Genomic DNA, 50,735 nt, shown 5'->3' with positions numbered 1-50,735 from the left:
CGCCAGCCCGACCCGCGCGAGAACGCCGAACTGCAGCACTACATGGATGACCACGGCGACCCCACCGAGTGGACGCCGGCCATGGCCGCCGAGTGCGCGCAGAAGCTCGCCAACCTGGGCGGTGCCAAGTGACCGGCGCCGACCAGACCCGGTGCACCGAGTGCGGCCTGCTCCGCCGTGACCACATCCGGCCCTGGATGCCCGGCCCCGGCTGGCACGTCTTCAAGGCGCCGACCGCCGAGCAGGCCTTGCGCCGCCACCTCGCCCGCTTCCCCCGCCAGCGCACCGCCGCCGAGGAGTCCTGATGCGCACCATCGCCGCCCTGTTCCGCCGCCGGCCCGACGCCCCCGACCAGCAGGAGGCCATCCGGCTCCTCCAGGCCGAGCGTTGCCGCGACCGCGAGCACATCGTGCGCCTGGAGTCGATGCTCCGCGTCGAGGCTGATCGCGCCGCCCGGGCCCAGCAGGCGCTCGACGAGTTCCGGCGAGACCTGCGCTCCGGTCACGCCGCGGTCGTTGCCGACAACGCCCGACTCCGCCGTGAGGTCACCCAGCTCCGCCGCAGCCTCGACGACGCCCTGTACGACGAGAAGACCCTCGCGGTCATCAACGCCGGCGGCATCAGCAAGGCGGTCACCGCGTGAGCCGCCCGTGGTACCTCCGGGACTGGTTCGCCGTCGACCTGGAGACGACAGGCCTGGACGTTGACACCGACCGCATCGTTACGGCCGCGACTGCCCGGTGCGTTCGCGGGGTGCCGGTTGAGACCCGCACTTGGCTGGCCGACGCTGGCCGACAGGACATCCCGATGGAGGCCACGAAGGTCCATGGGGTCGCCACGCGGCACGCGCACCGATACGGGCAGCCGGTCGAGACGGTCGCCCGTGCCGTGGCCGCCGCCGTGGTCGAGGCCGCAAACGACGGCCTGCCGGTGGTCGTGGCGAACGCCCCGTACGACCTGACCCTGATCAGCCGTGAGCTGTGGCGGGCCAACGTGTGGAGGGGGATCAAGCCCAAGTCGGACCTGCTGATCCTGGATCCGCTGCTGCTTGACTGGGCCCTCGACAAAACCCGTGAGGGCCGCCGGCGGCTGAACGACCTGTGCCACCACTACGAGGTCGAGCACGACCGCCCGCACCAGGCGGACGCCGACGCTGCGGCCGCCGCAGCAGTGGCGTACCGAATCGTCTGCCACTACCCGCAGCTACAGGCCATGAGCCTCGCTGAGGTGCACGCGGCCCAGGTCGGCTGGGCGGTTGAACGGGCGGCTGCTCGGCAGGCGTACAAGCGTCGCACCGGAGACCCGTCTGCGGTCGTGGGCGGCCACTGGCCGCTGATTCCCCAACAGGGGATGGCGTCGTGACGGTGCCCCCCTGCTGGAGCCCGGCGGAGACGATCGCCCTAGCCCGCCGGTACCTGGAAGAGATGGCCCGTGACAAGGACCACCTTGCGTTGATGCTGGCCGCGCTCGGCCTCGACCAGCCCACCCGCCGCTACCCGGCCGGCCACTGGCGCTGCCCCAAGCACACCCCGGCCGCGCAGGCCGGACACCCCGAACCACCATCAACCCCGATGGAGCCGAGATGAACACCACGATCGAGCACACCATCCAGTGCAGCAGCGACGGCGGTGTCAGCGTGCACGTTGAGATCGTGCACGCCGAGATGATCGTTCCCGGCCTGCTCATCTACCAGATCCCGGACCACGTCGAGCCCGACGCGGTCCTCCGCTGGCGAGTGGGTCACTGGACCGGCCTCGCCATCGCGAGTGGCCTCGACGAGGACCGCATTCGCCAGCTCGCCACCAGTCTGGCGCCCCTCGCCGACTGGACCCAGGGCACGACCCGGATCCGGTCGAATGCCGACAGGGCCGCCGTGCAGAACGCCGTCGAGTCGGCGCACTGCGTGCCGATGACGCCGACCCGGCGACCGGTTGAGCCGGAGGACCTGTGGCGGGCGCTCCGGGCGCTCACCGAGCCGCTGTGCGCGGAGGTCGCCGACGGCGGCCACTCCTGCACCTGCGACTGACCCACTGACTGCCTGGGGCGGGGTGCCACCGCCCCCGCCCCAGGCCACCAGCCCCCACCCCCATCACCGAGAGGCGACCCGTTGAGCACCGAGGCAGTGAAGTGGGCCATGGACGACGCGCCCATGCTGCTGACCGAGAAGGGCAAGCCCGACACCACGTCGCGGGGGGTCCTCCAGGCGCTCGCCGAGCACGCCCACAAGGACGGCAGCGGGGCTCGGCCGTCGGTCATGCGGCTGCAGTACCGGACTGGGTACGACCGGCGGACCGTACAGCGGGCACTTCGTCGGCTGGAGGACGCCGAGCTGATCGTCGCCGAGGGTGTCATCCGGGGCTGCACCTTGTACCGGCTGATGCTGGACAAGGTCCGTCCGGCGTCGGACTGGGCAGCGCTGGAGACGGAGGAGGAGCGGCTGCGGGAAGCGGCGGCAGCCAGGAAGCGCAAGTCCCGCGCCAAGACGGTCACGCACTCAGGCGACGTGACGGTCACGCCGTTGAACGACGTGACATCCACGATGTCACGCACTCTGCGTCCGGACGTCACGCACTCAGACGACGTGACAGAGGGGGATGTCACGCACTCAGACAGCGTGATGTCACGCACTCAGTGCCGCCCGAACCATAAGAAGAACCACCCAACTACGGAACCGTCAGGGAACCACCACCACCCGGCGCCCCCGCCCAACCTGCCCGCCGTCCGGGCCGGCGCCGAGGTCGAGGAAGACCACCGACCCGCGTGGCTCGCCCAGCTGCAGGCAGCACTCAGCGCCAACGGCATCGACGTCCCGTGGAAGTTCCAAGGCGACGACCAGCTGCTGCTGCAGAACGACGTCCAACGACTCGGCATCCCGATCATGGTCCGCTTCGCCGTCCAGGCTGCCCAAGGTGCCCAGCGGGGACCGTTCTCCAGCCGCTTCTTCTACCCCGGCTGGCGAGCGATCCCCACCCCCGTAGACCCGAACGTCGTGCCCCTGGCCCCCAAGAGCCGGCAGCAGCGAGAGACCGACGACATGTTCGACCGGGCCATGGCCCGTGCACAGAACCGCACGTAGGAGTCCTCATGAACCCCACCGAGACCGTGATCCTCGCCCGCTACGTCCGGGCCCTGTGCCCCCAGCAGAAGTTCGACGAGTACACCCCCGACGCCTGGTACGACCTCCTCGGCGACTACGACCTCCAGGACTGCAAGGCCGCCGCCGTCGAGATCGCCCGCCGTCAGCCGTGGGTCGCCCCCGCCGAGATCATCACCGAGGTCAAGCGGGCCCGGACCGGCCGGCTCGACTACTTCCAGTACGAGCCCACCCCCGGCGAGACCGCCGTCGAGTTCACCCGCAACCTGCGCGCCCAGATCGCCGCCACCATCGACGGCCACCGCCCGCCCCAGCTGCCCTACGCCGGCTCCCCGCGGCCGGTACTGGAGCTCACGGCCGGCCAGACCGTCCCCGAGCCGTGGGAGACCACCGCTGGTACCCGGATCCGCAGCGCGCACGCGGTCCGCTGCCCGAAGTGCGGCGCGGACGGCGGAAAGCCCTGCACCGCCCCCAGCGGCCGGCGACTGACCGGCTACCACGGGTCCCGCGTGGACGCCCTGAACGGCGCCGCGTGATGGGCGCCCCTCCGCCGCCGGGTCTCCGCCGCCACGACCGGCCACCCGAGTGGGCCATCCCCTGCCCCCTCGACCACTGCCGCGCCAAGGCCGGCACCCCCTGCCACACGCCCATCGGCCGCCGTCTCACCGCCGGCAGCCACCCCAGCCGGCTCGACGCCTGGCTCGTACACACCCGACCCGCCGCCTGAGGAGACCCCGATGAGCACCCAGCCCGTGGCCTACTACTGCGACCACCGCCACCTCGACCGCGAGACGCGCCCGCACTACAGCGTCGAGATCCCCGAGGACGGCAGCGGCTACCAGATCCAGCGCCGCCCCGAGGTGCACACCGCCCTGGAGTTCGCCGACCAGCGGCACCGCCCCGCCGAACTGCGGGACTTCCACTGCCCCAGCGCCCAGCCGCTTTACCTGCCCGTGAGCCGCCTCATCGAGACCGCCCGCCGGGCCCTGGGTGCTCTGGACGACCTGATCGCTAACACCTACGACCCGGGTGTCGAGGCGCTCGGCGCGCGCTACGAGCTCGCCCAGGCCCTCGGCCAACTGAGCCCCTACGAACGCCCGCTGGACGAACCCGGTTTCGTCTCCGGCCCGCAGACCACCGAGGAGGCCACCCGATGACCACCCTGACCGCCGAGCAGTGGAACGACCGCTACCCGATCGGCACCCCGGTGACCGCGTACCCGGGCATCAACCCGGCCTACGCCGCCGAGATTGGCGCGACCGACTACCCCCGGTTGGAGACCCGCACCCGTAGCCGCGCCTGGAACCTCGGCCCCGAGCCGGTGGTCATGGTCGAGGGCTACGCGGGCGGCATCCACCTGGAGCACATCGACCTGCGTACCGAGGAGACCACCCGATGAGCACCCAGCCCGCCACCGAGCTTCTCGACCTCGCCGCCATCCAGGCCCCCTGCCCGGTCTCGGCCTGCCGCGCCGGGGTCCGTGCCCGCGATCTGCACGCCCATCTCTCCATCGCCCACTTCGCCCACGAGGTCGCCTCCGTCGCGGCCTCCCTGCTCGCCCGGGTCCGGGAACTGGAGGCCGCCATCGCCGCCGTGCTCGCCCTCGAACCCGCCACTGACGAGGAGCTGGAGCGGATGGACCCCGAGGCCTACCAGCAGACCACCGGCCGCGACGACGCCATCGCCGACATCAAGCAGATGCTCAGCGCCGCCCCCAGCGGTCCCACGCGGCCCGAAACACCCACGCTCACCGGCTGGGCCGCCGACATGGCCGACGCCGGCCTGGAGCCCTACGACGGCACCCTCACCCTCGACGCCGACGACAAGCCCTACCTGCGTGTCCACCTGGCCTTCTCGCCCGACGCCACCGACCGGGACCGCGAGGGCTTCACCACCCAGCTCGGACACCTGATCCTCCGCGAGCTGTAGCGGCCCCACGCGGCCCGTCTGACCGCCCGCCAGCCCCGCACCGGGCCAACCGGGGCCGACCGGCGCCCGCAAAGGCGCCCAAGGCCCCGCCACGACCACCACAGGAGCCACCGTGACTCAGCCGACCGACACCGCGTCAGGGCAGCACGAAGCGCCGCGCGGCGTCGGCCGGCGGCTGCGGGGCGGTACGGGTCAGGCCTTCGGCGGCTCGGGGCGCTTGGGGAGCTCGGCGCCTGGGCGGCCCGCAAACCACTCCCAGAGCTGGCGAGTGACCGCGGACCGATCCGAGCCGGCCGCCTTGGCTGCGGCGTCGAACGCTGCGGTGAGGTCGTCGTCGATGCCTCGGACGACGCGCTGCTTGTGCTTGTGCATGTTGGCCATGGGCCGATCCTCTCAGGTGGCTTGCCACCCGTCTAGTCTTGTGCCACTCTATGGGTGGCAAGCCACCCGTGAGCTGGAGGAACCGATGGACCTCACCCACATCCGCAACGAGAACGGCACCACCACCCTTATCACCCGCCAGCAGGCCGCGGACGAGATCGACTCCGCCATCAGTGGCCCCACTCGCAAGGACGTAGACCAGATGTCCGCATCCCGCACCGGCGCGAACCTCCACTACCGCGACGGCCGGACCGTCGAGATTCGCCAGGCCACGCCGGACGAGATCGCCGAGCACTCCACACCGGCCCTGTCGTACACGGTCATCTACACCGGAGGCGGAGAGCCCGTCGTCCACCGAACCGGCTGCAGCCACAACCTCCGCGACTCCGGACGCGGCGCTCACCGCACGCAGGTGATCGCCGGCACGATCGACGACGTCTGCCGCGAGGTCTTCAGCGACTTCCTGTCCGAGGACGACGACCCCAGCGACTTTTACGGAGACCTGAACGTAAAGCCGTGCGCCCGATGACCGATGACCCGTGGCTGAGCGGCGCCGCGCAGAACCCCGCCCCCATCGCACCGACCGCCAACCCTGCCGAACCCAAGCCGTGCTGGCGCTGTGAGCGCGGGCCGTCTACCACCTGGTGCCGGGTGTGCTGGCGTCCGCTGTGCGCCGACTGCCGGATCGACCACTACCACGAGGGCTACCCCTGACCCGGGCGGCCGGCACCCACCGGCCGCCCACCACACACACCCACCACGGAGACACACATGGCCACCGCCGCCGAAACCCGCAAGATCCTTGAGGCCGCCGCCAGCCGCGTCCGCGCCCTCCTGATCTCCGAGCCCGTCGACGACGCCGAGCACGCCATCAACCACGCCATCGAGCAGGCCGCCCGCGCGGTCCTGGACGGCGGTGCCCGGTGACCGGCACCCCGCCGCCCAGCCTCGCCGAGCGCATCGAGCACGCCCTCCGCATCGCGGCCGTCCCCTGGGCCGCCAACATGCCCCCGATTACCCAACACGGCGACGGCGGCCACCGCTTCGAGACCGGGTGCTCGCTCTGCCACGGTGACGCCCCGTCGCTCACGGACGCAGCCCTCGCCGTGGTCCAGCCCGAGCTCGACCGCCGCGACGCCGAGATCGACCGGCTCCGCGCCGAGCTGGTCGCCGCCCGCGACCGCACGCTCACCGAGGCCGCCGAGATGCTCCGGTACGCCATCGTCTCCCCGAACGAAACGGACGGCGTCGACGCGGCCGCCGACCTCCTCGACGCCGCCCGCGCCGCGACCAGCTGACCCCCTGACACCCGACGCCGCCCGTGACCGCAGGCGGCCCCATCCGAAGGAGAACTCCGTGAGCACGATCGACCCTGACCAGATCCAGTGGACCCTCATCCAGACCGAGGACTGGGGCGGCGGCCCCGAGCGCACCTACCGCGCCGAGAACGTCGAGCACGCCGACTGCGGCGGCGACGTCCACATGATCCACCTTCACGACGCCATGGGCGGCCTGCTCAGCGCCCACTCGCAGTGCACCAAGTGCGGCGAAGACCTCACCCCCTGACCCCGCCCCGGCCTGCCGTCACCCGGCGGCAGGCCCACCACCCCGAGGAGTACACCGTGGCCACCGTCTACGTCGTCGCCAACAGCGAGGGCCCCCACAGCGCCCACATGAGCCTCGCCCTCGCGCAGGCCGAAGCCGAGAGCGACGAACGCCGCATTCGGCAGCACCCCGCCGACTACCGATGGGACCAGGAGACCAGCGCGCTCGGCCTCCGCGTCTGGGAGCTCCGCGTCAAGGGCCTGACCGGCCGCTGGGCCAAGGCCTACCGCTCCATCCACGAACTGCCGCTCAGCTGACCCGCCCGGGCCTGCTGGCAGGCCCCACCCTCCTAGCTACCTCCTAGTAGCTCCCAGATCAGTAGGAGCCTCACCGTGACCGACCAGCCCGCCGACCTGCTCGCCGCCGCAGCCCAGCGCCTGCGCGACCACATCGCGGCCGACAAGGTCGCCATCTTCAGCCCGGCCGCGATGGACGCCGTCGCCCGCCTGATCGACGGTGCAGCCCGCAGCGTCACCGCAGCCGAAACCGCTGCCGCGCAGGTCTGGCCCGACGATCCGGATGCCCGCACTGCCTGGATCGCCCGACAGCAGCCCGACGCCGCCCTCGCCGTTGCCCGCGCGGTGCTCGGCCAGGACGGCGGCCAGAAGTGACCGACCTCGCCCGCCGCCTCGCCGAAACCCACCGGCCCATTTTCGAACCCGACCCCTGCGCCGTCACCGGCTCCTCCCGGTACCTCACCTACTGCCGGGCCTGCTCCCGAATCCAGGCCGTCTGGCGACCCGGTGACCCGATCCCCACCTGCGAGCTGTGGGACGCGGCCGTTGCTGCCTGTCTGATCGAGCCCGAGACTGGCCCCACCGCGTGACGGTCTCCCCCTGGCTCGCCGTGGCCGGCGCCCTCTACGGCGCCGGCCTCGCAGCCACCCTCCTCGCACTCCACCCCCGGAGACGCACGTGAACACCACCCTGGTCCTCATCGCCGCCTGCATCCCCCTCGTCGTCTGGTTCGCCTACCGCCTCGCCGCCACCCGGAGGCCCCCCATGCCCGACATGCCCGACGACATCGGCGTCACCCCCGCCACCGAGCACCAGCCAGCCATCCTCTGGGAACGCCACGGCCACACCCTCAGCCGCCACGCCGCCCCCGGCACCCAACTCCCCGCCGGGGAGGACCAGTCGTGACCTTCGAGCACGCCCCGCGCCCAGGCCGCACCTGGGACACCACCGTCACCCGCGTCGAGACCGTCGTCCCCGACGACGCGCCCGACCCCCGCCCCAACCGCGCCACCCGCCGGGCTCTGAAGCGCCAGCAGCGAAAGGCCAGTCGATGACCCCCACCGCCGAACAGCTCGACCACCTCATCGGCCACACCTCCGGCCGCGCACTCACCCCCGACGAGCACGCCGCCCTCCGCGCCGGCGTCCGGGCACTCCGGGCCGTCCTCGCTGGATCTCTCGAAGCAACGCTCAGCGCCACCCTCGGCCGGCCGTCGCTCGGCACCTACCACCAGCAGGTCGTAAAGCAGCTTGCCACCGCCGAGGACGAACTCGCCCAGTGGCGGCAGCGCGCATTCCGCGAGGCCGACTACCGGGAGCGCGCCGAGCAGGCCGAGGCCCGTATCGCCGCCGCCTACGGGTTCGCCGACGAGATGGCCACCTACTGCTCGCCTCACGGTGTCGCCAGCCTGTACGCCGATCGCCTCCGCGCCGTCCTCGACGGGGCCCAGCCGTGACCTGCCCCGACGACGAGTGGGACGAGTGGCTGCCCGACCTCCTGTTCACCGACGACAGCGAGGACTGGCCCCTCGACCCGCCGCCCCGCCCCATCCGCGACGTGATCCGCGACCTCGCCGACTACCAGCCCACCCGCTGAACACCGCACGGAGACGCTCATGCTCGACTTCTCGACCGGCAGCCGCCTCGCCCGCGAGCTCGCCGAGATCCCGCTCCTCGCCGCTTGGGCCCAGCTCTCCGTGATGCCCGGCGCCGGCCGCCGGGGGGCCCGCGTCTCCGGTGCCACCCGCACCCCGCCCGCGCCGCTCGTCATGCACGTCGCCTCCTACCTCGGCCCCGCCGCCCCCGGCGACGTCCGCGACCCCCATGGCGACCAGGACGGCATAGTGCCCCTTGCTGGCACCGTCGCCACCTGGGCCCGCATCCACGTCGAGGAGAGCGACCTCGGCGGCCCCGAGTCCGGCCGCCTCGACGACCTCCTCGCCTACCTCGGCCGCCGCGACGTCCTCGCCTGGTCGGTGCTGCAGATGTGGGCCGACGAGTACGCCGCCGAGATCCACGGCGCCTGGTGCACTCTCGACCGGCTCGCCGCCGTCCGGCCCCGTTGGCGCGCGCTGCAGCTGCCCTGTCCGCGGTGCAAGCTCTACAGCCTGTCCCAGCTCGACGGCGACGACATTCGGTGCGGCAACGAGAGCTGCTGGGCCGTCCTGCGCCAGGACGAGTACGACCAGCGCGCCGAGGCCTACCTGAACGCCCTCAACGCGGCGTGACGTCAGGCGCCCGTCGGATCCTTCGGGGCTGGCGGGCGCTCGGGCAGCTTTGCGCCTGGCCTACGCAGGTACCAGGCGACCAGAGCGCGGATGATCTCGGCACGGTTGCGCTCACCCGCCCGCTCGCCAAGGTCTTTCCAGTCGTCGTCGCCGATGCGGACGACTCTGTTCGTGGTGTGACTGTCCTTCGCGCGGCTGACCATCCGCCCAGCGTATGGGCTGCATATGCACTAGTCGAGTGGAGGCACTTGCGTGCATATGCACACCAAGCTAGTCTGTGCATATGCACACCGACGATAAGCCGGTGAACACCGGCACGCCCGAGAAGCCCGCAAAGAAGATCATCGGCGGCATCACCCTCTACGGCCCGCAGCTCACCAAGCTCAACCAGGCCGCCAACGGCGGGAGTCGCTCCGCCGTCATCCGCCGCCTCATCGACCAGCACCTCTAACAGAACGGGCCCAGGCACGGGGATCGCAGCCCCGGCCCAGGCCCTTGACCACAGGAGATAGCCCTCCCATGACCCAGTTGAACCCTACCTTCCGGCGCTCCCGGCAGGTACAGCAGGAACGCACCGTCCCGCACACCATCAACGGCGTCACCGAGATGGTCACCGAGAAGTACGCCACCGCCGTGCCCATCCCGCCCCGCGACTGGGACCGCATCGTCCGCGGCTCCGTCACCGGAGCCACCGCCCTCACCGTCGCCGGCAGCATCGCCTGGTCGACCGCCAGCATCGGCGACCTCCTCGCCCGCACCGTCCAGCCCGTCATCGGCTACGGCGCCGCCGGGGTCTTCGACCTCGCCTGGATCAGCTGCATGGCCCTGGAGTGGCTCGCCCGCTACGACCGCCGCAAGGCCGCAGGCCCCCGCAAGGCCGGCTACGTCGCGCTCATCATCGCCATGGCCGCCGTCTGCGCCCACGGCATCCTCCAGGGCGGCCACGGTGCGATCGTCGTCGGCATCATCGGCGCCCTCGTCTCCGCGCTCGCCAAGGGGATGTGGACCATGAGCATGCGGCACTTCAGCGTCGAACTCGACGACCGCTCCCAGCAGTGGGTCGAGCGCCGGCTGTCCGCCGCGCACGCCCGCCTCGCGACCGCCGCCGTACAGCGCGAGCTCGCCCGAGTCGAAGGCGTCACCGCGGACATGCACGCCGCCTACGAGCTCCCCGCCACCGAGCCCGAGCTGACCGACGCCGACCGCGCCGCCGAGTACGCCCGCAGCCTCATGCCCGGCGCCGACGACGACCAGATCACCGCCCAACTGGTGGCAGCCGGACTGGTCACCTCGCCGGTCACCCCGCGCCCGCAGGATGACCACCAGCACGACCGCGTGATGACCACCGTGGCGGCCAAGCGTCCGGCACGCGACATGGTCACCTCGGTGGTCACCCAGGACCCGTCCACCATGACCAGGTCCCAGTTGCTCGCCGCCGCACGGCGCCTGGACCGGCAGGCCCGCAAAGGGAAGCCGAGTCGGCCGGTCACCATCGAAACGCTGCAGGTACAGCTCGGCCTCTCCCGGCGTGACGCGCAGGAACTCCGACGGGCCGTCGTCGGCGACTGACCGCCACGCGCTGCACCGCCGTGGACGGGCGCCTCCCGATCTCGACGAACCGGTGACTGACCGCACCATCCCGCGCCGTCACGGCGCCCGCGCCCACAGCGCCACCAACCAGCCCCTCCGCTCCAGGAGACAGCCATGGGCCTCAGGTCCCTGTTCACCGGCGGCAACAAGACCGCCAGCACCATCACGACCGGCCGCACCGCCAAGGACCGCCTCCGCGACAGCCGCAACGTCCGCAAGGCCGACGCCAGCACCGCCGCGTGGCTCCGCGCCGGCGGCCTCGCCCCCCGAAAGGGCCGCTGACCATGACACCGCCACCTCCTCCGCCCGCCTACCCGCCCACCATCGGACACGCCACCGAACAGCAGCCCGTCCTCGAGTGGTGGCGCAAGAGCTGGCCCGCCAAGCAGAACGGCCCGACCACCGAGCCGGTGGACCCCCGCAAGGACGACACCGACCGCCAGGCCGAAGCCAGCCCGCAGCCCGACCAGCCGCCCTTCGACTGGAACGCCTTCGCGCACCGGATGGGCCACACCATCGGCGAAATGATCACCGAGACCTCCGAAGAACGCGAAGCCCGCATCCGAGCCGACCGCGAAGCGCGCTACGCCGCCGAGGGGGAGACCGAGGCCGAACGCAAGGCCAGGCACCGCCGCGAGGCGGCCGACCGTAGGCGCAAGGCATCCGCCCTGTGGCGCCAGGACGGCACCAGGCGCGCCCAACGGTTCCGCCGCTGGTGCACCCTCACCGCCCTCTCCGCCTCCGCTGGCTACTCGATCGGCCTAGTCCAGTGGCTCGGCTCCCTGCCCTACCACGTCACCATCGCCGCCCTCGGCGGGGCCTACTGCCTCGACGTCTGGCTGCGCGGCGGCTGGGTTTCGGCAGTACGCATCACCGACTTGCGCGGCGTGCGTCCGCTGGCCGCCGTCACCCTCACCCGCGTTCCCTTCGGCTCCGCGCTTGCCGCCAGCCTCCACCTCGCCCCCCTGCTGTCCGCCACCGGCCAGCTCTTGCACCACTAGGAGCACCGATCATGACTTCACTGTTCGGCGCCTTCGGGTCCGGTGGCGTCTGCCTTGCCATCGCGGTCTGGGTGATCGTCGGCCACCGAGGCAAAGGCAAACTCGCCGAGAAGCACAAGGACAGCCACACCGCCTGGTGGATGATCCTCTTCGGCGTCTTCGCGGCCGGGGCCGGCCAGGCGTTCAGCGCACCGGGCACGGTGGGTGACACTCTCGCCCACGCCTTCTCCTCGCAGAGCCAGGCGTTCGGCAACGTCGGCGTTGGCGCCGTCGCCGCGATCCTGACGATCGTCCTGTTCGGTACCAAGCCCCGGCCCATCCTGGACAGCATCCTCGGCCCCACCCTGCCGAGCGTGTACGCCGCCGCCGGTGGACTCTGGGCCCTGCCGCTCGCCGTGCTCGGGTCTGTTCTCAAGCCCTTGGTCGGTGCCTGATGAAGCGCTACCTCGAAGGGATGTCGCTCACTGCCATCGCCCGAGGTAACCGGCGCATGCTGGCCCCGCTCAAGGCACGGCACGCCGACGCCAAGGCCAGCCACGCCGAAGCGCTGGCCGCCTGGAAAGAACGCCGGGCCCAGGCCCTGGAGGTCAAAGACCCCGAGCAGCGCGCCAAGGCCCTGGACGACCTCAAGGGGGAGCGGCCTACCAATCCTCTCCTCGTGACCGCCGGGTGCACGGTCGTCGCGACCGTCGTCGTCTGGCCCATGCTCCGCGGCCGCCACGCGGCGATCATCGCCGGCGTGCTCACCCTCTGGACCCTGACCGCCCTGATCCGCGGCCAGGAAACCGGACCTGCGGCCAGCAAGACGGCCACCAGCCCCCAGGCGGACGCCAGCGAGCCCGACCCGGACGACGGGGAGTGGATCCAGGAAGCCCCCGCGGTCGAGGTGCTGTGGGCCCTCATCCGGCACACCGCCAGCCTCACCAAACAGGGCACCGCCGCCCATCTCCAAGCGGTCCTCGATGAGGCCAGCAAGCGCGGCCAGATGACCGACTGGACGGTCTCCGACCTCGCCGACGAACTGGCCTCCCACGGGGTCCCGATCGTGGAGCAGAAGAAGCTCACGATCGGGGGGCGCCACTACAACCGCTCGGCGGTCCTCCTGGCCGACCTCCCCGAGGCCGACCCCGCGCCCGTCCCGGCCATCGTCCACAGCGCCGCGTGAACGCGCTCCCCTGGGCCACCCGCGGCCCACCCCGAGGACGGCCAGTAGGCGGTAGGAACCGCAGGTCAGAGCACACCTACCGCCCGCCCTACCGGCCCCCTACCGGGCCCACCTACCCGACGACCTACCGATCGGAGAGACCCATGACCAAGACCGAAGCCATCGCCAAGGCCGCCCGCGAAGTCCTCGCCCACGGCGGACCCGCCTGCCTCACCGACCCGCACATCGCCCTCCGAGCCATGGCCGCCGCACTGGCCCTCGGTGCGACCGAGGACGACATCAAAGCCGAGATGCGCCGCCAGCGTGATGAGAACGCGCGATGACCATCGACGAGCAGATCGCCGCCGCCCAGGCCCGACTCACCGAGTTGCAGCACGCGTTCGTCGACGCCGCCTACGACTCGGCCAAGCGCCACCGCCTCGCTGACCAGATCCGCCAGACCCGCGACGAGATCACCAAGCTGTACGACCGCCTGCCGGTCTGACTACGCCCGCACAACCGACCGATCTGAAGGAGATACCCGCACCATGGCCATGACCGTGATCGCCCACCACCCCACCGCCAACGGCGGCACCGTCACCACCCTGTGGGACGACGAGGGCCGTCAGGGCTACCAGTGCACCGGGTGCACCAACCTCGTGCTCGACGCCGACGACCAGGCGGCCCGGGACCACGCGGCTGCCTGCGGCAAGTAGCAGCGCCCCGGGGCGGCCGCCACGCCTGCCAGCAAACCGGCCGCCCCGGGCCCTCCACCACCCACCAGAGCAGCAGAGGAGCACATCATGGCCTACGCCAACGGAACCGACCAGCAGCCCGCGCCGACCCCCGAGCCCATCGTCGTCGAGCGCGGCAGCGGCCACAGCGTCATCTGGCCCACGCCAGCCCCGCAGCCGCAGCCCGAGAGCTGAGGCGCTTGCACAAGATCGGCACCTTGTGTCAGGCTGATGACAGCACCACAGGTGCGCCCACTTCACGAAGGCCCGACCACCACGGTCGGGCCTTCGGCGTTCCCGGGAGGTCTCGATGAACGAACTGATGACCCCCGCCGAAGGCGCCGACCTGTGCGGCGTCACGGTCGACACCATCTGGCAGTGGAAACGTCGCGGCCTCATACAGCCCGACGGGCTCGACGAACGAGGACGCCCGCTCTATCGGCAGATCACCCTCGCCCGAGCCGAAGCCAAGACCCGCAAGCGGGCAGGGCGCGTCCTGGCGGCTTAGCTCAGCACAGCGCCAGCCCGGTCTTGACCACCGAGCTAAGGTTCACCTTCAGGCCGTTGCCGAGTGTCGGATCGTCAGCCCAGATCGACTGCGGCTTCACGTACCTGACCTGGGCTGCACCGTTCAGGCCGTACTCAGTGCCGCCAGCCTCGAACGTCACCGCTTGCCCCGGCCGGCACCGCAGCGTCCCCGACTCCACCGTGAACGGCCACGGCGACACCGTCTCTCGCGACACTTCCTTGCTGTGACCGTCGTCGCCGGCGACCAGCCACGACACGCCGAAGATCCCAGCGACCACGACCACCGCAGCGACCCACTTCCCCCGCCGACTCTTGCCTGCCACAGCCACCACGCCTCCCCAGTGAGGCCGCTCAGCGTAGGGCAGGTGATCGACCGTGGCCAGACGTCGCGCCCTCACCGTCTGCACCGTGGCCGGCTGCCCCGAGCTCACCACCGGCGGCCGCTGCCCAGACCACCAGGCCCAGGCAGAGCAGGCCCGCGGCACCCGCACCCAGCGCGGCTACGGCCACCAGCACCGCAACCGCTTCCGCCCCGGCGTCCTGCAGCGCGACCCACAGTGCGTGTGCACCGACCAGGACCACGGACACGGGCAGCCCTGCAGCCAGCCCAGCCAGCACGCCGACCACTGGCCGCTGTCCCGCCGAGAGCTCGTCGACGCAGGCCACGACCCGGACGACCCAGCCCACGGCCGAGGCCTCTGCCACAGCTGCCACAGCCGCGAGACAGCACGCCACCAGCCCGGAGGATGGAACAGCCGATGACCGAGGACTACCGAGCCCAGCCCAACACCAAGGCCCTCACCCTGGTCGACGTCACCACTACAAGCGACGCAGAGCCGAGCTACATCCTCGGTCACGGCACCTACGAGGCCCTGGTCGCCATGGGCTGGACACCGCCAGCCACCACGGAGGGTGACTGACCCCAGGGGGTGGACCCCCCGACGGCCCACCGACCAGGACCGCCGGGGAGGCAGCCCGCAATCTGTACGGGTCTGGTGCCCCCTGGGGGCCGCCGACCGTAACCCAGAGTGACCCCAGGCGCGGGCCGCAACGGCCCCGCCGTGACGTGCCGCAACGGCACTGGAGAGTGATCACCATGGGCGGAATGGGCCCGGCCCCCAAGCCGGCGGGCGAACGACGACGGCGCAACGCCTCGATCGCAATGACCCAGCTCCCAGCCGAGGGACGCCAGGGCGAACCGCCCCGCTTCCCGCTGCCGCCTCTCGTCATCAAGGACGTCGACACGACTGCCCTGCGAGAGCGCGAGCTCGACCTGTGGGCCGACCTGTGGTCGACGCCGCAGGCCGTGATGTGGGAACGCACGCGCGCCGTGCTGACCGTCGCGCGCTTCGTCCGCTTCTCTGTCCTCGCCGAGAACGGCAACACCAAGGCGGCGACCGAGGCGAGGCAGCTGGAGGATCGGCTCGGCCTGAACCCGCAGGCGATGCTGCGGTTGCGGTGGGAGATCGCCCCGGACGAGGTGGCCGAGCAGCGTCAGAGCCGGTCGTCCCGACGCCCGATGAGTGCCCGACAGCGGCTGAAGGTGGTCGACCCCAGTGCCGTGGCGGGGGCCTGATCACCCGGGCGAGTTCCCCACGCTGGGCTGGACGATCGGCGAGTGGATCGAGGCGCACTGCGTCATCCCGGACGGCGACCGGATCGGCGAGCCATACCTGCTGACCGACGAGATGTGGCAGTTCCTGGCCTGGCACTACCGGCTCCGGCCGGACGCCGCCGAGGACCGGTGGGCGTCCGCCTGGGCCTACCGCCGCAGCCAGCTGGTACGGCCTCAGAAGTGGGGCAAGGGCCCGCTGACGTGCGCGCTGGTGTGCGCCGAGGCGGTCGGCCCGGTCCGCTTCGCCGGCTGGGACGCCGCAGGAGAGCCGGTCGGCCGGCCGTGGGAAACGCCCTGGATTCAGATCGCCGCTACTTCCGAGGATCAGACCGACAACGTCTACCGGGCGCTCGTCCCGATGATTGACGAGGGGCCGCTGGCCGACTGGATCCCGGACACCGGCGAGACCCGAATCAACGTTCCGGGCGGCGGCCGGATCGAACCGGTCACCTCCAGCGGCCGGGCCCGCCTGGGCCAGCGCATCACCTTCGCTGTGCAGGACGAGACGCACTCCTGGCTGGAGGCGAACGGCGGCTGGAGGCTGGCGGAGACCCAGCGCCGGAACCTATCCGGGACCGGCGGCCGGGCGGTGGAGACCACCAACGCCTGGGACCCGTCCGAACAGAGCGTGGCCCAGCGCACCGCTGAGGCCCGGGTCACGGACGTGCACCGCGACCACCGGATCCCGCCGCCGGCGTCGCTGGCGAACAAGCGGGAGCGGCACAAGGCCCTGCGGATCGCCTACGGCGGCTCGGCGGTCGGCGCTGGCGGCTGGGTGGACATCGACCGGATCGACGGCGAGCTCGTCGAGATCGCCGAGAAGGACCCGGCCCAGGCCGAGCGGTTCTACCTGAACCGGATCGTGGCCGGCACCGCTGGCTACCTCGACCGGCACCTGTGGGACGCCCGGGCCGCGGTCCGCCCGGTGCCCGCCGACGGCACCGCGGTGGTGCTCGGCTTCGACGGCAGTGACGTCGATGACTGGACCGGCATCAGGGCCGAGACCCTCGATGGCTTCCAGTTCACCCCGACGTTCGGACCGGACCGCACCCCGACGATCTGGGACCCGGCGGAGCACGGCGGCCAGGTGCCGCGCCTCGAGGTCGACGCCGCGGTGCAGGACCTGATGCGCCGCTACCGAGTCGTCCGGATGTACTGCGATCCGCCGTACTGGGAGACCGAAGTCGACACGTGGGCCGACCGGTACGGCGAGAAGGTCGTGGTCCGCTGGTACACCCAGCGGGCCGTGCAGATGCACGCCGCGGCGGAGCGCCTCCGCACGGACGTGATGAAGAAGGACAGCACGTTCCGGCACGACGGATGCCCAACGGCGGGCGCGCACATCGCGAACGCCCGCAAAGCGGCCAGGCCGGCGGACCGGTACGTGCTGAAGAAGGCCAGCCCGGCCCAGAAGATCGACCTCGCGGTGGTGAGCATCCTCGCTCACGAGGCGGCGGGCGACGCCATCAAGGCGGGCCTGGCCCGCGAGACGGAGTCGTGGGTGTGGACCGCGTGAGAGGAGGTGCCCTGTGGGGCTGACGCTGGAGCAGGCCGGACGGCTGGCGGACGTGCTGATGTCCGAGCTGCAGTCCCGCTCGGGCGCCGTCCGGACGGCGACGAACTACTACAAGGGCAAGGTGCCCCTGCGGTTCGCGAGCGAGCAGTACCGCCAGTACTTCGAGAAGCAGTACCGGGGGTTCAGCGACAACTGGGTTTCCGTGGTCGCTGAGTCCCCGGTGGAGCGCCTCGCAGTGACCGGCGTGAAGGCCGCCGGCGAGGTCACGGCCGACAAGGACCTGTGGGGGGTGTGGCAGCGCAACGGGCTCGACGCCGACTCCCAGCTCGGCTTCCTCGGCGCCGGGCTCGGCGCACGGGCGTTCGCGCTCGTGTGGGGCGACCCGGACGACGAGGAGACCCCGCGCGTCACGTTCGAGGACGCCCGGCAGGCCATCGTCCAGTACGAGCCGGGGAGTCGGCGATGCCGGCGGGCCGCTCTGAAGACGTGGCAGGACGGCAACTGCGAGTACGCCACCCTCTACCTCAAGGACGAGGTCTGGAAGCTGAAGCGGCCGGTCGGCGCGGAGCCCCGCAAGAGCCCGCTGCTGGCGCAGGCCGACGAGCTGGAACGCGCCTGGACGGAGCGGGACACGGGCAGCGAGCCGAACCCGCAGCCGAACCCCATGGGCCTGGTGCCGATGGTGGAGCTGCCGAACCGGCCGCTCCTGGCCGACGACCCGATCAGCGACGTCTCCGGCGTGATCGCGATGCAGGACGCCGTGAACCTGCTGTGGTCCCAGCTGTTCACCGCGAGCGACTTCGCGAGCTTCCCGCAGCGCGTTGTGCTCGGCGCCGAGCCGCCCAAGACGCCGATCCTTGACGCCAACGGCCAGGTGATCGGCTCCCGGCCGGTGCCGCTGGAGAAATTCGCCGTCGACCGCGTCCTGTGGCTCAGCTCCGACAAGGCCAACATCGGCTCCTGGCCGGCCGCGAACCTGGAGGCCTACACCAAGGTGATCGAGGTCGCGGTCGGGCACATCGCTGCCCAGACCCGCACCCCGCAGCACTACCTCGTCGGCAAGATGGCCAACCTGTCCGGCGACGCCCTGATCGCGGCCGAGACCGGCCAGGTCAAGAAGGTCCAGCAGAAGCAGCTCTGGTACGGGCAAGCGATCCGCGAGCTGTTCCAGCTGATCGCGCTCGCCCGCGGCGAGGACAGCAAGGCCCGCGCGCTGGCCGGCGGCACGGTCATGTGGGCGGACGCCGAGTCCCGTTCGATGGCCCAGCTCACCGACAGCCTGCTGAAGCTGAAGCAGATCGGCTTCCCCTTCGAGTACCTCGCGCTGCGGTACGGGCTCACCCCGACCGAGGTCGCGGACCTTATGGCCATGCGCGAGCAGGAAGCGGCCCTGGACCCGGTGTCCTCGCTGCTGGCCGGCAAACCCGACCCGATCCCGCCGCCACCGGAGCCGACCCCCGTCCCGCCGCAGGTGTGATGTGGACGCCGAGGCCCTCGCCATCGCCCACTACCGGCGCCAGCGGCGCATCACCCTGGCCGCCCTGCGCGCCGCCACCCGCGAGTGGCGCCAGCTACCCCAGGACGCCATCACCGAGGCGTGGATGTCCGCCACCGGGGACCGGGTGTTCGCGATCATCGCGGCCGCCCAGCTGGCCGCGGCCACCGGCAGCACCTCCTACGTGTCTGCCGCGGTCACGGCCCAGGGCGCGGATGGCCAGGCTCCCGAATTCCGGGTCGACCCGGCCGCGTTCACCCGGGTCGCCGCCGACGGCCGTCCGCTGGAATCCCTGCTCTACCAGCCGATCATCCGCACCAAGCAAGCCATCGGCGGCGGCGCCGCGTCGGGTGACGCGCTCGACCAGGGCTTGTCCGAACTGCTGCGGATCGTCGGCACGGAGGTCCCGGACGCGGGCCGGCAGGCCGTCGGCGCCGGCATCACGGCTGACCGGCGCACGACCGGCTACGTCCGTGTCCTGTCCCCGCCGTCGTGCGCCCGCTGCGTGGTCCTGGCCGGGAAGGAGTACGGCTGGAACAGCGGATTCCAGCGGCATCCGCACTGCGACTGCGTGCACCTGCCCATCACCCGCTACCGGCGGGGAGTGCACACGATGGACCCGGAGGGCTACTTCCGCAGCCTGTCCCGGGCCGAGCAGGACCGCGTTTTCACCATAGCCGGGGCTCGGGCCATCCGAGACGGCGCTGACATCGGTCAGATCGTCAACGCCCGCCGCGGCCTGTACACGATCGCCTCCGGGACGCACGGCGGACGCCTGCTGGCTACCCGAGAGGGCATGACCAAGCGGGGCCTGGCTGCCCGCCGCCTCAAGAGTCTGGTCGAGGCCGGCCGCGCGCCCGCACGGGCCCGTCTCATGCCTGAGGCGATCTACAAACTCGCGTCCGACCGGAACGAGGCGATCCGCCTCCTCCACCGGTACGGCTTCCTCTACTGACCAGGCCGCCGCAACGGCGGCCCCGACTCCTGCAACAGGAGCCCCGATGCACGACCGCACCCTGCCCCGCCACGCCCGTACGGGCCTGCTCGCCGTCGGCTGGCGCAAGCCGCGCCCCGGCGAGGACGGCGAACAGCCGATCTGGCCGATCCTCGGCGGCGCCCCCGACGACGGCGACGACGACCCCGACGACCAGCCGGACGACGACAGCCCGGACGACGGCGACGACGAGCCGCTCGGCGAGGCCGGCACGAAGGCCCTCGCGGCGGAGAAGGCCCGCCGCAAGGCCGAGGCCGAGCGCCGACGTGCCGCCGAGAAGCGCGCCGCCGACCTGGAGGCCGAGCTCGCCGCCGCGAAGAAGGGCGACGGCGGCCCCGACGAGGACCAGATCCGCCGCGACGCCACCACCGCGGCCACCGCCCGTGCCAACGAGCGCATCCTGCGCTCCGAGGTCCGCGCGGCCGCCGCCGGCAAGCTGTCCGACCCCCGCGACGCCCTGCGCTTCCTCGACCTCACCCGCTTCGAGGTCGACGAGGACGGCCAGGTCGACGAGGACGAGATCGCCGAAGCGATCGACGACCTCGTGAAGTCCAAGCCCTACCTGGCCGCAACGGCCGGCAGCACCAAGCCCCGGTTCGAAGGCACCGGCGACGGCGGCGCGCGCAAAACGCCCACCGGCCCCCGCCAGTACACCGAGGCCGACGTCAAGAAGATGACGCCCGAGCAGATCGACGAGGCTCACCGCAAGGGTCAGCTGCGCGACTACCTGGGCTCCTGACCGAGAGGACCCACAGCAGTGGCCATCACCCGTTTCAAGCCGGAGATCTGGAGCGCCAAGCTCCTGGTCGCCCTGCGCAAGGAGCTCGTCTACGGCGGGCCCGGCATGATCAACCGCGACTACGAGGGCGAGATCGCCAACGCCGGCGACACCGTCCGCATCACCTCGATCTCCGACCCGACCATCGGCACCTACGTACCGAACAGCACGACCATCGTGCCCGAGGAGCTCACCGACGCCCAGCGCACCCTCGTCATCGACCAGGCGAAGTACTTCGCCTTCAAGGTCGACGACGTCGACCAGCGCCAGGCCGCCGGCAACGTCATGACCGAGGCCATGTCCCGGGCCGCGTACAAGCTCGCCGACACCGTCGACCAGTACATCGCCTCGTTCTACACCGGAATCGTCGCCGCCAACCAGCTCGGGTCGACCGGCTCCCCGATCGACACCTACACCACCGTCACCGACGCCTACGACAAGGTGCTCGTCCCGCTGCGGACGGCCCTGAAGAAGGCGAACGTCCCGACGGCCGGCCGGTTCGTCGTCGTCTCCCCGGAGCTGATGGGCTCCCTCCTGCGCGACGCCCGGTTCATCAAGGCCAACGAGGCTGGCACCACGGACGCCCTGCGCAACGGCTTCGTCGGCCGGGCCGCGGGGTTCGACATCTACGAGTCGAACAACGTGCCCAACCCGTCCGGCGACACCCAGGTCATCATCGCGGGCGTCAACTCCGCGCTGACTTTCGCCGAGCAGATCAGCCAGACCGAGGCCTACCGGCCCGAGGCCGGGTTCTCCGACGCCGTCAAGGGCCTGGCCGTCTACGGCGCCAAGCTCGTCCGCCCGGAGGCGCTCGCCTGCGCCTTCATCAACCCGGCCTGATCGGAGACCTGAACCATGGCTCGCACCGCCGTCCCGTACAGCGTCCTGTCGCCGAACAGCTCGATCGCCGACCCGACGCCGACCACCGCGGACCCCACCAACCAGCACACCATCGCCAAGGCCACGCCGGAGCTCACGATGCTTCGCGTCTACAACTCCGGCGGCTCCTCCAACACCGCCACCGTCAAGGCCGGCACCTACCCGCCCGCCCTCGCCGCCGGCCAGGGCGACCTCGCCGTGACCGTCGGCGCCGGCGCCATCGTCTGGCTCGGCCCGTTCGAGTCCGGCCGGTTCCTCCAGGCCGACGGCTCGCTGAGCATCAACCTCGGCGCCTCCTTCGCCGGATCCCTGACCGCCTTCAAGATGCCGAGGAACACCTGATGCCCGAGACGATCTACGTCCTCGGCGAGGGCGGCGCGGTCATCGCCATGGACCTCCCTCTGCCCGACGCGATCGCCCACCGCATGACCACCGGCCAGCTGCGGCGCGTCAACGAGGACGGCAGCCCCTACACCGAACCGGCCGAGCCCGACGTGCCGCAGCTGCCGAGCCAGGCCCCGCCGACCAGCGCCCCCAAGAGTGAGTGGGTCGGCTGGGCGGTAGCCAACGGCGCCGACCCGGCCGCCGCCGAGGCGATGACCAAGGCCGACCTGATCGAGGCCCACGGCGTCTAGGAGGCGAGCATGAGCCTGCCCCCACTCGCCACCCAGGCCGACGCCACCACGTACGGCTACAGCCTCCCGGCAGCGACCGCCGACGCCCTCCTCGCGCGGGCCTCGGCACGCATCCGCCGGGCGGCTGGACAGCCCATCACCTCCAGCACCTCCACCGTCCGTCTCGCCGAGCACGACGGCACCGTGGCCCTCCCCGGGCCGCCGATCACCGCGGTGACGTCGGTCGTCGCGGTCGACAGCACCGGCACCACCACAGCACTTCCCTGGTGGTGCTGGGACGGCGAGCGGCTGACCGTCCCCTGCGGCACCGGCCAGGTGGAGGTCGTCTACACCCGCGGCTACGGCACCGTCCCGGACGGCATCGTCGAGCTGACCTGCGCGGTCGCCTCGCGGTTCGGGGCCACCCCGGCCGGCGCCGACGGGCTGCTGCGGTCCGAGCAGATCGACGACTACAGCAGGACGTTCGCCACCGAGGCCATCACCGCAGCCGGCGACCTGCTGCCTGGCGAACTGGAGGCCCTGGAGGCGGCCCTCGGCACGCCGGAGGCCTGGATGACGGGGAGCCGCTGATGCCCCTCGACACCCTCCTCGCCGCCGGCCGCACCGCGCACGAGGCCCTGATGGTCGACACCGTCCGCCTCGTGCGGCCAGGCACCGACGTCTACGACCCTGTCACCGGCGCCACCACCCAGCCGGACGCCCGGGTCCTCTACGGGCCCGGACCGGGCAGGGTCAAACCGAACGTGGTCCAGGACCACGGCAAGGAGGCCGGTGAGCGGCAGGTCGTGCTCCGCCGCTACCAGGTGGCCCTGCCGTGGTCGGCGATGCCGCTCGCGGTCGACCGCGTCGTCGCCGGTGACCAGGTGATCGTGGCCGCCTCTCCGGACCCGCGTCTGGCCGGGATGACCCTGTGGGTCACCTCGGTCGAGGAGTCCTCGACCGCCACCGCGTGGCGCCTGGAGACGGAGGACCGCTCGTGAGCATCGACATCACCGGACTCGAGGCTCTGGTCGCGGACCTGGCCCGGGCCGGCCAGGAGGCCGCGCGCGGCGCCCGACAGGTGGTCTCCCGCGGTGCGCTGAACATCAAACGCGACTGGCAGGCCAACGCTCGTGCGAGCGCCGGCCGGTACGCGCCGCACTACCCGGCGAGCATCAGCTACGACCTGGAGACCACACCGGTCGGCACGGGTGCGGTGATCGGCCCGGACAAGGGCGGGCCCCAGGGCGCCTTGGGCAACATCCTGGAGTTCGGGACGAGTCGGCAGGGCGGCCACAACGACGGCGGCCGGGCGCTGGCCGCCGAGGAACCCCGCTTCCTGGCCGCCATCGAGGAGTTCGGCGGGGGCCTGCTGTGACGATCCCTGCCGTCCTGCCGCACGTGGCCGCCATCCAGGCCGCCCTCGCAGCGGCCGGTCTGACCGTTTACCTCGGCGGCGCACCGGCCGGCCCGGCCCCGCTGCCCAAGAGCTACGTGGTCGTGTACAGCGGCCCAGGGGCCTCATCCACAGACTCCCTGGCCGACGACCGCACCACCCTCGACGTCCTGCTGCAGGTCACCTGCGTGGCCACGACTCCCGACGGCGCCCTCGGTACAGCCGACCGGGCACGCGCTGCTCTGTCCCCGGCGCTCGCCGTGGACGGCCGGGCGACGTGGCGGCCCGAGGAACTCGGCGGGCCGCCACTGCAGCGCGACGACGACGTCACCCCGCCCCTCTACTACCTGCCGATCCAGTACCGGATCCGCTCGATCCCCGCATGAGGAGGGCCCCATGGCCACCCTGACCACCCAGGTCATCAGCCTCGCCGGGCTGAACCCCGCCTACGTCGCCGCCGGCGGCTCCGGCGACAAGGTCGCCATGTCCGGCGACCGCACGTTCCTGCACGTCAAGAACGGCGGAGGATCGCCCATCACGGTGACGCTCACCGCGACCGGCGCGGTCCGCGGCCAGACCGTCACCTCGCCGACCGTGTCCGTCCCGGCCTCGGGCGAGCGCATGATCGGCCCGCTCACCGCCGACCTGCTCGCCGGTACCTCCGACGGACTCGCCGCCATCAGCTACTCGGCGACCACCTCGGTCACCGTCGCCGCCGTCCGCATCTGACCACCCCGCACGCCCTGGAGGGCCCATGTCCGACCTGATCAGCGACGGCAAGACCCGGGTTGCCTGGGTCGCCAGCGTCGCCAACATCAACGCCCCCACCACTACCGAGCTCAACGGCGGCATGGACCTCACGCCGCGCCTGACCCCCGACGGCCTCAAGATGGACCCGACCACCGCCGACGTCGACACCAGCTCGCTGGCCAGCACGTTCGACACCATGGAAGTCGGCCGGATCAAGTTCGACGGCGAGCTGACGGTCAAGCGCGGCAGCACGCCGACCGAGGACCAGCCCTACACCACCCTGCTGTACGGCACCCACGGCTACCTGGTCATCCGCCGCGGCATCGACTACTCGACCAACTTCGCCTCCGGCCAGCAGGTCGAGGTGTACCCGGTCGTGTGCGGCGAGCGCGCGAACAAGGCCCCCGCCGCGAACGAGGTGCTCAAGTTCATGAGCCCGCTCAAGGTCACCACCCAGCCGGCGACCAACGCGACGGTCGCCTGATGCCCCAGAAGCAGTCCCCGGGGCTGGACATTGAGGCGATCATCGCGGGCGCCACGGCGCGCGAAATCACCGTCCCGCTGTGCCTGGCCGGCGCGCTCCAGGGCGAGTACGAGGCCCTCGAGCGGCAGCTCACCGACGCGGCGGCACTGGTCGGCCAGTCCCTGGCCGGCAACCCCCGCACGCGGATCGCCGAGCGCATGGAGGCCCTGCGCGAGGAGATGGCCCAGCACCTGGTGGAGTTCCGGTTCCGGGCCCTGTCCCCGCAAGCCTGGTCCGACCTGCTGGCCGCGCACCCGGCCAGCAAGCCGGACATGCTGTTCGACCCGACGACGCTCTTCCCCGCGGTGATCGCCGCGTGCTCCGTCGACCCGGTCATGACCGTCGACCAGTACAAGCGGCTGGCGGAGAAGCTCTCCGCGGGCCAGCAGAGCGTGCTGGAGCAGGCCCTCTGGGACCTCAACAACGCCGCCCAGCAGGCCGTCCCTTTCTCGTTGCTCGCCTCCGCGACCGCCGCCTCCCGCACCGGCGAGAAGTAGAAGCCGCCCGCGCCTGGGGCGTCCCCCGATCGGTGTTCCTCGGCCGGGTCGTCGGCTCGGCCGAGCCGCTGTGGACCGACTCCGACCGCGCGTGGGCACTCGCCCTGGTCGTGGTCGAGGAGGACACCTGCCGCGGCTGTGGCCAGCCGCTGTCCGTCGCAACCGCGCCCGATGCCGAGGACGCGTGGGTGGCGGAGGTCATCCGCTGCCACGCGTGCACCGCCGCGGGCCAGCGAACAGCCCAGTTCCAGCAGGCCGGAGGCGACCCGAACGGGGCGCACGTCCACGTCCACCCGAGAGGAGGCTGACGTGGCCAACCGCACCGTCAACGTCCGGCTCAGCCTGGACACGGCCGCGTTCCAGCGCGGCGCCGGCCAGGCCGAGCAGGACAGTCGGCGTCTCGCGGTCACCGCGCAGGCCGCGGCCCGCGAGACCCAGACCGCCTACAACCGGGCGTTCGAGAGCACCGCCACCGCCGCGACCGCCGCGATGCGCGCCCAGCAGAGCGCGTTCGAGCGGGGCGCGACAGCAGCGACTGCGGCGAGCCGCACGGTCGCGGAGGCCGGCCAGACCGCGGCGGCGTCCACCGAGCGCATCGCTGCGGCAGCCGAGACCATCCCGGCGACGTTCCGGTCCGCCGCCGCGGCGGCGGACGCCTCGCTGTCGAGCATCACGACCGACGCGCTCGGGACGTCGCAGGCGCTCGCCCGCACTGGGGCGGTCACGGTCAACATGTCGGCGGCCGCGTCGGAGGCGCTGGCCGGGTTGGCGGCCGCTGCGGGCGGCAGCATGGGCGAGGTCACCACGGCGTCGGCCCTGGCCTCGACGGCGACCCGCGGGGTCGCGACCGCCGCCGGCGAGATCCCGGCGACGTTCCGCGCGGTCGCGACCGTCGGTGCGGCGTCGATGGCCGAGGTGACAGCCGCATCCACGCGGTCATCGCTGGCCATCGGGCAGGTCTCCGCCACCCTCACCAGCGCGAACCTCGCCGCAGCGACGGGCGTCGAGCGCCTCTCGCTGGCCTCGCGACTGGCTCTGTCCGAGGCGGCCACGTCGGCGGGTGTCGTCACGGCGGAGACCGCCGCCGCGCAGGCCACCGTGTGGGGCCGCGCGACGATGGCCGTCAGCGGGTTCGCCGCGGCCGCCCGGGCCAACGCGACCTCGTTCGGCGCGAGCATGGTGTCGGCGGGCGAGCGCGGGGAGAAGGCCTTCACGGCGGTCCGGACGAGCGGCCTGCTGATGATCGGCGCGTTCGCCGCAGCCAGCATCACGGCCGCACACTTCGAGAAGGCCATGTCCGGCGTCGCGGCTGTCGCCGACGCCACCGACCAACAACTCGCCCAGCTGCGGCAGGCCGCGATCGTGGCCGGCCGGGACACCGCCTACAGCGCGTCCCAGGCCGCGGACGCCGAGGGCGAGCTGGCGCGCGCGGGCGTCAGCGTCGCCGACATCACCGGCGGCGCGCTGAAGGGCTCGCTGTCCCTCGCCGCGGCTGGGCAGTTGGACCTCGCCGAGTCCGCAACCATCAGCGCGCAGGCGATGAACACGTTCAGCCTCAAGGGCGCCGACGTCGGTCACATCGCCGACGTCCTCGCCGCAGGCGCCAACAAGTCGGCGGCGGACGTGCACGGCCTGGGCGAGTCCCTGCGCATGGGCGGCCTGCTCGCCCACCAGACCGGCCTGTCCTTCGAGGACACTGTCGGCACCCTGTCAGCGTTCGCTGACCACGCGCTGGTCGGCTCGGATGCTGGCACCAGCCTAAAGGTCATGCTGCAGCGGCTGGTCCCGCAGTCCGACGAAGCCCGCGGCGTCATGGACAAGTTGGGTTTCAGCGCATACGACGCGCAGGGCAACTTCGTCGGCCTCACCGCGCTCGCTGGGCGCCTGCAGTCGTCGTTCACGAACCTCACGCCCGAGGCGCGGAACGCCGCCATGGCCACCATTTTCGGCAGCGACTCGGTGCGCGCGGCAACGATCCTGTACGAGCTCGGCGCCTCAGGCGTCGACCGCTACCGCGACGCCGTCAACGACCAGGGCGCCGCGTCCCGCATGGCCGGAACCCAGATGAACAACCTGGCCGGAGACATCGAGCAGCTCCGGGGCAGCCTCGAGGTCGCACTGATCAACGGCGGCACCGCCGCCAACGGGGTCCTGCGCGACATGGTCCAGTGGGTCACCAGACTCGTCAACGCCTACACCGACCTGCCTCCGTGGCTGCAGACCAGCGCGGTTGCGCTGCTCGGCATCGGCGGCGCGCTCACCGTGGTGGTCGGCGGCCTGATGCTCGCTCTACCGAAAATCGCGGCGTTCAAAGCCTCGGTGGCGACCCTGTCGGAGACCATGCCGCGGCTCGCGTCCGCGGCGTCCGGAGCCGCCGGCTTCCTGGGCGGCCCGTTCGGCGCGATCCTCGGCGTCGCCACGGTCGCCCTGTCGATCTTCGGCTTGGCCTCGCACGACGCGAAGCAGCAGCAGGAGAGCCTGACCGAGGCGGTCAAGGCGGACAGCAACGCGGTCGGCGCCAACGTCAAGGCATGGCTGGCCCACAAGCTGGAGCAGGACGGCGTGCTCAAGAGCGCCCAGGCGCTCGGGATCTCCACATCCGACCTGACCGAGGCGATCCTTGGCAACGCCGCAGCCCTCGAGCGCGTAAACGGCCAGCTGGCGCCGATGAGAGAGGAGGCCAAGGCAGCTGCTCAGGCGGCCGCCGATGCCGGCGGCGGCCAGACCGAGTGGGCGCAGGGCATCACCAAGGTCGACAAGGCCCTCGGCGGCCTGACCCCACAGATCAGCGGCGCGGTCGACGCAGCCAAGCGCGAGGCGGAGGCGAGCGGCACCGCCGCGGACAGCACGAAGAGCCTGGGCGGTGCGGCCAAGGTCACAGCCCAGGACATCAGCGACACCCGCACCGAGGTCGAGAAACTTAACGACGCGCTGAACGGCCTCAACGGCGCGAACATCTCGGCCGCGAAGGCGGCTGTGTCGATGCAGGGCGCTCTCGCCGACCTGAAGGACAAGGTCAAGGAGAACGGGGTCAACCTCGACATCACCACAGAGAAGGGCCGCAACGTCAAGACCGCGTTCCTGGACGCCGCAGCAGCCGCGCAGGCCCACGCCGAGGCGGTCATGAAGCAGACCGGCAGCACCGAACAGTCGGTGGCCGTGCTCGGTGAGGACATCGATGCCCTCAAGCGGGTGATGAAGCAGGCCGGGTTCACCCAGCAGCAGATCGACTCGCTGACGGCGGCGTACGCCCAGCTTCCACCAGCGAAGGAGACCAAGGTCACCGATCCCGGCGCCCTGCAGACGATCAAAGACCTGGAGGAGGTCAAGGCCAAGGTCGAGAACGTCCCGCCCGGCAAGACCGTGACCGTCCGGGCGCCGAGCGCCGACGCGATCCAGGCCCTGCAGGCGATCGGCTACCAGGTCGAGGCTCTGCCCGGCGGCAAGGACGTCCGGGTCACCGTGCCGACGAACGACGCCGCGAACGGGACCGCGAGGATCCAGCAGGCCATCAACGGTATCGAGGGTCGCACCGTCACGGTGCGGGTCGACTACTACGATCCGGGCTACGCCGACCGGCATCAGCCCGTCAACAAGGCCTGGGGCGGCGTCACGAAGTATGCGAACGGTGGCGTCCGGGCGGCCGCCGATGGCCTGTCGGGGCGCCAGGCCATGATGTCCTCCCGGCCGATCCTGTGGGCCGAGGCCGGGCCCGAGGCGTACATCCCGCTGGATCCCGCCAAGCGCGGCCGCAGCATGGCCCTGCTGGGCGAGGTCGCGAGCATTTTCGGGCAGCAACTCGTCCCGGCACGGCCGGTGGCCGGCGAGCTGATCCCCGCCCGGCAGCTCGCCGCCCCGACGGCCCCCGTGCCCCAGGACACCCACCGCACCACCAACGTCACCCTCTACGGCGCCCGCCAGGCGACCAGCGAACAGCTCGCCGACCTGGTCCGGCACATCGAGTTCATCGGCTGAGAGGAGGTGATCGGGTGGCCGGCTACACGCCGGGGCAGATCCTCGGCGGCCGTCAGATCACGCTCGGCACGCTGCAGCTGGGCGCGGTCGACGGCGCCGGGGTCGCCTGGACCATCGCCCCCGACGGCCTCAAGGGCTGGTCCGGGCCTGCGATCCGCACGCAGTACTCCGACCGCGAGGCCGACCACGGTGCATGGGCCGGGCCCACCTACCTGGGGGCCCGGACCATCACCCTGGCTGGCACCATCATCGCCCCGTCCCTCGCCGCCCTGGACGCGGCCGCAGAGCAACTGCTCGCGGCGGCCGCCATCACGGACACCACTCTGACCATCGCCGAGACCATCCCCAAGCAGGCCACGGTCCGGCGGAGCGGCGAGGTGCTGCTGGAGTACGACACCGACCGGGTCGCCCGCTACTCGGTGATGCTCACCGCCCCCGACCCGCGCCGGTACAGCACGACGCTCCAGTCCCGGTCAACCGGGCTGCCGCAGACGACTGGCGGCTTCAGTCTGCCGATCGTGCTGCCCCTGACGATCACCGCGACCACCGCATCCGGGACGTTCACGCTCGCCAACCAGGGCAGCATCGGCACCAGGCCGACGCTGACCGTCACCGGGCCGTGCGTCGGCGGGTTCACGGTCGTCGCGTCTCAGCCGTCGGGCGCCACGACCCAGCAGACGTACAGCGACAGCCTGCTCGCCGGCGACACCCTCGTCATCGACGCGCAGGCCCGCACCGTGCGCCTCAACGGCCAGACCAGCAGGCGCCGGTACCTGTCCGGCACCTGGCCGGAGATCCCCCCGCAGTCCTCGCTGAGCTTCAGCTGGTCCTGCCCCAACTACTCGTCGTCTGCGCTGCTGACCGGCACCGCGCGCTCGGCCTGGATGTGAGGAGCCGACATGCCCACCGATCCGCTCTGGCTTCCCACCCTCAGCTACGACGAGACCGAGCTCCGCAAGATGGACTCCGCGCTGGTCATGGCCGACGGCACGGCGATGGGCTCGCGCCCCGGCGTGCGGCCCGGCGACGCCGGCCTCACCGTCACCCTCTCCGGCACAACGGTCAACGTCTCGACCGGCACGGCGGTCCTGTACCGATCCGGTCAGGGCGTTTACCGCGCGCAGATCCCGGCGTCCACCGCGGGTACCCTCGCCGCCGCCGACGGCACCTACACCCGTATCGATCTCGTCTACCTGCGCGTGTGGGACACCGCCGTCGACAGCTCGAGCCTGCGGAAGGCGGACCCAGTGCTGCTGACCGGCACCCCCGGGGCGGCCCCGGCCGCACCGACACCGGGTGCCACCGAGATCTACGTGCCGCTGGCCACCATCACCGTGCCCCCGACCGGCAGCGGCGGCACCGGCTCAGCCACCGTGTCCACGGCCGTCCGCCAGGTCACCGTCGCCCCGGGCGGCATCCTGCCCGTCTCCAGCACCGCCGACATCGCGGCCGCCGGCACCTACACCGGCCAGGCCCGCTACAACACCGTCCGCGCCATGCCCGAGTACTGGAACGGCACCGCGTGGGTCGCGCAGGGCGACTGGAGCTCCTACACGCCGACGTTCACCAGCCTCGGCGGCGGCGCCAGCATCGGCAACGGCACCATCTACAGCCGCTGGTACCGGCTCGGCAACTCCGTGGTGTGGCAGGGCCAGATGACCATCGGCTCTACCACCAACGGCGGCTCCGGGCTGTGGTTCATCAGCATGCCGACGCTGCAGCCCACCACGCCCGCCAGCGTCGCCTTCACCCGCACCGGGACCCTCAACTACATCTCGGGCGGCAACAACTACGTTGGCCTGATCAGCTGCAACCCCAGCGACGGCGGCAAGGCGACCTTGATCGCCAAGTCGTCGTTCAGCAGTACCTCGTTCGACAACGTCGGCGCCAGCACCCCGACGACCATGGTCACCGGCGCACAGATCATCTGGGCCGTCGAATACGAGGCCGCCTGATGGCCGCGGTCGAACTCGCCTGGTACGGCTGCGACCTGCGGACCGGCGGCATCTCCGAGGAACTGCCCGCCCTGCGACCGGACCAGCCGCTCAGCATGCGCATCGGGACGCCCACCAGTGGCAGCTTGTCCCTTGCGCTCGCCGGCGCGCCCCCGGAGTGGGAGGCCGCCACCGACCCGGGCCGGTCCATGCTGGTCGCCGTTGACACCCTCACCGGGCAGCCGCTGTGGTCCGGGCTGGTCCTGCGGCGCGAGGGCGGCTCCGGCCCGACCGCCACCCTCCAGGTCGCCACTCCCGAGGCCTACCTGGACCGCCGCTACCCGGGCGACTACACCGCCACCGCCGACGCGTCGACGGTCATGTCGGCGCTCGCCACGCCCGCGCTCACCAGCGGGCCGCCGCTCGCCCTCGACACCACCGCCAGCGGGACGACCATCACCTACACGATGGCCGACTCGGACGACCGCACCGTCCTGTCCGCGCTGCAGGAGATCGCGGCCATGGCTGGCGGCCCCGAGTGGACGATCGACACCGTGTGGGGCGACGCCGCCCAGACGAAGTTCCAGCTCTACCTGCGGATCCGACCGACCCTCGGATCCACCTCGGGCGACGCCGCGTTCGACATGCCGGGCTGCATCTCCTCATACTCGCTGACCGAGTCGTATGAGCGCGGCAAGGGCGCCACCCGGGTGACCGCCCGGGGCGACCAAACCGGCAACGTCCGCTCGTCCTCGACCGTGCACACTGCCGACGCGCTGATCGCTTCCGGCTGGGGGCTGTGGGAGCACCGCTGGACCCCGGCCCAGGGCATCACCGACACCGCACAGCTCGACCGGCACGCCACCGAGGCGCTCGCCCTGATGGGCACCGGCACCCGGGCCTGGACCGTGACCGCCGTAGCCTCCGCCGCCCCCCGGCTCGGCTCCGCCTGGGACCTGGGCGACACCGTCTCCATCACCGTCGACTCCTCGCCCCGCCACCCCGCCGGGATCTCCACCACCGCCCGGGCCTACGCCTGGACGCTCGACCCCCGCGCGGACCGCGTCTCCCCGATCCTGCTGGAGGACGAGTGACGACCCGCCAGGATCAGCTGCCCGGCGGCCCGGCCGCGCTCGGCGCCCGCATCGCGGACCTGGAACGGCAACTGCGCGAACTCCGCGCCGCACTGCCGGACCTGTCCGCCGCCGACGCCGTGCTGCCGCCGCTTGACACCGACCCGACCCGCTGGCCGCAGACCACCCTCACCAGCTGGACAACCATCGCGTCGTGCAGCAACGTCCGCTGGTCCACCCAGCTCCGCCTGGTCCTCAACACCGCCACGTCCGGCGGGGGCGCCGGCAACATCCGCGTCACTGTCAACGGTGCCCAATGGGGGCCCGTCGTGGCCGCCGGGACGCCCTTCGACTACACCGGCGCCCTGCCCTCCAACGTCGTTGTCGGCACCGTCTACCGGATCACGGTCGACGCCCAGCGCACCTCCGGCTCCGGCACCGTCCACGCCCAGACCCAGCTCATCCGCAACCTCATGTAGGAGCCCCGTGCGCACAGTCGCCACGCTCGTCGCCCTCACCCCGGGCGATCTCGTCAGCCGCCTCGACCAGCTCGCCGCCGCCGAGTACCTCGCCGGCCGGTGCGGGCAGCTCGCCCCGCCCCAGTCCGGCCAGCCCGCCGTCTACGGCGAGCTGTGGCTCCTCGCGGTCGCCCGGATCGCCGTCGACCCCGGCGAGTACATCGTCTACGCCATCACCAGCGAGGACGACGTCCCCGGCTGGCCCTACCGAACCGGCCAGTACACCGGCGGCATCCGCACCGCCACGGACATCGCCCGCCCACTCGCCGCGGCCGGCTACACCGTCGCCCTCCGCCACTACGCCAGCTTCGGCGTCAGCTCGGCCGCGGCCGACGTCCCCCTCACCTGACCCAGCCCGCCCTCGAGGAGGGACACATGCCCGACCTGTGGATGCCTGGTGCTGAGGTGCATGACCTCGGCGACCACGCGCCGACCGACCAGCAGTACCCGCCTAAGGCCATCGCCCACATCACCTGGGACCGCAACGCCACCGCCGCCGCACCCCAGGACTGGGTCAGCTTCGACAGCCTGGTCACCTACTTCACCGGCAGCGGCGCCGGCGCGGCCCCGCACATCATCTGGGACCCGTTCAGCGGTCGCGTGGCCCAGCTGTTCCCGGCCGACAGCCGCTCCAAGAGCGTCGTCGACGCGCCGGGCGGGACCCGCACCAACCGGGCCGGGCGGGTGGTGATCCAGATCGAGGCGGTGTTCTTCCCGTACTGCCGTTACCAGGGTCGGGTGTACCCGAGGCTGGTGGACACGCCGTGCGCGGGCTGGGACCGACTGCACGCCTGGATCTCCTCGTGGGGTGTGCCGGACGTGTGGCCGATGGGCCGCCCGGTCGACTTCACCTCCCATCGCGACGAGACGACTTGGGAGACGCGCGGCGGCTGGTACGCGCACGCCCACGTCCCCGAGAACGACCACCAGGACCCGGGCTCTTGGCCCGACTTCACCGCGCCGACCCCGGCGCCGACCCCCCAGGAGGACGACATGCCCCTGACCGACACCGACGTCGAGCGCGTAGCCCGCCGAGTCGTGCTTCTGCTCGCCCAGGGGCTCGCCGGCCAGGCCCCGTCCGGAGCGGACGACAACCTGACCTGGCTGACCAACTGGTACCACCAGTGCAGCCAGTCGAGTACCGCGGCGGTCCTCGACTACAAGCTCGGCGCCGCCGGCGTCGCCTCGCTCGCCGAGAAGATCGACGCCATCCCGGACGCCACCGCGGCGAGGTTCACCAGCGGCATCACCCTGACCGTCAACACCACCCCGAAGGGGGCCTGATGTCCGACTCCGCCCGCCGCACCATCCGCACCATCCTCGCGGTCGTCCTCGCGCTCGCCGCCGGCCTGCCCCTCCTCGTCCACACCGCGGGCCTGCCGGACACGCTGCCCGGACTCGGCACCGTCCTCGCCGTCGCCGCCGCCATCACCCGCGTCATGGCGCTGCCCCAGGTCAACGCCTGGCTGCCGTCCTGGCTGCGGATGGCCCCGCCCGCCCTGCTGCCGGACCCGACCGCGCCTCCGGTGCCGCCCGTTCCGCCGGCCGGGAGTCTCGAGTGACGAGCCCAGCCCCGGACGCCGGGGTGTACATCAGCCCGGCCCAGACGCACGCGGAGGTGAGGCGGATCGCCGACGGCCAGATCAGGATGGAGGCCAAACTCGACGCCATCCTCGGCGACCAGCGCGAGCACCGCGAGACGATCGCCGACCACGAGTCCCGGATCCGCCGCCTGGAAGCCTCCCGGTGGCCGCTGCCGACCATCGGCGCGATCGTCGGCGTCGTCGGTGCGGCCGCCGCTGCCTACGCCCTGGTTCACCCCTGAACACCACGCCCCCGCCCGGACATCCGGGCGGGGGCGCTTCGTCGTTGGGACGAGGTCGCTACCACGCGAACGGCGGCGGAGCACTGGACTCCGCCGCCGACGGCTGCCCGCCACCTACAGCGGGTATCGTCCGCAGTGCTGACCCACGAACGGAGCCCAGTATGCCCCTCAACGCCACCGAGCACACCGGGGACCGCATCGCCCGGTACCGGAAGCTGCGTCATCTCACCCAGAGAGCCCTGGCCGAGACGGCCGGCGTCTCGTACAGCATGCTCACCAAGATCGAGCAGGGCGTGAAGCCCGCCTCTCCGGGAGTCCTCGCCGCGATCGCCCGGGCGCTGTCCGTCCAGACCGTCGACCTGACAGGCCAGCCCTACCTCACCGAGCTGCAGCAGGACGAGCTGGACGGCCTGATTCAACCGATCCGCGAGGCACTCGACCTGTACGACCTCGGCGCCGACCCCGAGGTCGCACCGCGCGGTGTCGCCGCCCTGGCCGCCGAGGCGGACCAGCTGTGCGCCCTGGTCCGGGACACCCGACTCAAGGATGCCGCCCGCGCCCTGCCGGCGCTCATGACGGAGGCGACCACCGTCGCGCACACGGTCCAGACGGACGAGGCCTGGCGGGTCCTGGCGAGCACCTACCGCACGGCCTACGACGTGACCGCGAAGCTCGGCTTCGCCGACCTGTGCGTGGTCGCCCTGGACCGCATGGCGTGGGCCGCCGAGCGCGCCTCCGACCCCGTGCTCGCCGGCGTGCGCCAGTACCTGCGCTCCCTGGTCTACCTGCGGGCCGGGCAGTACCGCATGGGCCAACGCCTCGTCAGCGTCGGCATGAAGACCCTCGGGCAGGGCGCGCCGGACGAAATCCGGGACGTCGCCACCGGGCAGCTCCACCTCGGCGCGGCCGTCCTCGCGGCCCGCAGCGGGGACGGAGACTCCGCCGCCGGCCACATCGCCGAGGCGGCCCGGCTCGCCGAGGCGACCGGCGAGGCCACCCGGGTGCACTGGCTCAGCTTCGGCCCCACCAACGTGGCCGTGCATCAGGTCGCGACGCTCGCCGAGCAGTGCCAGTACGCCGAGGCGCTTCAGGCCGCGCGCGGAGTCGCCATCCCCGCCGACTGGCCAGCGTCCCGGGTGTCCGCGCACCTGGCCGAGGTGGCCCGCGCCCAGCTGTGGACCGCGCGCCCGGACGCGGCGCTGGCGACGCTCCAGAGGGCGCGGGAGATCGCCCCGCAGCAGACGCGCTATCACCCGATGGTGCGAGAGACCGTCGCCGGGCTGGTCTCAGCGCACCGCTCCACGCCGGGCACCCTCTCCAACCTGGCGCATTGGGTCGGCATCTGACGATCACACACAGGGGCCGAACTATCACCGAAGAGTGATAGTTCGGCCCCTGTGTGCGGCCGACACTCTCAGTATCGGGACACCTACACCGAGGAGAGAACGATGGCCGCCACCACCCGGTCGCTGAACCGGACACCCCAGGAACTCGCACGACGCCACCACCTGCACGACGCCGCGTCCGGCGCCCTGGGCGACAGCGTGCGGGTAGTCGCCCCGCGCCCGGCCGCCCGGCTCACCTGCGCTCAGCGCAACGGCCGCGCGTGCGTCGCCTGCGGCCGCACCACCGGCCTGCAGGACGCCGGCCACGTTGAGGACGAGGGGCTGGTCTACGCGGTCGTGGTGTGCTCGGCGTGCCCGCGGTACGCGGCGAGCCTGGAGGCCCACCGGTGACGGCTCATTTCAACCCCGACGGCCCTGAATGGCGTGCCGCCCTCGCCGGCGTCGACGAGTACATCGAGCGCATGCGCGGGCGCCGCACTGACGCAGCTCACGAGGTCGCCGAGCTTGAGGCTGCCGTGTACGGGACCACGCCGGCCGATCAGAGTGACGAGTGAGCGTCGTCGGTGAGACTCCGTCGCTCGATCCCAGCCCCGGGCAGGCAGCCGGCTACTGCCGCGACTGCGGCCAGTACGGGCGGGGGCGCTTCGACGACATCCGAACGTCCCTGACGGACTGGATCACCGAGCACGTGGGGTGCCCGGGGCCTGTCGACCCGCAGGGTGACGATTGCTCCTGAACCCGGTGCGGCGCGGGCCGCGGTGCCACGATGGTGCGTCCCGCAGGCGCGACGAGAGGACGTCATGAGCGGCGTTGTCCCCTACGACCGCCAGGGCCGCTGGCCCGGCCGACGTCGAGGAGTTCCGGCTCCGACCCGGCAGAAGTTCCATCCGCCCATGCCCCCACCGGATCAGATCCCGGTGGTCGAGGAGATCGAGGAGGACAGCATGGACGACGGGCAGAATCCCGCGTCGGGAGGCTCCGGAGGGATCGGTGGCCCGAAGGCGCCGCCGGCCGGGCCGTCCAATCCGCCGCCGCCGAACCCGCCGCCGACCGAGTAGCGGCGGCGCATGGCCGGCCGTGCGGCGGCACGGCCGGCCTCACTCGTCCCAGAACAGCCGCCATATGGGTAGGCCAAGGCCGTGTGCGACCTGGGCGAGGTGGTCGTGGGTGAGCATCGCCTCGCCCAGTTCGATCTTCGAGATCGTCTTGCGGTGCAGCCCGGACCGCTCCGCCAAGCCCTCCTGCGTCAGGCGTTGAAGGCGTCGCGCCCGACGAATCCGCTGGCCGGTCATGCGTCGCTGCTGGTCGAGGTACGCCTGGTCTGGCGGAGGAGGGGGGAGCACCCTCCGACGCTCACCATTCCATGATCCAAAGTCTGCCCCCAGCCAGGGACAATTCGAGCGAATATTCGTTCGCTTATGATTGGTACATGCAGCCGGGGGGACCGAACCGGGAGCACGCCCTGAGCACCGCCTATGCCCTCGTCCTCGACGACCGTGAATCACGGCACGCCGACTTGGCGAGCGCGATCGCAGCGTTGGTCGAGCTACTCGCCACCATGGCCCTCGATCCGGCTCAGCGAGACGCATACCTCTGGTTCCTTGGAGACGAGGGCCGGGTACGCGATTTCCTGCTGGCGGATGGCGAGTACCGGCTTACCTTCGTGGCGGACCAGCAGCAGCACGTTGCCCTTATCCGCCAGCTGGGCTGACCCCCTGGTAGTGCGCTTCATGCCTGCCGTACCAGTACGTCAGCTGAGGAAGGGAGTCGACCCCCACGGCCTCCCTCAGGGGATCGAGGTGCGTTGAAATCGTGCGCCGGCTGACGCCGAGCGAGCGGCCGATGACCTCCAGGCCTTCACCTCGCACCAGCCCCTCAAGGATGGCTTTCTGTGTCGGCGTGATCTCGACGAAGGGGCGGCCGTCCCACGGCATGGCACCGCCCCAGAGCAGGTCCATCATCGTCGCCAGGCACTTCACTACGGCGGCGTCGTAGATGAAGAGCGCGCGCTCGTCCGGGGGCGGCCCCTGCCCCTCCCACGGAGTCAGGACTGCGGTGACCGCCGTCTTGCGGTCGATGATGACTGTGCGGGGGAACCGGTCCACCACGGTACGGACCTGAGCGCCGTGCACCGTGACTGTCTCTGCCCACCGGGCGGTGGGCCCATCACCTCGGGCGCTGTAGTGATAGATGGTCCGCATCTTCACGCCGCGGCCTAGCACCTCGAGGTCGCGCTGGTAGCTGAGGGCCAGTTGGGCGGCCGGCCGCGGTCCATTGGGCTGAGCGGTGAACAACTCGGTCTCGCACGCCGCAAGGAGCGGTGTGAGACGGTCTTGGATGACGTCGAGGCCGGCCAGGTACTCGATGGATCCGCTCGTGGACGGCTGTGCCATCTGATAGGCGCCGACTAGATCGCTCATCTCGTTGGCGACGGAGGCGGCTTGGGACAGGTACCGACTGCCGAGGTTCTGAAGGTGGGTCTGCCAGTGCAATGCCGCACTGGCCGCGTTGAGGGCGGTGTAGTAGCCGGGCCGGTTCGGGTCCGGTGCCGCCAGCCGCATGGCGAGGAGTTCGTCAAGCGGGTTGCCGGGCTGCGGAGCAGTCCCGGACCCCTCGAGCAACTTGCGGTAGAGCCGCTTCGCTTCACAACTGAGAAGGTTTTGACTGTCCCCTGAGTCCGAAGTGTCCACTTTCACCCCCGCGCCGACCTTCCAGTATGGGAAGTCTAGCCGCCGCGACCCCTTGAGCGCTTGAAGTCGCAACTACCCCACGCGAACACTAGTGCGTGCGCGAGACATCAACGCGCACACCTTCCCCAACGCTGAAAGGGGTGTCCCATGCCTCGCACGCGGATCGCCCGCTTCACCGCGGCCATCGTGGCCGGCACCGCACTGGTCGCCGGGGCGGCACTGGTTGGCGCTGCCGCGCCGGATAGCACGCGACCGCCCGTCGCGGACTCGAGCTGGGGCGGCGTCGTCGCGCCGGACCCAGGTCCCACCCCGACCGTGGTGGCGTCGGCCATGACCGTCAACGACTCCTCCTGGGGCGGCTGACGCAGCTCGTTAGGCCCGGTCGGCGGCTGCTCTCCGACCGACCGGGCCCCTGAACACCTCCACGGAGTGCCCGATGGAGACGGGCGCTACGAGGAGGAAACCGTGAGGTCGTTCGAATCCTACTGACCTCACCGCCGCTCGGGACCCGCCGCATGGCGGGGAGCGAGTAGCAAACAACGCCGGGGCAGGTCCTGACCCCCCTACACCCCGGCGCATGAAAGCGCCCCCACGTCGCTTCGGCGACTGGGGGCGCTTTCCGTGTGTGGGCAAGCGATCTGACCTGCAGGTTCCTCATGATCGTTTGGGGGAAATTTAGGAGGAGAACCCGCGTGCCGAGACTGTAGTGAGACTGTCCAAGACTGTGCTGAGACTGCCGCTACGACTGCGGCCCGGGTCGGGATCATGCTCCTGACCTGGGCCGCAGTGCGCATTTCAGCTGTTCACGACGTGGGCGCGGACGGTTTCGAACCGCCGACATCTGCTTTGTAAGAGCAGCGCTCTACCACTGAGCTACGCGCCCCCTGCCGTGGCCCGACCGGGCGCACGACGAGTGCCTAGGGTACCTGGTCCCGGGGGGTGGTGAGCGCAGTGGGCCGGGGCGCGGCGTGGGGAGGGGGGTGGGGGAGGGCGGAGAGGTGGCGGCCGGGGGGAGGTGGAGGCCCGGGGTGCCCGTGGGGCGGGTGGATCGGGGAGAATGGGCGCGGATCAGCGGGTACGGCGGTAGGTCGGAGCAGGGAGCGCGCAGTGGCGGTGGCCGGCGGGAGCGGGCGGCGGGGGCGGCGTGGGGTGGCGGGGGCCGTCGGGGACGCGCTGGTGGTGCCGGTGGTGCTGGCGGGCGCGTTGGGGGCGGTCGCGGTGGCGTCGGCCGGCAGCGGCGGCTGGTGGGGCCGGCGTGGCGGTGAGGGGGTGCGGGCGGAGGCCAAGGAGGCCCGGGCCGCGGCGCAGGAGGCGTTCTACGAGCTGGAGGAGACGCAGCGCGAGGTGAAGCTCGCGGTGGAGACCGTGCGCGCCGCCGAGGAGGACGGGTCGGCGCAGCGGGCGCTGGCCGAGCTGCCGGCGATCTCCGGCCGGGTGGAGCAGGTCACCGTGAACTACCTGGCCGCCCTGGACGCCCAGGACCTCGACAGCGAGGCCCTGGACGCCGGTTCCGCCGCCCGGGCCCGGCGCCAGTTGGAGGACGTGAAGGGCCAGCTGGGCGCCGCCCGCGCCGAGCTGAACGACTTCCTGCGACGTCTGCAGCCGACCCTCCAGCACGCCGAGCAGCAGTTGATGCGCGTCACCCCGGCCGTCGAGCAGGCCAAGCGCGCGCTGCTGCAGGCCACCACCGTCCTGGACGAGGTGCGGGGCGCCGGGCTGCGGGCGGACGACCTGGCGGCCCGGCTGGCCGAGCTCGCGCCGGAGCTCGGGCGGTTGAACGAGGGTCCGGCGCGGCACGGCGTGGCGGCCACGCTGCGCCGCGCCGACGACGTGCGTCGGCGCGCCGAGGCGGTGAGCGCCGACGCCGCGCAGTTGCCGGAGCGGGCCCGAGAGCTCGACCGGCGGGTGTCCAGCCTGCGGACCCGCCTCCAGGCGCTGGAGACCAAGGCCGAGACGGTGGAGCCGGCGCTGAGCGAGCTGCGCCGCCGGTTCAGCACGGCCTGCTGGCAGGACCTCCAGCGGGTGCCCGAGCAGGTCGCCGAGACGGGTCGCGCCGCCGGGCAGAAGCTCGCCGAGGCCGCGCGGGCCCGGGACGAGCAGCGCTGGGCGGACGCCACGGCCGCGATCGGTACGGTGCGCGCGCTGCTGGAGACCGCGGACGGCTCGGTGCTCGCCGTGAACGATCGGCTGCGGCAGCTGAACGAGGTGCAGCACGACCCCAACCGGGAGATCGAGCGGGCCCGCTTCGCCCTCCGGGACGCGCAGCGCCTGGCGATGGCTGGCCGCAGCGCGCCGGACCCGCGGCACGCCGCCCCGCTGGACCAGGCGGTGGCCCGGTTGGACCAGGCGGTGGCGACCCTGCAGGCGGCCGGTCGGCACCCCGACTACTGGCACTTCCTGACCGAGCTGGCGGCGGTACGGGACACGGCAGCGCAGGTGATCGGCATGATCCGCGGCGATCTCGGCCACCGGTAGCGGGAGCATCCCCTCCACCGGTGCCGCCGGCCGTGCGGTCCTCGGTACCCTGCCGGTATGCCACGCTACGACTTCCGCTGCCGCTCCTGCGGCGCCACCTTCGAGCTCCGCCGTCCGATGGCGCAGGCCAACGACCCCGCCGTCTGCCCGGAGGGCCACGAGGACACCGTGAAGCTGCTGACCACCGTCGCCGTGACGGGAGCCGCCGGAGCCGCCGGAGCCTCCGGGGCGGCCGGCCGCGCGCCGCAGCAGGGTTCCGGGGGCGGCTGCTGCGGCGGCGGTTGCTGCGGCTAGCAGCGGCTGCTGCGGCTACCGGCGGTAGCTGCGGCTAGTAGCGCACCGCAACGCATCCGGCGCCGCTGCGGTCGGTCAGCCCGGGAGGGCGGCCGCCGCGGTCACCGAGGCGGCCGCCAGGAACCGACGGACGATCTCCTCCCCCGCCGTCACGCCCACCTCGGTCAGGGCGGTGACGCCGGGGGCCGTCCACCCGCTGTCGGCGAGTTCGCCGTGGCCCGGCCGCCAGGCGGCGTGCGCGGCGAGCAGCAGGTCGGTGTCGAGCAGCGAGTCCCCGGCGGCGAGCACGGTGCTCGCGCCGCTGCGCCGGACGGCTTCGGCGAGCGCGGCGCTCTTGCGCAGCGGCTCCGGCACCGCGTACACCTTCCGTCCCTGGAGCGAGACCCGCCAGCCGCGTTCGGCGCACCAGCCGGCCAGTTCGGCGAGCCAGCCGTCCGGCAGCCCGTCCCGGTCGACCACCAGGTAGGCGAACAGCCCGTCGGCGACCCGCCGTTTGCGCGTCCACTCCGGGTCGGCGGACAGCGCGAGCTGCCGGACCACGTCGTCCAGCGGCGCCGAGCCGGCCGCGATCCGGGCGGTGATCTCGCGGCGCCAGTCCTGGTCCGGTTCGCCGTCCACCAGCAGGTGCCCACCGTTCGCGCAGATCGCGTAACCCGGCACCGGGCCGGGCAGGTTGACGCGCCGGTACTGTTCGACGGTCCTGGTGGTGGCGGGGACGAAGGCGGCCGTGCGGGCGAGTTCGACGAGCAGCGAGGCCGCCCGTTCGGTCAGGAAGGAGAGCGGCCGCCCGTCCAGGACCTCGACGCAGAGCAGCCGCGGCGCGAGCCGGTCGAGGCCGTTCAGGGCCAGTGCCCGGTCGGAGTAGATGAGCGTACGGTCGAGGTCGCTGGCGACCAGTACGTCGGCCACGCCACCCATCAGGACTCCCTCCCCGTGACGGCCCGGCCGCTCGCCCCGGTCGCACCCCGACTGTAGCGGGGGTGGATCAGGCCGACGCAGGTGTACGGCAGTCCGTCCACCTCCTCGACGGCGACGCCGCGTTGGGCCGCGAGCAGTCGCACGTGGTCGAGGTCGGCGCCGGCGCCGCGCCGGGCGAGCACCCGCCAGGGGACGCGGCGCAGCAGCACCCGGGTGGTCTCGCCGACGCCGGGCTTCACCAGGTTGACGTTGCCGATCCCGTAGTCCCCGCTGATCCGCTCCACGGCGGCCCAGCCGGCCCAGTCGGGTGCGCGGTGCGGGTCGGCGGCCAGCCGGTCGGCTTCCTCGGCGGCGGCCGCGCGGACCGCGGCGAAGCAGGACGCCACGGTGTCCAGGAAGGCCGCCGACACGTCGCCGCCGGCCAGCTCGGCGTAGTACTTGGCCCCGTGGAAGTCCGCCGGCCCGATCAGCCCGGCACGCAGGACGGTGCGCGAAACCAGGCCGGAGACCGTGGAGTTGAGGCAGGCGGACGGGATCAGGAAGTCGTCCCGGGTGCCGTACGTCCGCACGCAGCGGCCCGGGTCGGCGAGCACCGCGAGGTCCGGGTCGAAGCCGGTGCCGGCCAGCGCGTCGGCGAGTTCCCGGGTGATCGCGCCCTTGCCGGTCCAGCCGTCGACGAACACCACGTCCGCCGCCCGGTGGTGGGCCGCCAGGTAGCGCAGGGCGACCGGGTCGATGCCCCGGCCGCGGACGATCGACACCGCGTAGTGCGGGACGGTGAGGTCGTGGGCGAAGGCGAGCCAGCGGCGGATCAGGATGCCGACCGGCGTCCCGGCCCGGGCCAGCGAGGCGAGCACCAGGCCCGGTCCGCGTTCGCGCAGCAGCGTCTCGGCGACGGTGCCGACGGCGAGCGCGATCCGGCCGGCGGAGCCGCGCAGCGCCTGGTGGAACAGCTCCTGGTACTCGGGGCTGGGCTGGTACTCGACCGGCAGGGACTCGGCGTAGTGCGCGCCGCCGTTCTGGACGGCCTCCTCGCGCTCCTCGGTGGGGACCTCGAGGGGGACGTCGGAGAGGTCCTTGAGCAGCCAGGCCACCTCCTCGGCGCGGTACGAGGAGAACGCGGGCCCGTACAACGGCGCCGGCAACGGCACCGGCAACGGCGACGAAGGCGAAACCGCGGACGGAACCGAACCCGAAGCCGCAGCCGAAACCGCGGACGGAACCGAAGCCGCAGCCGAAACCGCGGACGGACCCGAAGCCGCAGCCGGATCCGCGGACGGAACCGAAGCCGCCGGCCGGTGCGAGGGCACCACCGCGAGCACCACCCGGTCGGTGACCTGCCGCAACTGCCCCAGCAGCGCGCGCTCCCCCCGGTACAGGGCCGGGGTGTCGGCGACGTCGTCCACCACCAGCACCACGGCGTCGAAGCGCCGGGACGGGTCGGCGCCCGGCGCGACGTTGTACGCGTAGCGCTCCCTGGAGCCGTCGTCCTGCGGGTCGTCGTGGGCCGGGAAGGCCAGCCGGGTACGGATGGCGTAGCCGGGGTCGTCCACGGCGAGGACGGGCGAGCGGGTGGTGGTGGAGTACCGGACGCGGTCGCCGCCGAGCCGCTCGGCGAGCGCGTCGGCCAGCCGCAGCGGGGCGTACATCAGCTCCTCGCAGCCGAGCACCAGCACGCGTTCCGCCGAGTCGGGCAGGGCCTCGGCCAACTGCCCGGCCAGTGCGGGCAGTGCGGCGTCGAGCCGGGCGCGGTCGCGGACGGTGAAGCCGTGCCGCCCGCCATCCGGGAGCCCGGTGGGCCAGTCCAGCTCGACCCGGACCAGCGGGGCGGGGGTCGCCGCCGGGGGCCGCCCGGCCGGGGACGCGGAGGCGATCAGTCGCTCGGCCCGCCGGACGATGTCGCAAGGCAGCTCGACGGCGCCGCTGGCGGTGGCCACCACGTCCAGCTTGGCGCCGAGTTCGGCGGCGGTCCCGGCGAGCAGGGCCCGGTCGTCGGCCGAGCGCAGGTCGACGAGGGTGACCAGCACGTAGTGGTCGCGCGGGTAGCGGGTGTGCAGTGCGCGGATGGTGTTGACGATCGTCCGGCCGGTCGAGAACTCGTCGTCCACCAGGACCAACGGGCCTCCGCCGGCGAGGAGTCCGGGATCGGCGGGAAGCAGCAGGTGTCCGGTGACGTGCGAGTGCTCCTCCTCGAAGCCGCCGAGCGGGGTGATCCCGGGGACGGGCCGCCGGGTGGAGTGCAGGCAGGGCGCGTCGAGGCCGTCGGCGACGCTGTGGCCGAGGCCGGTGGCGGTCTCCGCGTAGCCGAGGACGACGGCCCGGGCGGCCGCCTCGGCGCCGAGCAGTTCCCTGACCCGCCGGCCGAGTTCGAGCCCGGCGCCGTGCACCACGGCGGGCCGCTGGGGGACGTGCTTGCCGAGCACGCTGGAGACCAGCAGGTGCGCGCGCCGGGGGTTGCCGGACCGCAGGGCGAGGCCGACGAGTTCGGGGAGGCGCTCCGATCCGGTGAGCGCCACCCCGGCCCGCTCGGCGACCCAGCGCCCGGTCCACGTCTGCTCTGCTGTCGTCACTGCTGGCTCCGCCTTCGGTGGTGCTGGTCCGTTGGTGCTGGTGCTTGTCGAATCACGTGCTCGGTTCTCGTCGCGCGGCCCCGGCGCTCGCCGCGCGCCCCGCGCTCAGCCGCACAGGCAGGCGGACAGCAGCTCCGCGAAGCTCACGTCCTCCCGCGCCACGCCGAACACCTCCGCGCGCAGCAGCACCCGCTCCGCCCAGGCGCGGTGGGGGCGGGACTCGTTCATCTTGTTGGTGTACGCCGAGCGCAGCACCCCGCCGCCGTCCTGCTCCTGGCGGAGGATGTCCCGGGCGTCGCAGTACTCCTCGTGCGTGACCACGGAGAGCGCGTGCACGGCCGGGACGTGGCTGGGGTGGATGCAGGTCTTGCCCAGCAGGCCGTTGGCCCGGTCGAGTTCGACCTCGCGGATCAGGCCGTCCAGGTCGTGCTCGATGATCCGGCGGCGGACCTCCTCCCCGGAGGCGCCGGCCGTGCCGCCGGTGGCGGTGAACGGGGTGCGGCGCAGCTGGGGCTTGAACATCCGCTCCTGCACCGGGAAGTACTCCCAGACCGGGCCGGTCACGGTGTACCCGGTGCCGTCCGCCCGGCCGAGGACGTTGACGACGTCGCCGATCACCGAGGAGACCAGCGCGACGTCGTACGCGGTGAGGTCCGGGGAGCGGCGCAGCCCGTACGCGGAGCACAGGTCGGTGACCCCGAGCCGGACGGCGAGCACCCGTTCGCGGTGCCGGGCGAGCAGTTCGGCGAGGCCGTGGAGCTGCGCGCGCCTGGTCTCCAGGTGGGCGAGTTCGGGCGACTCGAGGACGGGCATGGCGAAGAGCCGCCGTCCGGTGGCGGCCTCGGCGGCGGCGAGCGCGGCCAGGTAGGCCCCGCCGGTCGCGGGGGTGAACTTGGGCAGCACGAAGCCGCTGAGCACCGAGACGGCCGGGCCGAGCCGCTCGGCCAGGTCGAGGATCTGGGCGGCGGTGCGGACCCTGATGAAGAGGAGTGGATGATCCTGTGCGCAGTCGGTGAAATCCTTGACCAGGTCGGTGAGCTGGTCGACCAGGTTCCGCTCCCCCGCGTCCACCTCGTGGTCGGCGATCGCGTCCTCCAGGCACAGCACCATCGAGACCACGCCCCGGGCGGCCTGCTTGCGGATGTCCGCGGCCAGTGCGGGCCTGGTGGCGGGGCTGTAGAGGGTGCCGCCGAGGGCGGTGGCGAGCACCGCGGGCCCGCTGTCGGCGGTGAAGCTCCGCGGTTGCTCCAGGAACAGCCGGCCGCGGACGTCGTGGGCGAGGTGGCCGAAATGGCGCAAGGTGCTCTCCTCGGGGGCGGACGGCCTCCGGCCAGCCGTTCTACCTGGACGTTTCACCTGGAGGCACCGTCGGCGGACTCCCTCCGCCGGACCACCAGGGGGCCTATCGAACGCCCATCGTACGGACGGTTTCCGGCCGTTCCCGGTTCCCGGTCACTGAACTCCCGGAACATCCCGGAGCGCCGGCCTCCGCTCGGACGACCGCCCGAGCCGTCACCGTCCGGCCACCCGGAGACCCGCCGGGGCGCGCCGCAGGCGCCGGGGAGGTCATGGGGACGCCACGGCAAACCTCCGACCGGCGCAAGACTTGGCAAAGTCCACCCCCACCGCGACGGTCCCGGTCACGTTGTCCGAAGGGGTGGCGAACAGGCAGGATGGTCCGCTATGACGCACGTGATGGCCAAGGGCGCCAACCTCGCACTGCCGGCGGCGGCGGTCCGCGCCGTGCTGCGCTGGAGCGCCACGCCCGGTGCGCCGGACGTGGACGCGTCCGCGCTGCTGCTCGGCACCGACGGCAAGGTCCGCTCGGACGCCGACTTCGTCTTCTACAACCAGCCGCGCCACCCCTCCGGACTGGTCCGCCACCTGCCCAAGCAGCACACCGCCGCCGGCGCCGAGATCATCGACACCGTCGAGGTCGAGCTGGCCAAGCTGCCGGCCGACGTGGACCGGGTGGTGCTGGCCGGCTCCTCCGAGGGCGGGCCGTTCCGGGCCGTCCCCGGCCTGCGGCTGCTGCTGTTCGACGCCGCGACGGGGGAGGGCGCGCCCCCGATCGCGGAGTTCGCGATCGCCGACGGCGAGAACGTCACGGCGATGGTCGCGGGCGAGCTCTACCGACGCAACGGCACCTGGAAGTTCCGGGCGGTCGGCCAGGGCTACACCTCCGGGCTGATCGGCCTGGCCACCGACTTCGGCATCACCGTGGAGGACGAGGCGGAGGGCGACGCCCCCGAGTCGGCCCAGGCCCACACCCCGGCCCAGAGTCCGGCCCAGCCCCAGGCGCAGACCCCGTCCCAGACCCCGTCCCAGACCCCGTCCCAGGCCCAGGCGTCCACCGCCGGCGGCCCGTCCGGCGCGGTCGACCCGCGCGTCACCCCGCTGCCCGAGCAGCGCCAGGCGCCCCGGCCCGAGCCGGGCACCTTCACCCTGTCCCCGGCCGTCCCGACCAGCCGGCCCGAGCCCCCCGCGCAGCCCCCGGCCGCCACCGCGGTACCGACCGCACCCGCACCGGCCGCGAGCGGCCCGGCCACCCCGACGCCCGCCGTCCCGCCGTCGCCGTCGACCCCGCCGCCGCCCACGGCTCCGCCGGCCACCCCGCCCACCGCGCTGCCGAACGTCCCGCCGGCGCCGTCCGCGCCGCCGCCCCAGCCGGGCACCGGGTACGGGTACCCCCAGCACCAGCAGCCCGTCCCGCCGCAACCCGGCACCGGCTACGGCTACCCCCCGCACCAGCCCGCGGCCGGCTACGGCTACCCGCAGCCCACCCAGCCGTACCCGCCCGCACCGCCGGCCCCCCAGCCGGGCACCGGTTACGGGTACCCCCAGCACCAGCAGCCCGTCCCACCGCAACCCGTCCCGCCGCAACCCGGCACCGGCTACGGCTACCCCCCGCACCAGCCCGGCACCGGCCAGCAGCCGCCGGTACCGCCGCAGCCGCCGGCACCGGCCGCCGAGGAGTTCGCCCTCCCGCCGCAGGGCCCGCAGTTCCAGCCCCGCTAGGCGGCCCGGTCCGACCCGCCCCGGTCGGCGGGGCCGCGACAGCACGGCCCCGCCGGGAACGGGCAGGACCCGGTTGCCGCCCGGCTACTGGTTCTTGTACCCCCGCTGCCACTGCATCCCGAAGCCGTACAGCCGGTCGATGTCCGCCTGGAACCCGTTGACGTACCGCACCTCGCGGCGCACCGTCAGCTGGTTGTCCCCCGCGTTCTCGATCAGCACCACCGCGCAGGAGCGCGCCGCCGGGGCCCGCTCGTCGAGCTTGATCTCGATCCGCGGCCCGGTCTGCGGCACGATCGTTATCACCGCGTGGGTCTGCTCGAAGGCCGGGGTGCCGTCGTAGATGTAGACGAAGATCAGCAGCCGCTTGAACTTGTCCTTCTTCTCCAGGTTGACGTACATCGTCTCGCCGGAGGGTGCCCCGTACTGGTCGTCGCCGCTGAGCTTGATGAACGGCGGCTCCCGCAGGTCGCCGAAGAGGCCGCCGAGCGGTTGCACCACGCCCCGGGTGCCGTCGGTGAGTTCGTACATGCAGGCCAGGTCGAGGTCGACGTTCAGCGGCTCGTTCCCACCCGGCGAGTCCGGCTCCAGCGGGCGCAGGATCCGCGGACTGAGCAGGCGCTTGAACGTCTCCCGGGTGCTGGGCCGGACGGCGCCCGAGCGCATGGTCCAGTGCAGGTTGACGTAGAGGTAGCCGGTGGTGGCGGCGGAGCCGGTGATCGCGTGCTGCGGCGCCGACTTGGTGAGTATGACCTTGTGCTGCCCGTCCGGGTTGTCGAAGGTGTAGCTCCGGTCCCCGCGCAGGTACTCCCAGATCGAGACCATCCCGTCCTCTCCCCCTGCCTCCGTCCGGCGATCTGACGATCCACCGGTCGATGTGGTCCGCCGGCTCGGCGATCCGCCGGTCCATGATCGGGCATCGCCCCGGCCGACCGATACCCGTACCCACCATTCCCCTACCCCCGCGGGGCCGTTCGCGCCCACCCGCGACACCGACCGGCGGGTCGATTGGCCCGAGGAAGCCGCCCTCCCGTAACATGCCGCCCCTTCGGACGCGATATCGTCTAGCCGCACAGGCGTCCCGTCCGCCCTGCGCGGGCGCGGTCGACACTCCGTGCGAAGACGAACGAACCGTCAGGTCGTCGTCGCGCGGCGGAACCTGACCGCCTGTGTCGCACTGTGAACCTGTCCCCTGCGGAAACCCGAGGCCCGACCCGCAATGAACCTGACCTCCATACAGTTGGTCTGGACCGTCGTCGGCGGCGCAGCCCTGCTGTTCGTCGCCATCCTGATGGCGACGCTGCGCTTCAAGAGCTCGAAGAAGGACGAGGCGGCCGACTCCTGGGAGCGCAGCGAGGAGCGCCGCCGCCGCAAGGAGATGATCTACGGGATCTCCTCGTACACCCTGCTGTTCTGCTGTGCCGGTGTCGCCGCCGCGCTGTCCTTCCACGGCCTGGTGGGCTTCGGCACGGAGAACCTCGGCCTGTCCAACGGCTGGGAGTACCTCGTCCCGTTCGGCCTGGACGGCGCCGCGATGTTCTGCTCGGTGCTCGCCGTGCGCGAGGCCAGCCACGGTGACGCCGCGCTCGGCTCCCGCCTGCTGGTGTGGGTGTTCGCGATCGCCTCGGCCTGGTTCAACTGGGTGCACGCCCCGCGCGGCTTCGGCCACGCCGGCGCCCCCCAGTTCTTCTCCGGCATGTCGATCTCGGCGGCGATCCTGTTCGACCGCGCGCTGAAGCAGACCCGCAAGGCGGCGCTGCGTGAGCAGGGCCTCGTCCCGCGTCCGCTGCCGCAGATCCGCATCGTCCGCTGGCTGCGCGCCCCGCGCGAGACCTACGCGGCCTGGTCGCTGATGCTGCTGGAGAACGTCCGCAGCCTGGACGAGGCGGTCGAGGAGGTGCGCGAGGAGCGCCAGGCGAAGCTGGACGCCAAGGTCCGCGCCCGCACCGCCGACCGCCGCGAGCGGGCCGAGCTGAAGGCCATCTCCCGCCAGGGCGGCATGCTCGCCCGGGCCCGCGGCGGGCGTCAGGTGCCCGCGCTCACGGCGGCCGGAGACGGCCCGAGCGCTACGGAGCCTGCCCTAGCCGCCGGGGACGACACCGCCACCTCCGCCACGAACACCTCCTCGGACCGGTTCGCCGCCGACCCGCTCGAACCGGCCGCCCTGGAGGCCGGCCGCCGCCCGCGGGCCGCGGTCAGCTCCTCCTACTCCTCGGCGTACTCCTCGTCGAGCAGTGACTCCTCCTCGGGGTACTCCTCGGCCTCGTCCTCGTCGTCGAGCAGCAGCTCCTCCTCGTACTCCTCGACGTACTCCTCCTCCACCGGAGGCTCCGCCCCGACCCGGCGCGGCTCGACCGTCGACCTGACCGCCGACGACGACACCCTGTCCATGCCGAAGCTGGACTCGCTGGAGCGCAAGCTGCGCGCGATCGAGCAGCAGCTCGGCTGATCCCGGCGTGGGGGGGGGGCCCCCCCCCCGGGGGCCCCCCCCCGCCCCCCGGCCCCCCCCCCCCCCCCCCCCCCCCCCCCCCCCCCCCCCCCCCCCCCCCCGCCCCCCCCCCCCCCCCCCCCCCCCC

At 72.4% G+C, this 50,735-nt stretch carries 81 protein-coding genes and 1 tRNA gene (1 of these 82 running past the window's edge); 72 read left to right on the top strand and 10 right to left on the bottom strand.

The genetic code is table 11. From position 1 onward, the window contains the following. The 11 genes from ACGF07_RS25725 to ACGF07_RS25675 form a co-directional block, all read left to right on the top strand. Positions 1–132, top strand: the 3' portion of a protein-coding gene (locus tag ACGF07_RS25725; protein WP_392902398.1) for a hypothetical protein. Its footprint begins 75 nt before the window's first position; 132 of the gene's 207 nt are visible here — the last part of the coding sequence; the start codon falls outside the window, past its left edge; it ends in the stop codon at positions 130–132. Next, the gene (locus tag ACGF07_RS25720; RefSeq protein WP_392902397.1) at positions 129–305 is read left to right on the top strand and encodes a hypothetical protein; all 177 of its coding nucleotides are present in this window, start codon (positions 129–131) and stop codon (positions 303–305) included. The genes ACGF07_RS25725 and ACGF07_RS25720 overlap by 4 nt, the downstream gene beginning before the upstream one ends. Further along, positions 305–643, top strand: a complete 339-nt coding sequence (locus ACGF07_RS25715) for a hypothetical protein (RefSeq protein WP_392902394.1) — start codon at positions 305–307, stop codon at positions 641–643. Before ACGF07_RS25720 ends, ACGF07_RS25715 begins: the two co-directional genes overlap by 1 nt. Then, positions 640–1,362, top strand: coding sequence for an exonuclease domain-containing protein (locus tag ACGF07_RS25710; protein ID WP_392902392.1), 723 nt, complete (start codon positions 640–642; stop codon positions 1,360–1,362). The genes ACGF07_RS25715 and ACGF07_RS25710 overlap by 4 nt, the downstream gene beginning before the upstream one ends. After that, a complete protein-coding gene (locus tag ACGF07_RS25705) occupies positions 1,359–1,586 on the top strand; it encodes a hypothetical protein (protein ID WP_392902390.1) in 228 nt (75 codons plus the stop codon). Before ACGF07_RS25710 ends, ACGF07_RS25705 begins: the two co-directional genes overlap by 4 nt. Continuing rightward, positions 1,583–2,026: a hypothetical protein gene (locus ACGF07_RS25700; protein ID WP_392902387.1), complete on the top strand. Its 444-nt coding sequence runs from the start codon at positions 1,583–1,585 to the stop codon at positions 2,024–2,026. The genes ACGF07_RS25705 and ACGF07_RS25700 overlap by 4 nt, the downstream gene beginning before the upstream one ends. A 108-nt stretch (positions 2,027–2,134) precedes the next feature. Next, positions 2,135–3,076 carry a helix-turn-helix domain-containing protein gene (locus ACGF07_RS25695; protein ID WP_392902385.1) on the top strand — a complete coding sequence of 314 codons (942 nt, stop codon included), beginning with the start codon at positions 2,135–2,137 and terminating at the stop codon, positions 3,074–3,076. 8 nt (positions 3,077–3,084) lie between these two features. Further along, complete coding sequence (locus ACGF07_RS25690) at positions 3,085–3,630, top strand: hypothetical protein (RefSeq protein WP_392902382.1); 546 nt, start codon at positions 3,085–3,087, stop codon at positions 3,628–3,630. A gap of 201 nt (positions 3,631–3,831) precedes the next feature. After that, a complete protein-coding gene (locus ACGF07_RS25685; protein WP_392902380.1) occupies positions 3,832–4,251 on the top strand; it encodes a hypothetical protein in 420 nt (139 codons plus the stop codon). Then, positions 4,248–4,493: a hypothetical protein gene (locus tag ACGF07_RS25680; RefSeq protein ID WP_392902377.1), complete on the top strand. Its 246-nt coding sequence runs from the start codon at positions 4,248–4,250 to the stop codon at positions 4,491–4,493. Before ACGF07_RS25685 ends, ACGF07_RS25680 begins: the two co-directional genes overlap by 4 nt. After that, positions 4,490–5,023: a hypothetical protein gene (locus tag ACGF07_RS25675; protein ID WP_392902374.1), complete on the top strand. Its 534-nt coding sequence runs from the start codon at positions 4,490–4,492 to the stop codon at positions 5,021–5,023. Before ACGF07_RS25680 ends, ACGF07_RS25675 begins: the two co-directional genes overlap by 4 nt. A 192-nt stretch (positions 5,024–5,215) precedes the next feature. Here the strand turns inward: ACGF07_RS25675 and ACGF07_RS25670 are convergent, their stop codons facing one another. Continuing rightward, positions 5,216–5,404: a hypothetical protein gene (locus ACGF07_RS25670; RefSeq protein WP_392902372.1), complete on the bottom strand. Its 189-nt coding sequence runs from the start codon at positions 5,402–5,404 to the stop codon at positions 5,216–5,218. Between the two features lie 85 nt (positions 5,405–5,489). On the opposite strand from ACGF07_RS25670, the gene ACGF07_RS25665 reads away from it, so the two are divergent. From ACGF07_RS25665 to ACGF07_RS25605, 13 genes are all read left to right on the top strand, one after another. Further along, positions 5,490–5,933, top strand: a complete 444-nt coding sequence (locus tag ACGF07_RS25665) for a hypothetical protein (RefSeq protein WP_392902369.1) — start codon at positions 5,490–5,492, stop codon at positions 5,931–5,933. Beyond that, entirely contained in the window at positions 5,930–6,118 is a 189-nt protein-coding gene (locus tag ACGF07_RS25660) for a hypothetical protein (RefSeq protein WP_392902366.1), read from the top strand. The genes ACGF07_RS25665 and ACGF07_RS25660 overlap by 4 nt, the downstream gene beginning before the upstream one ends. A 57-nt stretch (positions 6,119–6,175) precedes the next feature. After that, positions 6,176–6,331: a hypothetical protein gene (locus ACGF07_RS25655; protein ID WP_392902364.1), complete on the top strand. Its 156-nt coding sequence runs from the start codon at positions 6,176–6,178 to the stop codon at positions 6,329–6,331. Continuing rightward, the gene (locus ACGF07_RS25650) at positions 6,328–6,702 is read left to right on the top strand and encodes a hypothetical protein (RefSeq protein WP_392902362.1); all 375 of its coding nucleotides are present in this window, start codon (positions 6,328–6,330) and stop codon (positions 6,700–6,702) included. The genes ACGF07_RS25655 and ACGF07_RS25650 overlap by 4 nt, the downstream gene beginning before the upstream one ends. Positions 6,703–6,760: 58 nt before the next feature. After that, positions 6,761–6,970, top strand: a complete 210-nt coding sequence (locus ACGF07_RS25645; protein ID WP_392902360.1) for a hypothetical protein — start codon at positions 6,761–6,763, stop codon at positions 6,968–6,970. Positions 6,971–7,026: 56 nt separating this feature from the next. Then, a complete protein-coding gene (locus tag ACGF07_RS25640) occupies positions 7,027–7,266 on the top strand; it encodes a hypothetical protein (protein ID WP_392902358.1) in 240 nt (79 codons plus the stop codon). A 75-nt stretch (positions 7,267–7,341) separates the two neighbouring features. Then, complete coding sequence (locus ACGF07_RS25635; protein ID WP_392902355.1) at positions 7,342–7,620, top strand: hypothetical protein; 279 nt, start codon at positions 7,342–7,344, stop codon at positions 7,618–7,620. Further along, a complete protein-coding gene (locus tag ACGF07_RS25630; protein WP_392902353.1) occupies positions 7,617–7,835 on the top strand; it encodes a hypothetical protein in 219 nt (72 codons plus the stop codon). The genes ACGF07_RS25635 and ACGF07_RS25630 overlap by 4 nt, the downstream gene beginning before the upstream one ends. Positions 7,836–7,923: 88 nt before the next feature. Continuing rightward, complete coding sequence (locus tag ACGF07_RS25625) at positions 7,924–8,151, top strand: hypothetical protein (RefSeq protein WP_392902350.1); 228 nt, start codon at positions 7,924–7,926, stop codon at positions 8,149–8,151. Beyond that, positions 8,148–8,300: a hypothetical protein gene (locus ACGF07_RS25620; protein WP_392902348.1), complete on the top strand. Its 153-nt coding sequence runs from the start codon at positions 8,148–8,150 to the stop codon at positions 8,298–8,300. Before ACGF07_RS25625 ends, ACGF07_RS25620 begins: the two co-directional genes overlap by 4 nt. Then, positions 8,297–8,701, top strand: coding sequence for a hypothetical protein (locus ACGF07_RS25615; RefSeq protein ID WP_392902346.1), 405 nt, complete (start codon positions 8,297–8,299; stop codon positions 8,699–8,701). Before ACGF07_RS25620 ends, ACGF07_RS25615 begins: the two co-directional genes overlap by 4 nt. Next, entirely contained in the window at positions 8,698–8,841 is a 144-nt protein-coding gene (locus tag ACGF07_RS25610) for a hypothetical protein (protein WP_392902344.1), read from the top strand. Before ACGF07_RS25615 ends, ACGF07_RS25610 begins: the two co-directional genes overlap by 4 nt. Before the next feature lie 19 nt (positions 8,842–8,860). Further along, positions 8,861–9,472, top strand: a complete 612-nt coding sequence (locus ACGF07_RS25605) for a hypothetical protein (protein ID WP_392902342.1) — start codon at positions 8,861–8,863, stop codon at positions 9,470–9,472. Between the two features lie 2 nt (positions 9,473–9,474). Here ACGF07_RS25605 and ACGF07_RS25600 read toward each other — a convergent pair whose 3' ends face one another. Further along, positions 9,475–9,675 (bottom strand): hypothetical protein, encoded by a 201-nt coding sequence (locus ACGF07_RS25600; RefSeq protein ID WP_392902340.1) that lies wholly within the window; start codon positions 9,673–9,675, stop codon positions 9,475–9,477. An 80-nt stretch (positions 9,676–9,755) separates the two neighbouring features. Here ACGF07_RS25600 and ACGF07_RS25595 point away from each other — a divergent pair, with 80 nt between their 5' ends. The 11 genes from ACGF07_RS25595 to ACGF07_RS25545 all read left to right on the top strand — a co-directional run bounded on the left by ACGF07_RS25595 (position 9,756) and on the right by ACGF07_RS25545 (position 14,449). Next, a complete protein-coding gene (locus ACGF07_RS25595) occupies positions 9,756–9,923 on the top strand; it encodes a hypothetical protein (RefSeq protein WP_392902338.1) in 168 nt (55 codons plus the stop codon). A gap of 68 nt (positions 9,924–9,991) precedes the next feature. Beyond that, complete coding sequence (locus ACGF07_RS25590; protein ID WP_392902336.1) at positions 9,992–11,041, top strand: protein transporter Sec31; 1,050 nt, start codon at positions 9,992–9,994, stop codon at positions 11,039–11,041. A gap of 135 nt (positions 11,042–11,176) precedes the next feature. Then, complete coding sequence (locus ACGF07_RS25585) at positions 11,177–11,344, top strand: hypothetical protein (RefSeq protein WP_392902334.1); 168 nt, start codon at positions 11,177–11,179, stop codon at positions 11,342–11,344. 2 nt (positions 11,345–11,346) lie between these two features. Continuing rightward, positions 11,347–12,063, top strand: coding sequence for a hypothetical protein (locus ACGF07_RS25580; protein ID WP_392902332.1), 717 nt, complete (start codon positions 11,347–11,349; stop codon positions 12,061–12,063). Between the two features lie 11 nt (positions 12,064–12,074). Continuing rightward, positions 12,075–12,497 carry a hypothetical protein gene (locus ACGF07_RS25575; RefSeq protein WP_392902330.1) on the top strand — a complete coding sequence of 141 codons (423 nt, stop codon included), beginning with the start codon at positions 12,075–12,077 and terminating at the stop codon, positions 12,495–12,497. A 56-nt stretch (positions 12,498–12,553) separates the two neighbouring features. Beyond that, the gene (locus ACGF07_RS25570) at positions 12,554–13,228 is read left to right on the top strand and encodes a hypothetical protein (RefSeq protein ID WP_392902328.1); all 675 of its coding nucleotides are present in this window, start codon (positions 12,554–12,556) and stop codon (positions 13,226–13,228) included. 143 nt (positions 13,229–13,371) lie between these two features. Then, the gene (locus ACGF07_RS25565; RefSeq protein WP_392902326.1) at positions 13,372–13,551 is read left to right on the top strand and encodes a hypothetical protein; all 180 of its coding nucleotides are present in this window, start codon (positions 13,372–13,374) and stop codon (positions 13,549–13,551) included. After that, on the top strand, positions 13,548–13,712 hold the full coding sequence (locus tag ACGF07_RS25560; protein WP_392902324.1) for a hypothetical protein: 165 nt from the start codon (positions 13,548–13,550) through the stop codon (positions 13,710–13,712). Before ACGF07_RS25565 ends, ACGF07_RS25560 begins: the two co-directional genes overlap by 4 nt. Before the next feature lie 43 nt (positions 13,713–13,755). Continuing rightward, entirely contained in the window at positions 13,756–13,923 is a 168-nt protein-coding gene (locus ACGF07_RS25555; RefSeq protein ID WP_392902322.1) for a hypothetical protein, read from the top strand. An 87-nt stretch (positions 13,924–14,010) separates the two neighbouring features. Next, positions 14,011–14,136 (top strand): hypothetical protein, encoded by a 126-nt coding sequence (locus ACGF07_RS25550; RefSeq protein WP_392902320.1) that lies wholly within the window; start codon positions 14,011–14,013, stop codon positions 14,134–14,136. 115 nt (positions 14,137–14,251) lie between these two features. Beyond that, complete coding sequence (locus ACGF07_RS25545; RefSeq protein WP_392902318.1) at positions 14,252–14,449, top strand: MerR family transcriptional regulator; 198 nt, start codon at positions 14,252–14,254, stop codon at positions 14,447–14,449. A gap of 1 nt (position 14,450) precedes the next feature. Here the strand turns inward: ACGF07_RS25545 and ACGF07_RS25540 are convergent, their stop codons facing one another. Beyond that, on the bottom strand, positions 14,451–14,792 hold the full coding sequence (locus ACGF07_RS25540) for a DUF2511 domain-containing protein (RefSeq protein WP_392902316.1): 342 nt from the start codon (positions 14,790–14,792) through the stop codon (positions 14,451–14,453). 52 nt (positions 14,793–14,844) lie between these two features. Between ACGF07_RS25540 and ACGF07_RS25535 the strand changes: the two genes are divergently transcribed. From ACGF07_RS25535 to ACGF07_RS25385, 31 genes are all read left to right on the top strand, one after another. Next, positions 14,845–15,231, top strand: coding sequence for a holin (locus ACGF07_RS25535; protein WP_392902315.1), 387 nt, complete (start codon positions 14,845–14,847; stop codon positions 15,229–15,231). Beyond that, complete coding sequence (locus tag ACGF07_RS25530; RefSeq protein WP_392902313.1) at positions 15,228–15,389, top strand: hypothetical protein; 162 nt, start codon at positions 15,228–15,230, stop codon at positions 15,387–15,389. Before ACGF07_RS25535 ends, ACGF07_RS25530 begins: the two co-directional genes overlap by 4 nt. A gap of 176 nt (positions 15,390–15,565) precedes the next feature. Further along, a complete protein-coding gene (locus tag ACGF07_RS25525; protein WP_392902311.1) occupies positions 15,566–16,045 on the top strand; it encodes a hypothetical protein in 480 nt (159 codons plus the stop codon). After that, positions 16,026–17,600 carry a hypothetical protein gene (locus ACGF07_RS25520; protein ID WP_392902309.1) on the top strand — a complete coding sequence of 525 codons (1,575 nt, stop codon included), beginning with the start codon at positions 16,026–16,028 and terminating at the stop codon, positions 17,598–17,600. Before ACGF07_RS25525 ends, ACGF07_RS25520 begins: the two co-directional genes overlap by 20 nt. Before the next feature lie 13 nt (positions 17,601–17,613). Further along, the gene (locus tag ACGF07_RS25515) at positions 17,614–19,077 is read left to right on the top strand and encodes a phage portal protein (protein ID WP_392902307.1); all 1,464 of its coding nucleotides are present in this window, start codon (positions 17,614–17,616) and stop codon (positions 19,075–19,077) included. 1 nt (position 19,078) lies between these two features. Next, on the top strand, positions 19,079–20,050 hold the full coding sequence (locus ACGF07_RS25510) for a hypothetical protein (RefSeq protein WP_392902305.1): 972 nt from the start codon (positions 19,079–19,081) through the stop codon (positions 20,048–20,050). Positions 20,051–20,096: 46 nt separating this feature from the next. Continuing rightward, positions 20,097–20,828, top strand: coding sequence for a hypothetical protein (locus ACGF07_RS25505; protein ID WP_392902303.1), 732 nt, complete (start codon positions 20,097–20,099; stop codon positions 20,826–20,828). A gap of 18 nt (positions 20,829–20,846) precedes the next feature. Next, the gene (locus ACGF07_RS25500) at positions 20,847–21,707 is read left to right on the top strand and encodes a P22 phage major capsid protein family protein (protein WP_392902301.1); all 861 of its coding nucleotides are present in this window, start codon (positions 20,847–20,849) and stop codon (positions 21,705–21,707) included. A gap of 15 nt (positions 21,708–21,722) precedes the next feature. Next, positions 21,723–22,088, top strand: a complete 366-nt coding sequence (locus ACGF07_RS25495; RefSeq protein ID WP_392902299.1) for a hypothetical protein — start codon at positions 21,723–21,725, stop codon at positions 22,086–22,088. Continuing rightward, positions 22,088–22,381 carry a hypothetical protein gene (locus ACGF07_RS25490; protein WP_392902297.1) on the top strand — a complete coding sequence of 98 codons (294 nt, stop codon included), beginning with the start codon at positions 22,088–22,090 and terminating at the stop codon, positions 22,379–22,381. Before ACGF07_RS25495 ends, ACGF07_RS25490 begins: the two co-directional genes overlap by 1 nt. Positions 22,382–22,390: 9 nt before the next feature. After that, positions 22,391–22,951, top strand: a complete 561-nt coding sequence (locus tag ACGF07_RS25485; protein WP_392902295.1) for a hypothetical protein — start codon at positions 22,391–22,393, stop codon at positions 22,949–22,951. Then, positions 22,951–23,361: a DUF6093 family protein gene (locus ACGF07_RS25480; protein ID WP_392902293.1), complete on the top strand. Its 411-nt coding sequence runs from the start codon at positions 22,951–22,953 to the stop codon at positions 23,359–23,361. The genes ACGF07_RS25485 and ACGF07_RS25480 overlap by 1 nt, the downstream gene beginning before the upstream one ends. Then, positions 23,358–23,738, top strand: coding sequence for a hypothetical protein (locus ACGF07_RS25475; RefSeq protein WP_392902291.1), 381 nt, complete (start codon positions 23,358–23,360; stop codon positions 23,736–23,738). The genes ACGF07_RS25480 and ACGF07_RS25475 overlap by 4 nt, the downstream gene beginning before the upstream one ends. After that, positions 23,735–24,142 carry a hypothetical protein gene (locus tag ACGF07_RS25470; protein WP_392902289.1) on the top strand — a complete coding sequence of 136 codons (408 nt, stop codon included), beginning with the start codon at positions 23,735–23,737 and terminating at the stop codon, positions 24,140–24,142. The genes ACGF07_RS25475 and ACGF07_RS25470 overlap by 4 nt, the downstream gene beginning before the upstream one ends. Positions 24,143–24,152: 10 nt before the next feature. Next, positions 24,153–24,485 carry a hypothetical protein gene (locus ACGF07_RS25465; RefSeq protein WP_392902287.1) on the top strand — a complete coding sequence of 111 codons (333 nt, stop codon included), beginning with the start codon at positions 24,153–24,155 and terminating at the stop codon, positions 24,483–24,485. A 25-nt stretch (positions 24,486–24,510) separates the two neighbouring features. Next, positions 24,511–24,990 (top strand): hypothetical protein, encoded by a 480-nt coding sequence (locus ACGF07_RS25460; protein ID WP_392902285.1) that lies wholly within the window; start codon positions 24,511–24,513, stop codon positions 24,988–24,990. Next, positions 24,990–25,526 carry a hypothetical protein gene (locus tag ACGF07_RS25455; protein ID WP_392902283.1) on the top strand — a complete coding sequence of 179 codons (537 nt, stop codon included), beginning with the start codon at positions 24,990–24,992 and terminating at the stop codon, positions 25,524–25,526. Before ACGF07_RS25460 ends, ACGF07_RS25455 begins: the two co-directional genes overlap by 1 nt. Before the next feature lie 32 nt (positions 25,527–25,558). Continuing rightward, positions 25,559–25,834, top strand: a complete 276-nt coding sequence (locus ACGF07_RS25450; RefSeq protein WP_392902281.1) for a hypothetical protein — start codon at positions 25,559–25,561, stop codon at positions 25,832–25,834. Position 25,835: 1 nt separating this feature from the next. Further along, on the top strand, positions 25,836–29,501 hold the full coding sequence (locus ACGF07_RS25445; RefSeq protein ID WP_392902279.1) for a phage tail tape measure protein: 3,666 nt from the start codon (positions 25,836–25,838) through the stop codon (positions 29,499–29,501). Between the two features lie 14 nt (positions 29,502–29,515). Beyond that, on the top strand, positions 29,516–30,391 hold the full coding sequence (locus tag ACGF07_RS25440) for a hypothetical protein (protein WP_392902277.1): 876 nt from the start codon (positions 29,516–29,518) through the stop codon (positions 30,389–30,391). Positions 30,392–30,400: 9 nt separating this feature from the next. After that, on the top strand, positions 30,401–31,456 hold the full coding sequence (locus tag ACGF07_RS25435; RefSeq protein WP_392902275.1) for a hypothetical protein: 1,056 nt from the start codon (positions 30,401–30,403) through the stop codon (positions 31,454–31,456). Continuing rightward, positions 31,456–32,529 carry a hypothetical protein gene (locus ACGF07_RS25430; RefSeq protein ID WP_392902273.1) on the top strand — a complete coding sequence of 358 codons (1,074 nt, stop codon included), beginning with the start codon at positions 31,456–31,458 and terminating at the stop codon, positions 32,527–32,529. Before ACGF07_RS25435 ends, ACGF07_RS25430 begins: the two co-directional genes overlap by 1 nt. Next, complete coding sequence (locus ACGF07_RS25425; protein ID WP_392902271.1) at positions 32,526–32,987, top strand: hypothetical protein; 462 nt, start codon at positions 32,526–32,528, stop codon at positions 32,985–32,987. The genes ACGF07_RS25430 and ACGF07_RS25425 overlap by 4 nt, the downstream gene beginning before the upstream one ends. A 7-nt stretch (positions 32,988–32,994) precedes the next feature. Continuing rightward, on the top strand, positions 32,995–33,375 hold the full coding sequence (locus ACGF07_RS25420) for a hypothetical protein (RefSeq protein ID WP_392902269.1): 381 nt from the start codon (positions 32,995–32,997) through the stop codon (positions 33,373–33,375). A gap of 26 nt (positions 33,376–33,401) precedes the next feature. Then, a complete protein-coding gene (locus ACGF07_RS25415; protein WP_392902267.1) occupies positions 33,402–34,310 on the top strand; it encodes a hypothetical protein in 909 nt (302 codons plus the stop codon). Further along, the gene (locus ACGF07_RS25410; protein WP_392902265.1) at positions 34,310–34,588 is read left to right on the top strand and encodes a hypothetical protein; all 279 of its coding nucleotides are present in this window, start codon (positions 34,310–34,312) and stop codon (positions 34,586–34,588) included. The genes ACGF07_RS25415 and ACGF07_RS25410 overlap by 1 nt, the downstream gene beginning before the upstream one ends. Then, positions 34,585–34,851: a hypothetical protein gene (locus ACGF07_RS25405; protein WP_392902263.1), complete on the top strand. Its 267-nt coding sequence runs from the start codon at positions 34,585–34,587 to the stop codon at positions 34,849–34,851. Before ACGF07_RS25410 ends, ACGF07_RS25405 begins: the two co-directional genes overlap by 4 nt. Before the next feature lie 161 nt (positions 34,852–35,012). Beyond that, positions 35,013–36,197, top strand: a complete 1,185-nt coding sequence (locus tag ACGF07_RS25400) for a helix-turn-helix domain-containing protein (protein ID WP_392902262.1) — start codon at positions 35,013–35,015, stop codon at positions 36,195–36,197. A gap of 102 nt (positions 36,198–36,299) precedes the next feature. Next, a complete protein-coding gene (locus ACGF07_RS25395) occupies positions 36,300–36,587 on the top strand; it encodes a hypothetical protein (protein ID WP_392902261.1) in 288 nt (95 codons plus the stop codon). Continuing rightward, entirely contained in the window at positions 36,584–36,751 is a 168-nt protein-coding gene (locus tag ACGF07_RS25390; protein WP_392902260.1) for a hypothetical protein, read from the top strand. Before ACGF07_RS25395 ends, ACGF07_RS25390 begins: the two co-directional genes overlap by 4 nt. A 339-nt stretch (positions 36,752–37,090) precedes the next feature. Beyond that, on the top strand, positions 37,091–37,255 hold the full coding sequence (locus ACGF07_RS25385) for a hypothetical protein (RefSeq protein ID WP_392902258.1): 165 nt from the start codon (positions 37,091–37,093) through the stop codon (positions 37,253–37,255). A 39-nt stretch (positions 37,256–37,294) separates the two neighbouring features. Here ACGF07_RS25385 and ACGF07_RS25380 read toward each other — a convergent pair whose 3' ends face one another. Further along, complete coding sequence (locus ACGF07_RS25380; RefSeq protein ID WP_392902256.1) at positions 37,295–37,489, bottom strand: helix-turn-helix transcriptional regulator; 195 nt, start codon at positions 37,487–37,489, stop codon at positions 37,295–37,297. A 71-nt stretch (positions 37,490–37,560) separates the two neighbouring features. On the opposite strand from ACGF07_RS25380, the gene ACGF07_RS25375 reads away from it, so the two are divergent. Continuing rightward, positions 37,561–37,908, top strand: a complete 348-nt coding sequence (locus tag ACGF07_RS25375) for a hypothetical protein (protein WP_392902254.1) — start codon at positions 37,561–37,563, stop codon at positions 37,906–37,908. On the opposite strand, the gene ACGF07_RS25370 is transcribed toward ACGF07_RS25375, so the two are convergent. Next, positions 37,889–38,893 carry a LuxR C-terminal-related transcriptional regulator gene (locus ACGF07_RS25370; protein ID WP_392902252.1) on the bottom strand — a complete coding sequence of 335 codons (1,005 nt, stop codon included), beginning with the start codon at positions 38,891–38,893 and terminating at the stop codon, positions 37,889–37,891. The genes ACGF07_RS25375 and ACGF07_RS25370 overlap by 20 nt on opposite strands. A 141-nt stretch (positions 38,894–39,034) precedes the next feature. On the opposite strand from ACGF07_RS25370, the gene ACGF07_RS25365 reads away from it, so the two are divergent. Continuing rightward, entirely contained in the window at positions 39,035–39,250 is a 216-nt protein-coding gene (locus ACGF07_RS25365) for a hypothetical protein (protein ID WP_392902250.1), read from the top strand. Between the two features lie 448 nt (positions 39,251–39,698). Here the strand turns inward: ACGF07_RS25365 and ACGF07_RS25360 are convergent. Beyond that, positions 39,699–39,770: transfer RNA gene (locus tag ACGF07_RS25360), tRNA-Val, on the bottom strand. A gap of 266 nt (positions 39,771–40,036) precedes the next feature. Between ACGF07_RS25360 and ACGF07_RS25355 the strand changes: the two genes are divergently transcribed. Both ACGF07_RS25355 and ACGF07_RS25350 read left to right on the top strand, forming a co-directional pair. Continuing rightward, positions 40,037–41,362, top strand: coding sequence for a hypothetical protein (locus ACGF07_RS25355; RefSeq protein WP_392902248.1), 1,326 nt, complete (start codon positions 40,037–40,039; stop codon positions 41,360–41,362). Positions 41,363–41,419: 57 nt separating this feature from the next. Then, the gene (locus tag ACGF07_RS25350) at positions 41,420–41,656 is read left to right on the top strand and encodes a zinc ribbon domain-containing protein (protein WP_392902246.1); all 237 of its coding nucleotides are present in this window, start codon (positions 41,420–41,422) and stop codon (positions 41,654–41,656) included. 75 nt (positions 41,657–41,731) lie between these two features. Here the strand turns inward: ACGF07_RS25350 and ACGF07_RS25345 are convergent, their stop codons facing one another. From ACGF07_RS25345 to ACGF07_RS25335, 3 genes are all read right to left on the bottom strand, one after another. Then, entirely contained in the window at positions 41,732–42,574 is an 843-nt protein-coding gene (locus ACGF07_RS25345; RefSeq protein ID WP_392902244.1) for an HAD family hydrolase, read from the bottom strand. Next, a complete protein-coding gene (locus tag ACGF07_RS25340; RefSeq protein ID WP_392902242.1) occupies positions 42,574–45,144 on the bottom strand; it encodes a phosphoribosyltransferase in 2,571 nt (856 codons plus the stop codon). The genes ACGF07_RS25345 and ACGF07_RS25340 overlap by 1 nt, the downstream gene beginning before the upstream one ends. A 105-nt stretch (positions 45,145–45,249) precedes the next feature. Next, positions 45,250–46,443: an HpcH/HpaI aldolase/citrate lyase family protein gene (locus ACGF07_RS25335; RefSeq protein WP_392902240.1), complete on the bottom strand. Its 1,194-nt coding sequence runs from the start codon at positions 46,441–46,443 to the stop codon at positions 45,250–45,252. A gap of 384 nt (positions 46,444–46,827) precedes the next feature. On the opposite strand from ACGF07_RS25335, the gene ACGF07_RS25330 reads away from it, so the two are divergent. Continuing rightward, positions 46,828–48,162 (top strand): TerD family protein, encoded by a 1,335-nt coding sequence (locus ACGF07_RS25330; protein ID WP_392902238.1) that lies wholly within the window; start codon positions 46,828–46,830, stop codon positions 48,160–48,162. An 84-nt stretch (positions 48,163–48,246) separates the two neighbouring features. On the opposite strand, the gene ACGF07_RS25325 is transcribed toward ACGF07_RS25330, so the two are convergent. Then, positions 48,247–48,984 carry a Tellurium resistance gene (locus tag ACGF07_RS25325; RefSeq protein ID WP_350742896.1) on the bottom strand — a complete coding sequence of 246 codons (738 nt, stop codon included), beginning with the start codon at positions 48,982–48,984 and terminating at the stop codon, positions 48,247–48,249. Between the two features lie 394 nt (positions 48,985–49,378). Here ACGF07_RS25325 and ACGF07_RS25320 point away from each other — a divergent pair, with 394 nt between their 5' ends. Continuing rightward, positions 49,379–50,608, top strand: a complete 1,230-nt coding sequence (locus ACGF07_RS25320) for a DUF2637 domain-containing protein (RefSeq protein ID WP_392902236.1) — start codon at positions 49,379–49,381, stop codon at positions 50,606–50,608. Positions 50,609–50,735 lie beyond the last annotated feature (127 nt).

The sequence above is a fragment of the Kitasatospora sp. NPDC048194 genome (genome assembly GCF_043202455.1).
GTDB lineage: Bacteria > Actinomycetota > Actinomycetes > Streptomycetales > Streptomycetaceae > Kitasatospora.
This window is presented reverse-complemented; position numbering and strand designations above follow the sequence as displayed.

Excerpts from the sequence above, each read along its gene's own strand:
- ACGF07_RS25605 (WP_392902342.1), top strand. The coding sequence starts at position 8,861 with ATGCTCGACTTCTCGACCGGCAGCCGCCTCGCCCGCGAGCTCGCCGAG.
- ACGF07_RS25675 (WP_392902374.1), top strand. The coding sequence starts at position 4,490 with ATGAGCACCCAGCCCGCCACCGAGCTTCTCGACCTCGCCGCCATCCAG.
- ACGF07_RS25365 (WP_392902250.1), top strand. The coding sequence starts at position 39,035 with ATGCCTCGCACGCGGATCGCCCGCTTCACCGCGGCCATCGTGGCCGGC.
- ACGF07_RS25680 (WP_392902377.1), top strand. The coding sequence starts at position 4,248 with ATGACCACCCTGACCGCCGAGCAGTGGAACGACCGCTACCCGATCGGC.
- ACGF07_RS25530 (WP_392902313.1), top strand. The coding sequence starts at position 15,228 with ATGACCGAGGACTACCGAGCCCAGCCCAACACCAAGGCCCTCACCCTG.
- ACGF07_RS25580 (WP_392902332.1), top strand. The coding sequence starts at position 11,347 with ATGACACCGCCACCTCCTCCGCCCGCCTACCCGCCCACCATCGGACAC.
- ACGF07_RS25415 (WP_392902267.1), top strand. The coding sequence starts at position 33,402 with ATGCCCGACCTGTGGATGCCTGGTGCTGAGGTGCATGACCTCGGCGAC.
- ACGF07_RS25545 (WP_392902318.1), top strand. The coding sequence starts at position 14,252 with ATGAACGAACTGATGACCCCCGCCGAAGGCGCCGACCTGTGCGGCGTC.
- ACGF07_RS25330 (WP_392902238.1), top strand. The coding sequence starts at position 46,828 with ATGACGCACGTGATGGCCAAGGGCGCCAACCTCGCACTGCCGGCGGCG.
- ACGF07_RS25690 (WP_392902382.1), top strand. The coding sequence starts at position 3,085 with ATGAACCCCACCGAGACCGTGATCCTCGCCCGCTACGTCCGGGCCCTG.
- ACGF07_RS25590 (WP_392902336.1), top strand. The coding sequence starts at position 9,992 with ATGACCCAGTTGAACCCTACCTTCCGGCGCTCCCGGCAGGTACAGCAG.
- ACGF07_RS25430 (WP_392902273.1), top strand. The coding sequence starts at position 31,456 with ATGGCCGCGGTCGAACTCGCCTGGTACGGCTGCGACCTGCGGACCGGC.
- ACGF07_RS25715 (WP_392902394.1), top strand. The coding sequence starts at position 305 with ATGCGCACCATCGCCGCCCTGTTCCGCCGCCGGCCCGACGCCCCCGAC.
- ACGF07_RS25465 (WP_392902287.1), top strand. The coding sequence starts at position 24,153 with ATGGCCACCCTGACCACCCAGGTCATCAGCCTCGCCGGGCTGAACCCC.
- ACGF07_RS25320 (WP_392902236.1), top strand. The coding sequence starts at position 49,379 with ATGAACCTGACCTCCATACAGTTGGTCTGGACCGTCGTCGGCGGCGCA.
- ACGF07_RS25380 (WP_392902256.1), bottom strand. The coding sequence starts at position 37,489 with ATGACCGGCCAGCGGATTCGTCGGGCGCGACGCCTTCAACGCCTGACG.
- ACGF07_RS25350 (WP_392902246.1), top strand. The coding sequence starts at position 41,420 with ATGCCACGCTACGACTTCCGCTGCCGCTCCTGCGGCGCCACCTTCGAG.
- ACGF07_RS25655 (WP_392902364.1), top strand. The coding sequence starts at position 6,176 with ATGGCCACCGCCGCCGAAACCCGCAAGATCCTTGAGGCCGCCGCCAGC.
- ACGF07_RS25525 (WP_392902311.1), top strand. The coding sequence starts at position 15,566 with ATGGGCGGAATGGGCCCGGCCCCCAAGCCGGCGGGCGAACGACGACGG.
- ACGF07_RS25460 (WP_392902285.1), top strand. The coding sequence starts at position 24,511 with ATGTCCGACCTGATCAGCGACGGCAAGACCCGGGTTGCCTGGGTCGCC.
- ACGF07_RS25685 (WP_392902380.1), top strand. The coding sequence starts at position 3,832 with ATGAGCACCCAGCCCGTGGCCTACTACTGCGACCACCGCCACCTCGAC.
- ACGF07_RS25505 (WP_392902303.1), top strand. The coding sequence starts at position 20,097 with ATGCACGACCGCACCCTGCCCCGCCACGCCCGTACGGGCCTGCTCGCC.
- ACGF07_RS25570 (WP_392902328.1), top strand. The coding sequence starts at position 12,554 with ATGCTGGCCCCGCTCAAGGCACGGCACGCCGACGCCAAGGCCAGCCAC.
- ACGF07_RS25555 (WP_392902322.1), top strand. The coding sequence starts at position 13,756 with ATGGCCATGACCGTGATCGCCCACCACCCCACCGCCAACGGCGGCACC.
- ACGF07_RS25615 (WP_392902346.1), top strand. The coding sequence starts at position 8,297 with ATGACCCCCACCGCCGAACAGCTCGACCACCTCATCGGCCACACCTCC.
- ACGF07_RS25385 (WP_392902258.1), top strand. The coding sequence starts at position 37,091 with ATGCCCCCACCGGATCAGATCCCGGTGGTCGAGGAGATCGAGGAGGAC.
- ACGF07_RS25435 (WP_392902275.1), top strand. The coding sequence starts at position 30,401 with ATGCCCACCGATCCGCTCTGGCTTCCCACCCTCAGCTACGACGAGACC.
- ACGF07_RS25455 (WP_392902283.1), top strand. The coding sequence starts at position 24,990 with ATGCCCCAGAAGCAGTCCCCGGGGCTGGACATTGAGGCGATCATCGCG.
- ACGF07_RS25345 (WP_392902244.1), bottom strand. The coding sequence starts at position 42,574 with ATGGGTGGCGTGGCCGACGTACTGGTCGCCAGCGACCTCGACCGTACG.
- ACGF07_RS25600 (WP_392902340.1), bottom strand. The coding sequence starts at position 9,675 with ATGGTCAGCCGCGCGAAGGACAGTCACACCACGAACAGAGTCGTCCGC.
- ACGF07_RS25575 (WP_392902330.1), top strand. The coding sequence starts at position 12,075 with ATGACTTCACTGTTCGGCGCCTTCGGGTCCGGTGGCGTCTGCCTTGCC.
- ACGF07_RS25560 (WP_392902324.1), top strand. The coding sequence starts at position 13,548 with ATGACCATCGACGAGCAGATCGCCGCCGCCCAGGCCCGACTCACCGAG.
- ACGF07_RS25400 (WP_392902262.1), top strand. The coding sequence starts at position 35,013 with ATGCCCCTCAACGCCACCGAGCACACCGGGGACCGCATCGCCCGGTAC.
- ACGF07_RS25480 (WP_392902293.1), top strand. The coding sequence starts at position 22,951 with ATGCCCCTCGACACCCTCCTCGCCGCCGGCCGCACCGCGCACGAGGCC.
- ACGF07_RS25375 (WP_392902254.1), top strand. The coding sequence starts at position 37,561 with ATGATCCAAAGTCTGCCCCCAGCCAGGGACAATTCGAGCGAATATTCG.
- ACGF07_RS25495 (WP_392902299.1), top strand. The coding sequence starts at position 21,723 with ATGGCTCGCACCGCCGTCCCGTACAGCGTCCTGTCGCCGAACAGCTCG.
- ACGF07_RS25585 (WP_392902334.1), top strand. The coding sequence starts at position 11,177 with ATGGGCCTCAGGTCCCTGTTCACCGGCGGCAACAAGACCGCCAGCACC.
- ACGF07_RS25700 (WP_392902387.1), top strand. The coding sequence starts at position 1,583 with ATGAACACCACGATCGAGCACACCATCCAGTGCAGCAGCGACGGCGGT.
- ACGF07_RS25395 (WP_392902261.1), top strand. The coding sequence starts at position 36,300 with ATGGCCGCCACCACCCGGTCGCTGAACCGGACACCCCAGGAACTCGCA.
- ACGF07_RS25695 (WP_392902385.1), top strand. The coding sequence starts at position 2,135 with ATGGACGACGCGCCCATGCTGCTGACCGAGAAGGGCAAGCCCGACACC.
- ACGF07_RS25565 (WP_392902326.1), top strand. The coding sequence starts at position 13,372 with ATGACCAAGACCGAAGCCATCGCCAAGGCCGCCCGCGAAGTCCTCGCC.
- ACGF07_RS25670 (WP_392902372.1), bottom strand. The coding sequence starts at position 5,404 with ATGGCCAACATGCACAAGCACAAGCAGCGCGTCGTCCGAGGCATCGAC.
- ACGF07_RS25485 (WP_392902295.1), top strand. The coding sequence starts at position 22,391 with ATGAGCCTGCCCCCACTCGCCACCCAGGCCGACGCCACCACGTACGGC.
- ACGF07_RS25410 (WP_392902265.1), top strand. The coding sequence starts at position 34,310 with ATGTCCGACTCCGCCCGCCGCACCATCCGCACCATCCTCGCGGTCGTC.
- ACGF07_RS25325 (WP_350742896.1), bottom strand. The coding sequence starts at position 48,984 with ATGGTCTCGATCTGGGAGTACCTGCGCGGGGACCGGAGCTACACCTTC.
- ACGF07_RS25490 (WP_392902297.1), top strand. The coding sequence starts at position 22,088 with ATGCCCGAGACGATCTACGTCCTCGGCGAGGGCGGCGCGGTCATCGCC.
- ACGF07_RS25660 (WP_392902366.1), top strand. The coding sequence starts at position 5,930 with ATGACCGATGACCCGTGGCTGAGCGGCGCCGCGCAGAACCCCGCCCCC.
- ACGF07_RS25665 (WP_392902369.1), top strand. The coding sequence starts at position 5,490 with ATGGACCTCACCCACATCCGCAACGAGAACGGCACCACCACCCTTATC.
- ACGF07_RS25550 (WP_392902320.1), top strand. The coding sequence starts at position 14,011 with ATGGCCTACGCCAACGGAACCGACCAGCAGCCCGCGCCGACCCCCGAG.
- ACGF07_RS25595 (WP_392902338.1), top strand. The coding sequence starts at position 9,756 with ATGCACACCGACGATAAGCCGGTGAACACCGGCACGCCCGAGAAGCCC.